This window comes from Pseudomonas sp. JC1203 (assembly GCF_056175065.1).
This window is the reverse complement of sequence record NZ_JBWCAM010000003.1, coordinates 80547-137194: the sequence shown is the minus strand read 5'-3', so window position 1 is coordinate 137194 and position 56648 is coordinate 80547. Positions and strand designations below refer to the sequence as shown.

Annotated in this window: 50 protein-coding genes (1 of these 50 only partly in view); 29 read left to right on the top strand and 21 right to left on the bottom strand. The window is 65.1% G+C overall.

Features of this window, described 5'->3' with window-relative positions; translation table 11 throughout:
* The 3 genes in view from AC0SZ7_RS06005 to AC0SZ7_RS05995 are tightly spaced (at most 34 nt apart) and all read left to right on the top strand, a layout consistent with a single transcriptional unit that may run on beyond the window.
* On the top strand, positions 1-337 hold the 3' portion of the coding sequence (locus AC0SZ7_RS06005; RefSeq protein WP_475503512.1) for a hypothetical protein. 89 nt of this gene lie to the left of the window's left edge; only the last 337 of its 426 coding nucleotides appear in the window; its start codon lies beyond the left edge, outside the window; its stop codon occupies positions 335-337.
* A 34-nt stretch (positions 338-371) separates the two neighbouring features.
* Positions 372-1037 (top strand): response regulator transcription factor, encoded by a 666-nt coding sequence (locus AC0SZ7_RS06000; RefSeq protein WP_475503511.1) that lies wholly within the window; start codon positions 372-374, stop codon positions 1035-1037.
* Positions 1013-2362, top strand: a complete 1350-nt coding sequence (locus AC0SZ7_RS05995) for an ATP-binding protein (RefSeq protein WP_475503510.1) — start codon at positions 1013-1015, stop codon at positions 2360-2362. Before AC0SZ7_RS06000 ends, AC0SZ7_RS05995 begins: the two co-directional genes overlap by 25 nt.
* A 151-nt stretch (positions 2363-2513) precedes the next feature.
* Here the strand turns inward: AC0SZ7_RS05995 and AC0SZ7_RS05990 are convergent, their stop codons facing one another.
* Positions 2514-3527, bottom strand: a complete 1014-nt coding sequence (locus AC0SZ7_RS05990; protein WP_475503509.1) for an alpha/beta hydrolase — start codon at positions 3525-3527, stop codon at positions 2514-2516.
* A 195-nt stretch (positions 3528-3722) separates the two neighbouring features.
* Between AC0SZ7_RS05990 and AC0SZ7_RS05985 the strand changes: the two genes are divergently transcribed.
* The 6 genes from AC0SZ7_RS05985 to AC0SZ7_RS05960 all read left to right on the top strand — a co-directional run bounded on the left by AC0SZ7_RS05985 (position 3723) and on the right by AC0SZ7_RS05960 (position 9250).
* Positions 3723-4337, top strand: a complete 615-nt coding sequence (locus AC0SZ7_RS05985; protein WP_475503508.1) for a hypothetical protein — start codon at positions 3723-3725, stop codon at positions 4335-4337.
* A gap of 161 nt (positions 4338-4498) precedes the next feature.
* On the top strand, positions 4499-5470 hold the full coding sequence (locus AC0SZ7_RS05980; RefSeq protein WP_475503507.1) for an AraC family transcriptional regulator: 972 nt from the start codon (positions 4499-4501) through the stop codon (positions 5468-5470).
* A gap of 83 nt (positions 5471-5553) precedes the next feature.
* Positions 5554-6909: a benzoate 1,2-dioxygenase large subunit gene (gene benA / locus AC0SZ7_RS05975; RefSeq protein WP_475503506.1), complete on the top strand. Its 1356-nt coding sequence runs from the start codon at positions 5554-5556 to the stop codon at positions 6907-6909.
* A complete protein-coding gene (gene benB / locus AC0SZ7_RS05970) occupies positions 6906-7391 on the top strand; it encodes a benzoate 1,2-dioxygenase small subunit (RefSeq protein WP_475503505.1) in 486 nt (161 codons plus the stop codon). Before benA ends, benB begins: the two co-directional genes overlap by 4 nt.
* 10 nt (positions 7392-7401) lie before the next feature.
* Positions 7402-8409 (top strand): benzoate 1,2-dioxygenase electron transfer component BenC, encoded by a 1008-nt coding sequence (gene benC, locus AC0SZ7_RS05965; protein ID WP_475503504.1) that lies wholly within the window; start codon positions 7402-7404, stop codon positions 8407-8409.
* Positions 8410-8485: 76 nt separating this feature from the next.
* Entirely contained in the window at positions 8486-9250 is a 765-nt protein-coding gene (locus tag AC0SZ7_RS05960; protein WP_475503503.1) for a 1,6-dihydroxycyclohexa-2,4-diene-1-carboxylate dehydrogenase, read from the top strand.
* A 2-nt stretch (positions 9251-9252) separates the two neighbouring features.
* Here AC0SZ7_RS05960 and AC0SZ7_RS05955 read toward each other — a convergent pair whose 3' ends face one another.
* Complete coding sequence (locus AC0SZ7_RS05955) at positions 9253-9612, bottom strand: RNA polymerase sigma factor (protein WP_475503502.1); 360 nt, start codon at positions 9610-9612, stop codon at positions 9253-9255.
* Positions 9613-9816: 204 nt separating this feature from the next.
* Here AC0SZ7_RS05955 and AC0SZ7_RS05950 point away from each other — a divergent pair, with 204 nt between their 5' ends.
* Both AC0SZ7_RS05950 and AC0SZ7_RS05945 read left to right on the top strand, forming a co-directional pair.
* A complete protein-coding gene (locus AC0SZ7_RS05950; protein ID WP_475503501.1) occupies positions 9817-10872 on the top strand; it encodes a response regulator in 1056 nt (351 codons plus the stop codon).
* A complete protein-coding gene (locus AC0SZ7_RS05945; protein WP_475503500.1) occupies positions 10862-16348 on the top strand; it encodes a trifunctional serine/threonine-protein kinase/ATP-binding protein/sensor histidine kinase in 5487 nt (1828 codons plus the stop codon). Before AC0SZ7_RS05950 ends, AC0SZ7_RS05945 begins: the two co-directional genes overlap by 11 nt.
* Before the next feature lie 72 nt (positions 16349-16420).
* On the opposite strand, the gene AC0SZ7_RS05940 is transcribed toward AC0SZ7_RS05945, so the two are convergent.
* Complete coding sequence (locus AC0SZ7_RS05940; RefSeq protein ID WP_475503499.1) at positions 16421-17242, bottom strand: alpha/beta fold hydrolase; 822 nt, start codon at positions 17240-17242, stop codon at positions 16421-16423.
* Positions 17243-17413: 171 nt separating this feature from the next.
* On the opposite strand from AC0SZ7_RS05940, the gene AC0SZ7_RS05935 reads away from it, so the two are divergent.
* A complete protein-coding gene (locus AC0SZ7_RS05935; RefSeq protein WP_475503498.1) occupies positions 17414-17947 on the top strand; it encodes a helix-turn-helix domain-containing protein in 534 nt (177 codons plus the stop codon).
* On the opposite strand, the gene AC0SZ7_RS05930 is transcribed toward AC0SZ7_RS05935, so the two are convergent.
* Together AC0SZ7_RS05930 and AC0SZ7_RS05925 are read right to left on the bottom strand one after the other, a co-directional pair.
* Positions 17937-19304 carry an alginate export family protein gene (locus AC0SZ7_RS05930; RefSeq protein ID WP_475503497.1) on the bottom strand — a complete coding sequence of 456 codons (1368 nt, stop codon included), beginning with the start codon at positions 19302-19304 and terminating at the stop codon, positions 17937-17939. The two genes, AC0SZ7_RS05935 and AC0SZ7_RS05930, sit on opposite strands and share 11 nt — an antisense overlap.
* On the bottom strand, positions 19301-20173 hold the full coding sequence (locus AC0SZ7_RS05925) for a glyoxalase (RefSeq protein ID WP_475503496.1): 873 nt from the start codon (positions 20171-20173) through the stop codon (positions 19301-19303). Before AC0SZ7_RS05925 ends, AC0SZ7_RS05930 begins: the two co-directional genes overlap by 4 nt.
* 551 nt (positions 20174-20724) lie before the next feature.
* Here AC0SZ7_RS05925 and AC0SZ7_RS05920 point away from each other — a divergent pair.
* The 7 genes from AC0SZ7_RS05920 (at position 20725) to AC0SZ7_RS05890 (ending at position 26671) form a co-directional block, all read left to right on the top strand.
* On the top strand, positions 20725-21009 hold the full coding sequence (locus AC0SZ7_RS05920) for a hypothetical protein (RefSeq protein WP_475503495.1): 285 nt from the start codon (positions 20725-20727) through the stop codon (positions 21007-21009).
* A 207-nt stretch (positions 21010-21216) separates the two neighbouring features.
* Positions 21217-22128, top strand: a complete 912-nt coding sequence (locus tag AC0SZ7_RS05915; RefSeq protein WP_475503494.1) for a LysR family transcriptional regulator — start codon at positions 21217-21219, stop codon at positions 22126-22128.
* A gap of 134 nt (positions 22129-22262) precedes the next feature.
* Positions 22263-22673 carry a DoxX family protein gene (locus tag AC0SZ7_RS05910; protein WP_475503493.1) on the top strand — a complete coding sequence of 137 codons (411 nt, stop codon included), beginning with the start codon at positions 22263-22265 and terminating at the stop codon, positions 22671-22673.
* A 25-nt stretch (positions 22674-22698) separates the two neighbouring features.
* Positions 22699-24537 (top strand): amidohydrolase, encoded by a 1839-nt coding sequence (locus tag AC0SZ7_RS05905; RefSeq protein WP_475503492.1) that lies wholly within the window; start codon positions 22699-22701, stop codon positions 24535-24537.
* Positions 24538-24567: 30 nt separating this feature from the next.
* A complete protein-coding gene (gene ycaC / locus AC0SZ7_RS05900) occupies positions 24568-25200 on the top strand; it encodes an isochorismate family cysteine hydrolase YcaC (protein WP_027980710.1) in 633 nt (210 codons plus the stop codon).
* A gap of 146 nt (positions 25201-25346) precedes the next feature.
* Positions 25347-26297: a GlxA family transcriptional regulator gene (locus AC0SZ7_RS05895; protein WP_475503491.1), complete on the top strand. Its 951-nt coding sequence runs from the start codon at positions 25347-25349 to the stop codon at positions 26295-26297.
* Positions 26298-26416: 119 nt separating this feature from the next.
* Positions 26417-26671, top strand: coding sequence for a hypothetical protein (locus AC0SZ7_RS05890; protein WP_475503490.1), 255 nt, complete (start codon positions 26417-26419; stop codon positions 26669-26671).
* Between the two features lie 15 nt (positions 26672-26686).
* Here the strand turns inward: AC0SZ7_RS05890 and AC0SZ7_RS05885 are convergent, their stop codons facing one another.
* A complete protein-coding gene (locus AC0SZ7_RS05885) occupies positions 26687-26818 on the bottom strand; it encodes a hypothetical protein (protein ID WP_475503489.1) in 132 nt (43 codons plus the stop codon).
* Positions 26819-26987: 169 nt separating this feature from the next.
* Between AC0SZ7_RS05885 and AC0SZ7_RS05880 the strand changes: the two genes are divergently transcribed.
* On the top strand, positions 26988-28163 hold the full coding sequence (locus AC0SZ7_RS05880; RefSeq protein ID WP_475503488.1) for a GGDEF domain-containing protein: 1176 nt from the start codon (positions 26988-26990) through the stop codon (positions 28161-28163).
* 107 nt (positions 28164-28270) lie between these two features.
* Here AC0SZ7_RS05880 and AC0SZ7_RS05875 read toward each other — a convergent pair whose 3' ends face one another.
* From AC0SZ7_RS05875 to AC0SZ7_RS05845, 7 genes are all read right to left on the bottom strand, one after another.
* Positions 28271-29233, bottom strand: a complete 963-nt coding sequence (locus AC0SZ7_RS05875; protein ID WP_475503487.1) for a 2-hydroxyacid dehydrogenase — start codon at positions 29231-29233, stop codon at positions 28271-28273.
* A 15-nt stretch (positions 29234-29248) separates the two neighbouring features.
* The gene (locus AC0SZ7_RS05870; RefSeq protein WP_475503486.1) at positions 29249-30541 is read right to left on the bottom strand and encodes an MFS transporter; all 1293 of its coding nucleotides are present in this window, start codon (positions 30539-30541) and stop codon (positions 29249-29251) included.
* Positions 30542-30592: 51 nt separating this feature from the next.
* Positions 30593-31537 carry a sugar kinase gene (locus tag AC0SZ7_RS05865; protein ID WP_475503485.1) on the bottom strand — a complete coding sequence of 315 codons (945 nt, stop codon included), beginning with the start codon at positions 31535-31537 and terminating at the stop codon, positions 30593-30595.
* Positions 31530-32315 carry a sugar phosphate isomerase/epimerase family protein gene (locus AC0SZ7_RS05860; protein WP_475503484.1) on the bottom strand — a complete coding sequence of 262 codons (786 nt, stop codon included), beginning with the start codon at positions 32313-32315 and terminating at the stop codon, positions 31530-31532. The genes AC0SZ7_RS05865 and AC0SZ7_RS05860 overlap by 8 nt, the downstream gene beginning before the upstream one ends.
* 359 nt (positions 32316-32674) lie before the next feature.
* Positions 32675-33694 carry a LacI family DNA-binding transcriptional regulator gene (locus AC0SZ7_RS05855; RefSeq protein ID WP_475503483.1) on the bottom strand — a complete coding sequence of 340 codons (1020 nt, stop codon included), beginning with the start codon at positions 33692-33694 and terminating at the stop codon, positions 32675-32677.
* A 203-nt stretch (positions 33695-33897) separates the two neighbouring features.
* Complete coding sequence (locus AC0SZ7_RS05850; protein WP_475503482.1) at positions 33898-36630, bottom strand: autotransporter outer membrane beta-barrel domain-containing protein; 2733 nt, start codon at positions 36628-36630, stop codon at positions 33898-33900.
* Between the two features lie 550 nt (positions 36631-37180).
* The gene (locus AC0SZ7_RS05845; RefSeq protein WP_475503481.1) at positions 37181-39211 is read right to left on the bottom strand and encodes a hypothetical protein; all 2031 of its coding nucleotides are present in this window, start codon (positions 39209-39211) and stop codon (positions 37181-37183) included.
* A gap of 305 nt (positions 39212-39516) precedes the next feature.
* Between AC0SZ7_RS05845 and AC0SZ7_RS05840 the strand changes: the two genes are divergently transcribed.
* A complete protein-coding gene (locus tag AC0SZ7_RS05840) occupies positions 39517-41640 on the top strand; it encodes a hypothetical protein (RefSeq protein WP_475503480.1) in 2124 nt (707 codons plus the stop codon).
* Positions 41641-41652: 12 nt separating this feature from the next.
* On the opposite strand, the gene AC0SZ7_RS05835 is transcribed toward AC0SZ7_RS05840, so the two are convergent.
* On the bottom strand, positions 41653-42291 hold the full coding sequence (locus AC0SZ7_RS05835) for a DUF1345 domain-containing protein (RefSeq protein WP_475503784.1): 639 nt from the start codon (positions 42289-42291) through the stop codon (positions 41653-41655).
* 183 nt (positions 42292-42474) lie between these two features.
* Between AC0SZ7_RS05835 and AC0SZ7_RS05830 the strand changes: the two genes are divergently transcribed.
* The 3 genes from AC0SZ7_RS05830 to AC0SZ7_RS05820 all read left to right on the top strand — a co-directional run bounded on the left by AC0SZ7_RS05830 (position 42475) and on the right by AC0SZ7_RS05820 (position 45186).
* Complete coding sequence (locus AC0SZ7_RS05830; protein ID WP_475503479.1) at positions 42475-42645, top strand: hypothetical protein; 171 nt, start codon at positions 42475-42477, stop codon at positions 42643-42645.
* Between the two features lie 84 nt (positions 42646-42729).
* Positions 42730-43869 carry a hypothetical protein gene (locus AC0SZ7_RS05825; RefSeq protein ID WP_475503478.1) on the top strand — a complete coding sequence of 380 codons (1140 nt, stop codon included), beginning with the start codon at positions 42730-42732 and terminating at the stop codon, positions 43867-43869.
* A 66-nt stretch (positions 43870-43935) separates the two neighbouring features.
* Positions 43936-45186: an MFS transporter gene (locus tag AC0SZ7_RS05820; RefSeq protein WP_475503477.1), complete on the top strand. Its 1251-nt coding sequence runs from the start codon at positions 43936-43938 to the stop codon at positions 45184-45186.
* Positions 45187-45402: 216 nt separating this feature from the next.
* Here the strand turns inward: AC0SZ7_RS05820 and AC0SZ7_RS05815 are convergent, their stop codons facing one another.
* Positions 45403-46197 carry an SDR family NAD(P)-dependent oxidoreductase gene (locus AC0SZ7_RS05815; RefSeq protein ID WP_475503476.1) on the bottom strand — a complete coding sequence of 265 codons (795 nt, stop codon included), beginning with the start codon at positions 46195-46197 and terminating at the stop codon, positions 45403-45405.
* A gap of 129 nt (positions 46198-46326) precedes the next feature.
* Between AC0SZ7_RS05815 and AC0SZ7_RS05810 the strand changes: the two genes are divergently transcribed.
* On the top strand, positions 46327-46854 hold the full coding sequence (locus tag AC0SZ7_RS05810; RefSeq protein ID WP_475503475.1) for a tetratricopeptide repeat protein: 528 nt from the start codon (positions 46327-46329) through the stop codon (positions 46852-46854).
* A 26-nt stretch (positions 46855-46880) separates the two neighbouring features.
* Here AC0SZ7_RS05810 and AC0SZ7_RS05805 read toward each other — a convergent pair whose 3' ends face one another.
* On the bottom strand, positions 46881-47936 hold the full coding sequence (locus AC0SZ7_RS05805) for a permease (protein WP_475503474.1): 1056 nt from the start codon (positions 47934-47936) through the stop codon (positions 46881-46883).
* A gap of 272 nt (positions 47937-48208) precedes the next feature.
* Between AC0SZ7_RS05805 and AC0SZ7_RS05800 the strand changes: the two genes are divergently transcribed.
* A complete protein-coding gene (locus AC0SZ7_RS05800) occupies positions 48209-48829 on the top strand; it encodes a cell wall hydrolase (protein ID WP_475503473.1) in 621 nt (206 codons plus the stop codon).
* On the opposite strand, the gene AC0SZ7_RS05795 is transcribed toward AC0SZ7_RS05800, so the two are convergent.
* Positions 48822-49616 (bottom strand): alpha/beta fold hydrolase, encoded by a 795-nt coding sequence (locus AC0SZ7_RS05795; protein ID WP_475503472.1) that lies wholly within the window; start codon positions 49614-49616, stop codon positions 48822-48824. The genes AC0SZ7_RS05800 and AC0SZ7_RS05795 overlap by 8 nt on opposite strands.
* 24 nt (positions 49617-49640) lie before the next feature.
* Positions 49641-50492 (bottom strand): alpha/beta fold hydrolase, encoded by an 852-nt coding sequence (locus tag AC0SZ7_RS05790; protein WP_475503471.1) that lies wholly within the window; start codon positions 50490-50492, stop codon positions 49641-49643.
* Positions 50493-50619: 127 nt separating this feature from the next.
* On the opposite strand from AC0SZ7_RS05790, the gene AC0SZ7_RS05785 reads away from it, so the two are divergent.
* Positions 50620-51198: a CGNR zinc finger domain-containing protein gene (locus tag AC0SZ7_RS05785; RefSeq protein WP_475503470.1), complete on the top strand. Its 579-nt coding sequence runs from the start codon at positions 50620-50622 to the stop codon at positions 51196-51198.
* Positions 51199-51206: 8 nt separating this feature from the next.
* Here AC0SZ7_RS05785 and AC0SZ7_RS05780 read toward each other — a convergent pair whose 3' ends face one another.
* The 3 genes from AC0SZ7_RS05780 to yfcF form a co-directional block, all read right to left on the bottom strand.
* On the bottom strand, positions 51207-53267 hold the full coding sequence (locus tag AC0SZ7_RS05780) for a TonB-dependent receptor (RefSeq protein WP_475503469.1): 2061 nt from the start codon (positions 53265-53267) through the stop codon (positions 51207-51209).
* 93 nt (positions 53268-53360) lie between these two features.
* Positions 53361-53741: a DUF2946 domain-containing protein gene (locus AC0SZ7_RS05775; RefSeq protein ID WP_475503468.1), complete on the bottom strand. Its 381-nt coding sequence runs from the start codon at positions 53739-53741 to the stop codon at positions 53361-53363.
* Between the two features lie 153 nt (positions 53742-53894).
* A complete protein-coding gene (gene yfcF, locus AC0SZ7_RS05770; protein WP_475503467.1) occupies positions 53895-54512 on the bottom strand; it encodes a glutathione transferase in 618 nt (205 codons plus the stop codon).
* Positions 54513-54753: 241 nt separating this feature from the next.
* Between yfcF and AC0SZ7_RS05765 the strand changes: the two genes are divergently transcribed.
* Both AC0SZ7_RS05765 and AC0SZ7_RS05760 read left to right on the top strand, forming a co-directional pair.
* Entirely contained in the window at positions 54754-54966 is a 213-nt protein-coding gene (locus tag AC0SZ7_RS05765) for an AbrB/MazE/SpoVT family DNA-binding domain-containing protein (RefSeq protein WP_475503466.1), read from the top strand.
* A gap of 270 nt (positions 54967-55236) precedes the next feature.
* A complete protein-coding gene (locus AC0SZ7_RS05760; RefSeq protein ID WP_475503465.1) occupies positions 55237-56547 on the top strand; it encodes an NHL repeat-containing protein in 1311 nt (436 codons plus the stop codon).
* The last annotated feature ends 101 nt before the right edge of the window (positions 56548-56648 follow it).

The following is a 56648-nucleotide window of genomic DNA, read 5'->3' as shown; positions in this document are numbered from 1 at the left end:
GGAAGCCGCCAAGCCCGCCGCTGCCGGTAGCACGCAACCCTCGGCCTCGCGGCTGGGCGACCTGGCGGCGTTCAAGGCCATCGCCACGGATGTGGCCGGGCTGGTGGACAAGCAACAGCTGCCCGCGGCGAAAACCCGCATCAAGGACCTGGAACTGGCCTGGGACGGCGCCGAGGCGGGCCTGAAGCCACGCGCCGCCGGCGACTGGCACAAGCTCGACGATGCCATCGACAAGGCGTTGGAGGCCTTGCGCGCCAGCACACCGGTGCAGCAGGATTGCCAGGCGGCGATGGCCGCGCTGCTGGCGACGTTCACCGCGCTGCAGGGCGGCCAGTAACCCAGGCGTGCGCCGATCAATGGAAGGGCCAACGATGCGAATCCTGCTGGTGGAAGACGACCCCATGATCGGCAAAGCAGTGCAAGGCGCGCTCACCGACAACGGCGATGCGGTGGACTGGGTCACCGATGGCCTCGTCGCGCTGGCCACCCTGCGGACCCAGCATTACGACCTGGTGCTGCTGGACCTGGGCCTGCCCGGCAAGGACGGCCTGGGCGTGCTCGACAGCCTGCGCGCCGCCCGGCACCAGGCGCCGCTGCTAATCATCACCGCCCGCGACAGCCTGGATGACCGCTTGCGTGGCCTGGACGGCGGCGCCGACGACTACCTGCCCAAACCCTTCCACATGGCCGAACTGCTGGCACGCATCCGCGCCGTGGTGCGCCGCCGGGGTGGCAACGCCCAACCGCTGCTGGGCAACGGCGTGGTCAGCCTCGACCCGGTGACCAAGCTGGCCAGCGGCCCCGAGGCCACCGACGTGCAGCTGTCCAACCGCGAGTTCGCGCTGTTGCAGGCTTTGCTGCTGCGCCCGGGCGCGATCCTGTCGCGCAGCGAGCTGGAGGACCGCATTTACGCCTGGGGTAACGAGGTGGAGAGCAACGCCGTGGAGTTCCTGATCCACTCGTTGCGCCGCAAGCTGGGCAGCCAAGTGATCAAGAACGTCAGGGGGATGGGATGGCTGGTTTCAAAAGGCGCCTGAACGACTCCATCCAGCTTCGGCTGTCGGTGACCCTGTCGGCGGCCATCCTCGTCGTCGCCATCGTGGCTGGGGTGTTCGCCTTTGTCTCGGCCTTCGATGAGGCGCTGGAGATGCAGGATAACACCCTGCGCCAGATGGCCACGCTGTTCGACCGCCAGCACATGACCCTGGCGTACCCGGCTGCCGGCCAGGCCATCAAGGGTGATGACGAAGAGTCGCGCATTATCGTCCAATACCTGGCCGACGGCAGCCGGGCCCAGGGGCAGGGCGACGCTGCGCTGCCGCTGCCACTGCCCACTGACCTCGCCGACGGCCTCTCTACCCAGTCGGTGGGCGGCGAGCCGTTTCGCGTGCTGGTGCGCACCACCGCCAGTGGCCAGCGCATCGCCGTTGCCCAGGAAACCGGCACCCGTGACCGCGAAGCGCGGGAAAGCGCCTGGCGCGGGCTGTTGCCGTTCCTGATCCTGTTTCCGGTGTTGCTGATGGTGGTGGCAGACCTGGTGCGCAAGGTGTTCCGCCCTATCGCCCAGCTGGCCGGTGAGGTGGAACAGCGCGATGAACAACAACTGCATCCCATGGACGAGCAGCACCTGCCCAGCGAGATTCGTGCCTTCGTGCTGGCCATCAACGGCCTGCTGGGGCGGGTGGCCGGGGCGATGGACGAGCAGCGGCGCTTCGTCGCCGACGCCGCCCACGAACTGCGCTCGCCGTTGACCGCGTTGTCGCTGCAGGCCGAACGGCTGGCAGCGGCGCCCATGCCTGCGCTGGCCCAGCAGCGGCTGGCGACCTTGCAGCAGGGCATCGAGCGCAGCAAACAGTTGGTGGAACAACTGCTGGCGCTGGCAGCGGCCCAGGATGGCGGCGCCCAGGCGGTGACATCAGTGGCGGTGCAGGAGGTGTTCCGCGAGGTATTGGAAGAGCTCTGGCCGCTGGCCGACGCCAAGAGCATCGACCTGGGCGTGGAACCGGGGCTGGCGCTGGCCGTGCCCCTCAGCCCGTTGGCGCTGCGCACGCTGGTGCGCAACCTGTTGGACAACGCCATCCGCTACACGCCGCCTGGGGGGCGTGTCGACCTGGCTGTGGCGTTGGCCCAGGGCGGGGCGCTGATCCAGGTGCGCGACACTGGCCCGGGTATTGCCGAGGCAGAACGCGAGCGGGTGTTCGATCCGTTCTACCGCAGCCTGGGCACCGGCGAAAGCGGCTCGGGGCTGGGCCTGTCCATCGTCCAGGCCATCGCCGTGCGTCACGGCGCCCGCGTCAGCCTCACCGCCAACACCACCGGCACCGGCCTGTGCGCATCGGTCTGGTTCCCGCCCCCCCCGTAGCAGCTGCCGAAGGCTGCGTCCGGGCGCACCACGGTATGCCCGACCCAACGCTGCGTCCGGGCGCACCACGGTATGCCCGGCCCAACGCGGCGGCCGGGGACGCGGCCTGCGGCCGCTGCTACAGGTTTGTAGCAGCGGCCGCCAGGCTGGGTCAGTTCAGGTGTGCCTTGAGCTCCAGCCCGGCCTGGCGCATGGCCGCCTTGACCTCGGGGATGTTGCTCAGCGGGTTGAGCAGGCCGTAGTCATGGATCATGCCGTTGTAGCGCACCGCGGTCACGTCCACGCCGGCGGCGTCCAGCTTGCGGGCATAGGCTTCGCCTTCGTCGCGCAGCACGTCCAGGCCGGCGGTCTGCACCAGGGCCGGTGGCAGGCCCTTGAGCTGTTCGGGGCTGGCTTGCAGCGGCGAGGCGTGGATCTCGGCGCGCTGGGCGGCGTCGGTGGTGTAGCTGTCCCAGAACCAGGTCATCATGTTTTTGGTCAGGAAGTGCCCCTCGGCGTATTGCTGATAGGAGCCGTCGTCGAAGTGGGCGTCGGTCACCGGCCACAGCAGCAGCTGGAATTTCAGCTGCGGCGCACCCTGTTCCTTGGCCATCAGCGCCACCACCGCGGCCATGTTGCCGCCCACGCTGTTGCCCGCTACCGCCAGGCGCTTGCCGTCCACGCCAATCTGCTGGCCATGCTCGGCCACCCAACGGGTCGCGGCGTAGGCCTGGTTGATGGCGGTGGGGTAGTGCGCTTCCGGCGAAGGCGTGTAGTCCACGTACACCGCCACGGCGCCGGAATTCACCACCAGGTCATGGATCAGGCGGGCATGGGTAGGGTAGTCGCCCAGCACCCAGCCGCCGCCGTGGAAGAACATGAACACCGGCAGCTCACCCTTCACCTTGGCCGGTCGCACGATGGTCAGCTTGATGGCCTGGCCGTCGGCCTGGATGGTCTTGTTGCTGACTTCGGTGCCGCTGAGGTCAACCTTCACCGAGTTCTGCGCGCCGGTCAGCACCGCACGGGCGTCCTTGGGGCTCAGCTGTTCGAGGGGCTTGCCACCACCGGCGTTCAGCGCGTCGAGGAACGCCTGGGTGTGGTGCTCGGCGCCAGTGTCGGCGGCGAAGGCGTTGTTGATGGACAGGGCCAGCAGGGTAGCGGTGAGGGCGGTGCGAATGGTCATGAGGTTGTTCCTTCAAACGTTGTGTGGTTGGTATGGACGCCACTTTACGGTGAAGGGTTAATTGGGACAATTACCACTAATTGAGAATCATTGATTCCAGAATGGGGACAGTTGCAGTTGTTCGCCAAACACTGGCCTGCCCCTTGCTACGGCTGTTAGCGCAAGTCCCATCCATAGCGTTTGGTGGAGGTAGGCATGTTGATCACAAAGTCGTTGTTGGCGGTGGCCATGGGCGTGGTGTTGTCGGCGTCTGTGGTGTTGATTCCCGATTCACTCGGCGGTTTTTCCAGTGTTCACGCCAAGGAGGGCGGCAGCGGTGGCCATGGGGGCGGCAGTGGTGGCAGCGGTGGTGGAGGCGGCGGTAGTGGAGGCAGTGGAGGCGGAGGCGGTAGCGGTGGTAGTGGAGGAGGTGGCGGTGGCCATGGAGGCGGTGGTAGCGGTGGTAGCGGTGGCAGTGGAGGCGGCGGGGGTAGCGGCGGTAGCGGCGGCAGTGGTGGTGGCGGTGGCAGCCATGGCGGCAGCGCCAGCAGCGGTGGCGGCACCCACGGCGACGGGCACGCGGGGGCTGCTTCCACCTCCGGCCGCAGCGGCACCCATGCCGAAGCTGGAGACGACCACGGCGTGCATGCCGCTGGCGAGGTTGGCGACGACCACGGCGTACACGCCGCTGGCGAGGTAGGCGACGACCACGGCGTACACGCTGCCGGCGAGGTAGGCGACGACCACGGCGTACACGCTGCCGGCGAGGTAGGCGACGACCACGGCGTACACGCCGCCGGCGAGCCGGGCGACGACCGCGGCGGTTCGTGATACTGGCGCAACAGTAGCCCCACACACGGGGCAAATCCCCAGGGACGGGGGCATTTGCCCCATACCCCCAGGGTATCGCACCAGACCTTGCGCATATTGGCGCCAACGCCTGCAAAGGGCGAAGATGTAGCCACCATAAAAACAATCAGAGTAACCCCGCCATGCACACGCCTTTACTGGGCCAGCGCAGCGAAGTCTTTCACCTGGCCGACCCCCACGCGGTGTCGCGGTACGTCAACCAGCACGTGGGCAACCACTGCATCGAGTTGCCTCGCGCCAGCCGCCCACTGGCCCACCTCAGCCACCGCCCGTTTGCCGAACTGGACCTGTGCCGCCTGGGCTACGGCGCCGCCGTGCGCGTGGTGTCGCCAGCGCTGGAGCGCTTCTTTCACCTGCAGGTACTGCTGCACGGCCATTGCCTGTGGCGCCATGGTCGCGAAGCGCATTACCTGGCACCGGGCGAGTTGCTGCTGATCAACCCCGACGAGCCGGTGGACCTGACCTATTCGGCCGACTGCGAGAAGTTCATCGTCAAGGTGCCCGTGCGCCTGCTCGACGGCCTGTGCCAGCAGCAGCGCTGGGCGCTGCCGGCGGGTGGCGTGCGGTTTGGCCAGCACCGCCACCGGCTCGATCAACTGCCCAGCCTGGTGGGGCTGCTGGGCATGGTCTGCCAGGAAGCCGAAGAACCCGAGCCGCAGCCGCTGGTGCAAGCGCATTACACACAGATCATCGCCAGCAAACTGCTGAACCTGACCAACGTGGTGGCGCTGACCGGGCACGAGCGGCCGATGAATTTCGAACGGGTGCTGGAGCACATCGACCGCCACCTGGGGCAAGACCTGGACAGCGAGGCCCTGGCCCGCGTGGCGCAGGTGAGCGTGCGCAGCCTGTATGGCCTGTTCGAACGCAACGCCCGCACCACGCCGGCGCTGTACATTCGCCAGCGCCGCCTGGCGCGCATCCACGCCTGCCTGGTCGACCCCACCTGCAAAGTCCGCAGCCTGTCCGAGCTGGCCATGGACCACGGTTTCATGCACCTGGGGCGCTTTGCCGAGCAGTACCGCAAGCAGTTCGGCGAGCGGCCCTCCGACACCCTCAAGCGCCGTCGTGACGGCCTTGCACTCAACGGATAGTGGTCTGCACGGATCGGCTAGCGGCCATACCCACCCATTCGTACGCTGGAGGTGCCTGAACAATAACAACGGAGGCCCCGGCCATGACCCTGGGAATCGACTACCTCAATGCCTTGCTGCAGGAAGACCGCGCGCAGGGCATCTACCGCTGCAAGCGCGAAATGTTTACCGACCCGCGGCTGTTCGACCTGGAGATGAAGCACATCTTCGAGGGCAACTGGCTGTACCTGGCCCACGAAAGCCAGGTGCCCAACGTCAACGACTACTACACCGTGCAGATGGGCCGCCAATCGGTGTTCATCGCCCGCAACAAGGCTGGCGAGCTGAGCGCCTTCCTCAACGCCTGCAGCCATCGCGGCGCCATGCTGTGCCGGCACAAGACCGGCAACCGCAGCTCCTACACCTGCCCCTTCCACGGCTGGACCTTCAACAATTCCGGCAAGCTGCTGAAGGTGAAAGACCCGGCCGAGGCGGGCTACCCCGCAAGCTTCAACTGCGAAGGCTCCCACGACCTGACCAAGGTGGCGCGCTTCGAGTCCTACCGTGGCTTCCTGTTCGGCTCGCTGAACCCCGACGTGCCCAGCCTGGCGGAGCACCTGGGCGAGGCGGCGAAGATCATCGACATGATCGTCGACCAATCGCCCGAGGGCCTTGAAGTGTTGCGTGGCTCCAGCAGCTACGTCTACGAGGGCAACTGGAAGCTGACCGCCGAAAACGGCGCCGATGGCTACCACGTCAGCGCCGTGCACTGGAACTACGCCGCCACCCAACAGCAGCGTCAGCAGCGCGAAGCCGAGGCTGCGGCCAAGACCATGAGTGCCGGCGGTTGGGCCAAGCAGGGCGGTGGCTTCTACTCGTTCGACAAGGGCCACATGCTGCTGTGGACCCGCTGGTCTAATCCCCAGGATCGTCCGTTGTATGAACGTCGTGACGAGCTGGCGCAGCACTTTGGCAGCGCCCGTGCCGACTGGATGATCCACAACTCGCGCAACCTGTGCCTCTACCCCAACGTCTACCTGATGGACCAGTTCAGCTCGCAGATCCGCATCGCCCGGCCCATCGACGTCAACCGCACCGAAATCACCATCTACTGCATCGCGCCCAAGGGCGAAAGCGATGCTGCGCGCGCCCAGCGCATTCGCCAGTACGAGGATTTCTTCAACGTCAGCGGCATGGCCACGCCCGACGACCTGGAGGAATTCCGCTCCTGCCAGCTGGGCTACCAGGGCAGCACTACGGCCTGGAACGACATGTCCCGGGGCGCCGCCCACTGGGTGGAGGGCGCCGACGCCGGCGCGCTTGAAATCGACCTGCACCCGCAACTGAGCGGGGTGCGTACCGAAGACGAAGGCCTGTTCGTGATGCAGCACAAATACTGGCAGCACACCATGATCCGGGCGCTGCAGGCCGAGCGTATCGCCGTGGAGCAGGTGCAATGATTACCTACGACGCCGTGCGCGACTTTCTCTACCGCGAAGCCCGCTACCTGGACGACAAGGCCTGGGACAACTGGCTGGAACTGTACGCCCCGGACGCGACGTTCTGGATGCCCAGCTGGGACGACAACGACCAGCTCACCCAGGACCCGCAACGCGAGATCTCATTGATCTGGTACGGCCGCCGCGACGGCCTGGAAGACCGTGTGTTCCGCATCAAGACCGAGCGCTCCAGCGCCAGCATTCCCGACACCCGCACCTCGCATAACCTCAGCAACATCGAGCTGCTGGAGCAGGCTGACGGCGTGGCCTGCGTGCGCTTCAACTGGCACACCCTGAGCTTTCGCTACAAGACCGTGGACAGCTACTTCGGCACCAGCTTCTACACCCTCGACACTCGCGGCGAGCAGCCGCTGATCACGGGCAAGAAAGTAGTGCTGAAGAATGACTACGTGCGCCAGCTGATCGACATCTATCACATCTGAGGCGGCCAGCATGACCTACAAGATCGCACTGAATTTCGAAGATGGCGTCACCCGTTTCATCGACAGCAGCGCCACCGAGACCGTGGCCGACGCCGCCTACCGCCAGGGCATCAACATCCCGCTGGATTGCCGGGATGGTGCCTGCGGCACCTGCAAATGCTTCGCCGAGGCCGGGCAATACGATCTGGGCGCGGAATACATTGAAGACGCGCTGAGCCCAGACGAAGCGGCCCTGGGCTATGTGCTGACCTGCCAGATGCGCGCGCAAAGCGATTGCGTGGTACGGGTGCCGGCATCCTCCGACGTCTGCAAGACCCGGCAGGCGCAGTACGCCGCCACCATCAGCGCCGTGCAGCAGCTGTCGGCCAGCACCATCGCCCTGAAAATCAAGGGCGAGGCGCTGAGCCAACTGGCGTTCCTGCCGGGCCAGTACGTGAACCTGCAGGTGCCGGGCAGCGAGCACAGCCGCGCCTATTCCTTCAGCTCGTTGCAGCGCGGTGGCGAGGTCAGCTTCCTGATTCGCAACGTGCCGGGTGGGCTGATGAGCAGTTTCCTGACCAGCCTGGCCAAGGCCGGTGACAGCATGACCCTGGCCGGGCCGTTGGGCAGCTTCTACCTGCGTGACATCCGCCGGCCGCTGTTGCTGCTGGCCGGTGGCACCGGTCTGGCGCCCTTCACGGCGATGCTTGAGCGCATTGCCGAGCAGGGCAGCGATCACCCGGTGCACCTGATCTACGGCGTGACCCACGACATTGACCTGGTGGAAACCGCCCGCCTTGAAGACTTTGCCGCGCGCATCCCCACCTTCACCTTCAGCGCCTGCGTGGCCAGCGCCGACAGCAGCTACCCGCGCAAGGGCTACGTTACCCAGCACATTGACCCTGTGCACCTCAACGACGGTGACGTGGACGTGTACCTGTGCGGCCCGCCGCCAATGGTGGACGGGGTGAGCGGGTACCTGCGGGAGCAGGGCATCGTGCCGGCCAACTTCTATTTTGAAAAATTTGCTGCGGCTTGAACGACCGCGGCGCCCGGGACGCGGCCTTTGGGCCGCTGCTACGGGGAACGGGGCACGGCCCCATGGGGAAATGATCATGAATCGATTCGAGAACAAAATTGCCTTGGTCACCGGCGCCGCCCAAGGCATCGGGCTGCGCGTGGCGCAACGCCTGGCTGCCGAAGGCGCGCGGCTGGTGCTGGTGGACCGCTCGGAGCTGGTGTATGAACTGGAGGCGCTGCCCAACCAGCCACTGCTGTTGACCGCCGACCTTGAGCAATATGAAGAATGCGCCCGCGTGATGAACGCAGCCGTGCAGCACTTCGGCCGCCTGGACATTCTCATCAACAACGTCGGCGGCACGATCTGGGCCAAGCCGTTCGAACACTATGAACCGCAGCAGATCGAAGCCGAAGTACGCCGCTCGCTGTTCCCCACGCTGTGGTGCTGCCACGCGGCGCTGCCGTTCATGCTGGGGCAGGGCAGTGGTGCCATCGTCAACGTCTCGTCCATTGCTACGCGCAGCCTCAACCGCGTGCCCTATGGCGCAGCGAAGGGTGGGGTGAACGCGCTCACCGCCTGCCTGGCGTTCGAAACCGCCGGGCGTGGCGTGCGCGTCAATGCCACTGCGCCAGGCGGTACCGAAGCGCCGCCACGGCGTATTCCGCGCAACAGCGCCGCGCAAACCGAAGAGGAGCAAGCCTGGTACCAACAGATCGTCGACCAGACCCTGGGCAGCAGCCTGATGCATCGCTATGGCACGGTGGACGAGCAGGTGGGGGCGATTCTGTTCCTGGCCTCGGACGAGGCCTCGTACATTACCGGCGTGACCTTGCCGGTGGGCGGTGGCGACCTGGGCTGAGGTTACGCCTGTAGCCGCTGCCGCAGGCTATCCCACCCGCCAACGACCTCAAGCGTACGCGTGGGCCAGCGCAGCCTGGCGGCAGCGGCTACAAGGCTATGCAACACACTTGCGCGCGGCGCCGCCGGTTCAGGCTCTACCACCGCCAACACAGGCGGCCGCACCCGCGCCCGGGCCAGGTTGCGCACGATGCGGAACAACCCGCTGGGCCGCACTTCGCCCTGCTGCACGCCAAAGCGCAACCAGGCTTCCTGCACCAGGCGTTCAGCCTGGGCGCGGCAGCCGACAATGGCGGCGGCGTAGTCGATCAGCGCCTTGCGCTGCGTCAGGTAGAGGTCGAGTTTTGCCGTGCATGGGTTCACGATCAGTCACCGGTCGTGGGGGAAGACAGAGCGATTCTAAATGCAATGCGAATCATTATCAATGGCAGTTAAGGTTTTATCCATTTTCATGCGCCGCGCAACGTATCCAAGCGGATAATTGCCAACCCATCCATCTGTCTCTAGTCTTGGCACCATCGCCAGACTCACGATGGACAGGCGCTTGAATGGCTGGGTGAGCCCCTCATGATTCGTATTGGAAACGTCACAGTGTCGTTGGCCCTGCGTGAAATTCGCCAGGGCGCGCTGCCGGTGAAACTCGGCAGCCGCGCGTTCGATATCCTCGAGACGCTGATTGCCGCGCAAGGCCAACTGGTCAGCAAGGATGAATTGCTGGCACGGGTGTGGCCGGACGCGGTGGTGGAAGAGAACAACCTGCAGGTGCACATCTCCGCCTTGCGCAAGGCCCTGGGCGATTCGCGCGAGCGCATTCGCACGGTGGCGGGGCGTGGTTACCGGCTGGTGCTCGACCCCGAGCCGGCCCCAGCGGCGCCAGCCAGCGGTGCCCGCGATGGCCTGCTGATTGCCTTGCTTGAGCGCCTGGGGCTGCACGACATGCTCACCGCGCCCGTGCCCAGCCTGCCCGAACTGCCACCTGCCGTGCTGCCCGGCGCGCCGATTGTCTATGTGGTGGACGACGAAGCCAGCGTGCGCGATGCCCTGGCGCGGCTGCTGCGTTCTGCTGACATTGCGGTACAAACGTTTGCCTGCGCCGAGGACTTCCTCGCCAGCGGGTTCGAACAGCGCCTGGCCTGCCTGGTGCTGGACGTGAACCTGCAAGTGGGCACCGGCTTCGACCTGCAGGCCGACCTGCAGCGGCGCGGCAGCCAGTTGCCGATCATCTTCATGACCGGCTACGGCACCATTCCCATGTCGGTGAAGGCCATGAAGGCCGGGGCGCAGGAGTTCCTCACCAAGCCGTTCGACGAGAGCGAGCTGCTGGGCGCCATCGACCGTGCGCTGGCCGGCGCCCGCCAGCGTTTCGCCGCCCAGGCCCAGGCGCGCGAGGTGCGCGGCCGCTACCACACCCTTACCCCGCGCGAGCGCCAGGTGCTGGGCCTGTTGATTGAAGGCAAGGTCAACAAGCAGATCGCCGCCGCGCTGGGCACGCGCGAGGTCACGGCCAAGGTGCACAAGAAGCACGTCATGGCCAAGATGCGCGCCGCCACCCTGGTGGAACTGGTGCGCCTGTGCGAACAGATCGGCGTAGGCCCGGCCACGGTCGACGCCCATGCCGGCTGAGCTGGTCGACTACCGCCAGCAACTGGGCGGCTTCAACGAACAATGGCTCAAACACCTCACCTGGCGCCTGTTGCTGGTGGACGGCGAGGTGGCCCGCTACCGGGTGCGCTCGCCGATCTCTGCGCGCGACTGGCTGATTGCCCGCCCCGCAGCGTTGCCCTCCGAGGGTGGCTTTCGGCGCCTGCACCAGGAGTTCGATTTCCGCCAGCACCTGCATCCGGCATGGGCCATTGTGCCGGTGGCGCTGATCAGCGCCGTGGATGGCCCGCTGCTGGTGCTGGACGACAGCCAGGGCCGCGGCCTGCACGAGGTGATGGGCGACAACCTGTCCATCCTGCGTTTCCTGCGCCTGGCGCTGGGCGCCACCCATGCCCTGGGCCAGGCACACCGGGCGGGCATCCTGCACCGTGACATCAAGCCCTGCAACCTGGTCGAGGGCGCCGATGGCAACGTGCGCCTGATGGCCTTTTCACTGGCCTGCCAGCGGGACGCGCCGGTGCCGGCCGCCGAGGCCATCTGCGGCAGTTTTGCCTACATGTCCCCCGAGCAGGGTGGCCGCGTGGGCCATGAAGTGGACGAGCGCAGCGACCTGTACGCGCTGGGCGTCAGTTTCTACGAAATGCTCACTGGCCAGCTGCCGTTCGAGGGCAACGACCCGGTGGAGTGGCTGCACCAGCACCTGGCCCTGCAACCGGCGCCGCTGGAAAGCCTGCGCCCTGCGGTGCCAGGGGCGTTGACGGGGTTGGTGTTCAAGCTGCTGGCCAAGCGCGCGGATGAACGCTACGCCGACACCGACGAGCTGGCCGCCGACCTGCGCCTGTGCCTGGCGCAATGGACCGAATTCCAGGGTATCCACCCCTTCGAGCCTGGCGCCCGTGGCAGCCGCGCCCAAGGCGTGATCAGCGCCGCATTGCCGGGGCGCCAGCGCGAGTGCGCGGTGCTGCACGAGCGGGTGCTGCGCTGCGCGGTCACCGGCGAAGGCGAGCGAGTATTGCTTAGCGGCCCGGTGGGCAGCGGCAAGACCGCGCTGGTGCGCCAGGTGCACCAGGACCTGGTGGCCGGCAGCATTCTGTTCGCCGTTGGCCGCTTTGACCACGCCGGCCTGACCACCCCGTACGCGGCGGTGTCCACGGCCCTGCGCAGCCTGGTGCTGCGGGTGCTGGGCGAACACCCCGAGGGCCTGGCGCAATGGCGCAGCCGCCTGTTGCTGGCGCTTGGCGACGGCGTGGCGCCGCTGCTGGCGCTGGTGCCCGAGCTGGCCTTGGTCATTGGCCAACACGCCACGCTGCCCGAGCCCGTCCGTGCCGACGGCAGCGACCGCCTGCAGCCGCTGCTGCGCGCCTGCATCGCCGTGTTTGGCCGGCCGGGCACGCCGCTGTTGTTGTTTTTCGACAACACCCAGGGCCTGGACAGCCACAGCCTGGCGCTGCTGCACAACCTGGTGGCGGCGCCGCTGGCCCATGTGGTGCTGGTGCTGGCCAGCCGCGACAGCGCGCAGGGCAGCCTGGCCCAGGCGGTGAAGAACGGTGCCAGCCATTGCACCGAGCTTGCGCTGTTGCCGCTGGAACCCGATGGCGTGCTGGCCATGGTCAATGCGCTGTTGGGCAGCGAGGGCTCGGCGTTGCGGCCGCTGGCCGAGGTCATCCACGCCAAGAGCGGCGGCAACCCGCTGTTCATCCAGCAACTGGTGCGCACCCTGCTGGAAGAAAAACGCCTGGTGCCCCGGCCTGGCGCCCTGGGCTGGGCCTGGGACCAACAGGCGCTGGAGGCCTGCCCGGTGGCCGACAACGTGGTGGACCTGCTGCTCACGCGCATGGCCCGCCTGCCGCGCCGCACGCGTTGGCTGCTGGGCCTGCTGGCGCTGATCGGCACCCGCGCCGACCTTGCGCACCTCGCCCGCCTGGGCCGCCTGGCACCGCCACGCGCGCGGCTGGCGCTGGGCCCGGCGGTGCAGGCCGGGCTGCTGCTGGGCGACGGCGAAGGTTGGTGCTTCAGCCACGACCGTGTGCGCGACACCGCCTACCACGCCATCGCCCCACGCCTGCGTGCCCTGCAGCACACGCGCCTGGCGCACCTGCTGATACAGGCCATGGACGACAGCCGCGCGCCGGGCTACCTGTTCCGCATTGCCCTGCATATCCAGCAGTGCGCCCACGAGCAACTGCAGGAGGCCGACCTGCGGGTGTTCGTCGACGCCTTGCTGCGCGCCGCACAACGTGCCCGCGACAGCTCGACCTTGCCCTTTGCCCTGCAGTACCTGCGCCTGGCACGCGAGCTGGCCGGCTGCCCGCGCTGGGTGCAGGCGCCGCAGCAGCGCGACGCCATGGACATGCTGTACGCCCAGTGCCTGATGAACAGTGCCGACTACGCCGGCGCCCACGCCTGCATTGATCAGATCCTCGACCGCGCCGACTCGCTCACCCAGGTGTCGGCCCTGTATGTGCTGAAGATCGAGGCGCTGTCGCTCGCCGACAACTACGCCGCAAGCCTGCACACCGGGCGCGCCGGGCTGGCGCTGTTCGGTATCGAATTCAGCGGCAGTGACCGCGACCAGCTGCGGTTGCAGGTCAGCCAGGCGTTGGGCGACCGGCCAATCGACGCCTTGCTCGCGCACCAGGCCGTGAACAACTCCTTCATTGCTGCCGCGCTGGAACTGATGGCCGCGATGATCATTCCGGCCATCCATGTCGAGCGCGAGCTGGCGCTGCCGCTGCTGGCGCGCATGCTGCAAATGACCGTGCGCCACGGCGTCAGCCCGGCCTCGGTGCCGGGGCTGGCGTGGTTCGGGGTATTGTTGGCCGACGAGTACGGCGCCTACGAAGAGGGCCAGCACTACGTGGAATTGGCGGTGCGCCTGGAGTACGCGTTGGGCCTGGAAACTGGCAAAGTGTCCACGCAACTGGCCCTGGGCCGCACCAGCGCCTGGACGCGCTCGCTGGCGTTCTCGCTGGAATGCGGCGAGCAGGCCTTCGCCGCTGGCCGCCGCGAGGGCCGGGCGGCGCTGAGCTGCTACGCCTGCCACCACATGGTCAGCATCCTGCTGGTGATGGGCGGCCCGCTTGAGCGCGTGGCGCAACGCCTGGACGCGGCCATGGCGGTGGCCGACGCCGCCGGTTTCGCCGACAGCCGCCTGCTGCTGGAGATCCAGCAGGCTTACGTGCGCGGCCTGCGCGACGCCGACGCCCCGGCGCGCGGCAACCTGCTGCAGGCCTGGCAGCCACGGGTGGAGGCCAGCAGCATGCTGCCTATCGGCTTTTTCTACTGGCTGTACCGGGGCATGCTGGGTTTTGCCCAGGGCCGCCATGAAGCCGCGCGCGATGACCTGGCACGCGCTGCCCAGCTCAAGGGCTGCATGGCCGCCCATGTGCACCTGCTGGACTTGGCGTTCTACTCGGCGCTCAACCACGCCGCCCTTGCGGCCAGCGCCTACAGCCCGCTGGCGGCGATACAAGGCATGCAGCCGCAGTTGCACGACCTGCGCCGCTGGGCGCAACTCAACCCCCAGGCGTTCCTGGACCGCGAGTTGCTGGTGGAAGCCGAGATCGCCCGCCTGCAGGGCGACCTGCTGCGCGCCCTGCAGTTGCTGGAGGCGGCCATCGAGCAGGCGGCAGCCAGTGGTTGCGTGCCGGTGCTGGCCCTGGCCCATGAGCGCGCGGCCAACTGCCACCAGGCGCTGGGCCTGACCAGCGCCGCGCGCAGCCACCGTTTCAGCGCCCGCGATGCCTACCAGCGCTGGGGTGCGCAGCGCAAGGTGGCAGCCCTGGAGGCTGCGCACCTGTACCTCAACAACAAGCCGCTGGACGCCCGCGCGTCCATCGACATGCTCAACGGCCAGCAGTACCTGGACCTGGTGTCAGTGACCAAGGCGTCCCAGGCGCTGTCGCGGGAAATTGTCTTCGAGCGTCTGGTCGAGACCCTGCTGGCGAACACCATCGTGCATGCCGGCGCACGTAACGGCGCCTTGATCCTGGTGGAAGGCGGCGACCTGCTCAGCGTCGCCAGCGGCGAGACCGCCGACGCCGGCGTGCGCGTCAGCCTGCGCAACCAGCCGGTGCAGCCGCGCAGCCTGCCGTTGTCGCTGCTGTACACGGTGATGCGCACCGGCCGCACTGTGGCCCTGGAACAGGCCGGTGGCGACGCCGAGTTCGCCGACGACCCGTACTTTGCCGTGCAGGCGGCCGGTGCCGTGCTGTGCCTGCCGCTGCTCAAGCAGGGCGAGGTGATTGGCCTGCTGTACCTGGAAAACTCCCTGGCCAGCGGCGTGTTCACCCACCCGCGGGTGGCGATGATCGAGTTGCTGGCGGCGCAGGCGGCCATTTCCCTGGAAACCGCGCGGCTGTATGCCCAGGTGCTGGAAGAGAACGCCCGCCGCCGCGACACCGAGGCGCAACTGCGCACCAGCCAGGCGCTGCTTGCCATTGGCCAGAAGATCATTCGTTCGGGCTCGTTCCGCTGGGACGTCACCACCGACCACTCGCAATGGTCGGAAGAGTTGTTTGCCGTGTGGGGGCTGCCGGTAGCGGCTACGGCGCCGTCACCCGAGGTGCTGGTGCGCCGTGTGCACGGCGACGATGTGGCGCGCTTCACCGCGCAGCTGCTGTGGGCGAGGCAGACGCGCCTGCCGTTGCGCATGGCGTTTCGCATCATCCTGGCAGAAGGTGAGGTGCGCTACCTGGAGGCCCATGCCGAACCTGCCGAGGATGGCGTGTACGTGGGCGTGACCTCTGATGTCAGCGAGCGCCGCGCCACCGAGGCGGCGCTGCGCAGCGCCCGCGCCGAGCTGGCGCAGGTGCGCCAGAGCACGGTGATGGGCGAGCTGGCGGCCAGCATCGCCCACGAGATCAACCAGCCGCTGGCCTCCATCGTCACCAATGCCGGCGCCAGCGTGCGCTGGTTGCAGCGCGAGGTACCGCAGGTGGGCGAGGCCCTGGAAGGCTTGCGCGACATCGCTCGCGACGGGCGCCGTGCCGCTGACATCATCCGCGCCTTGCAGGCCTTGGCCCGCCAGGAACCCGCCAGCCGCAGTTGGCTGGCGATCGATGAACTGATCACTCAGGTACTTCGGCTGTTGGCGGTGGAAACCGACGCCCAGCAGGTCACCGTGCACACGGCGTTGCAGGCGGCCGGGGTGCAGGTGCAGGTGGATGGCGTGCAGCTGCAGCAGGTGCTGTACAACCTGGTCGTGAATGCCGTGGACGCCATGGCCAGCGTGCCGGCTGCCGCACGGCGCCTGCAGGTAACTTCGACGGTGCCGGTGGCGGGGCAGTTGGTGGTGATGGTGGAGGACAGCGGGCCGGGCATCAGCGTGGCGGACGAAGAAAAGGTCTTCAACGCCTTCTTCACCACCAAGGCCAGCGGCATGGGCATGGGCCTGGCCATCTGCCGCTCGATCATGGACGCCCAGGGCGGCACCTTGCACCTGCACCGGGGGCGGCAGGGGCAGACGGTGTTCGTGTTTACCTTGCCCTGCACTTAATGTGGGAGCGGCATGACGCGGCCTGCGGGACGTACGTAGCAGCGGCCGCAGGCCGCGTCCGGGGCGCCAGGATCAGCTGCGGGCGAACGCCAGCAAGTCCTGGTTCAGCTGGTCCTTGTGGGTGAAGTACACCGCGTGCGGGGCGCCAGGGTATACCTTCAGCTGCGCGCCACGCACCAGCTCGGCCGCAGCCTTGCCGGTCACCTCGAAGCTCACCACCGCATCGCCGTCGCCATGGATGACCAGGGTGGGGATGGTAATGCTGCGCAAGTCTGCGCGGAAGTCGGTCTCGGAGAACGCCGCCACGCAGTCATAGGTGCCCTTGAAGCCGGCCTGCAGGGCCAGGAACTGGGTCCAGTCGAGCATCGGCTTGCCGACGTTGTTGGCGGGCTTGTCGCTGCCGGTGAACACCGGGCCGAAGGCGTCGAGGAAGCCTGCGCGGTCGTTCAATAGGCCGGCACGAATGCCGTCGAAAATGGTCGGGTCCATGCCTTCGGGGTGGTCGTCGCGGCGGATCATCAGTGGCGTCACCGCGCTCACCAGCACCGCCTTGGCGATGCGCTGGCTGCCGTGGCGGCCCAGGTAGCGCGCCACTTCGCCGCCGCCCATGGAGAAGCCCACCAGGATGGCGTTGCTGATGTCCAGCTCGTCCAGCAACTGCTCCAGGTCATCGGCGAAGGTGTCGTAGTCATAGCCGGTCCACGGCTGGCTGGAACGGCCGAAACCACGACGGTCATGGGCGATGACACGGAAGCCGTTGGCCGCCAGGAAGTTCATCTGGTAGTCCCACATGTCGGCGTTCAGCGGCCAGCCGTGGCTGAGCACGATGGGTTGCCCGGTGCCCCAGTCCTTGTAGTAGAGCTGCGTGCCGTCGGTGGTGGTCAAGTAAGCCATGTGCGAACGCCTCGGTAAGGGTAGGGAAGGCCAACGCTAGCGGTTATGCAGGGGTAAATCCTTGGGCGAACCTTAATCGTTCTTAATTCAGAACATTTAAGGTCGCGGCAAGGACGTCCCGGGCGCGCGCGAGGAGACTGGCAGCCTGGACCGTAGAAGGAATTCTTGCCCATGAACGCCCGTACCCAAACCCCTGGTGGCCCGCTGGACCCGGTGACCCTCGACCTGTTATTGACCCTGGCCGCCACCCTGGCCGACGCCGATACGCCGCAGCCCGAAGCCCTGCACCAGCATTCCAGTGCCCTGTGTGCGCACCTGCTGGTGCACTACAGCGACACGGCCCCCGAGCCGCAGCGCCTGGCCCTGTCGCCCTGGCAGGCGCGGCGCGCCAAGCAGTTGATGCTGGAACAGCTGGGCGGCAGCCCGTCGATTGCCGAGATTGCCAGCGCCTGTTCGCTGTCGCGCAGCCATTTTTCCCGCGCGTTCAAGAAGACCACCGGGCAAGCGCCCCGCGATTGGCTACAGCAGGCGCGGCTGGAGCGGGCCAAGGAACTGTTGGCCGACAACGCCTTGTCCATCGCCCAGGTGGGCCTGGACTGCGGCTTTGCCGACCAGTCGCATTTCACCCGGGTGTTCACCCGGGCTACCGGCACCACGCCGTTCGCGTGGCGCCGGGCGCTGCCGCGTCAGGCGCTTACCAACTGAACTTGAGCTCCACGCCCAGGTAATTGCTGTCATGCCCACCGGCGTCGCGCAGGGTCTGCCCGGCGTCGTAGTGCACCGCTTCCACCGCACCGGCCAGGTTGGCGGTGAAGGCATAGTCGGTGCGCAACTGGGCATAGGCGCCGGTCCAGCGCTGGCCAGTGCCGGCGGTGTTGGCCACGGCAATATTGGGCTGGGTGTACACCGCATCCTCGGTGGTCTGGCGCCACAACAGGCCGATGGCAGTCTGCACGCTCAGGCCGGGCAAGGGCTTGACCGTCACCGATGGCTTGACGTGAATGAGGTTGCTGTAGCCGGTGTAGCCCGCCAGGGTGAAGTAGTAGCCGTTGGGGAACAGCGGGTTGAAGGTGCCCACGCGGCCGTCGCCGGGGTGGCTGTCACCCGAGGCGATGTCCAGTTGCAGGCCCAGGCGGGGCGCCCAGGTGGTATCGGCGAAGGTATAGCCCACGCGGCTGCCGGCGGCCCAGGCGCGAATGTCCTTGCCGCCCACGCTGCCACCTTGGTACATGCCCTCCAGGTCCCAGTCCATGTGCGCGACGGTACCGGCATAGCGGGCGTCGAAGATGGAGCGGTTTTCACTGCCCGCAGCGTCCAGGTACTGGGCCTCGTCGCGCTGGTACAGCGCGTAGTAGGCGGACAGTTCCTGGTTGCTGTTGACTACCCGTTCCACGCGCAGCATGTCGAAGCGCACGGCCTTGCTGGAGGTGTCGTCGAAGTCCTGGTCGTCGCGGTACTGCACCGGGTGGCTGGCGATGCCGATAAAGCGCCACTGCGCGGTTTCCCAATCGGCCCACAGGGCGTCGAACGACTGGCGCACGTTGGGGCCGTCGCGCGAAGAAACAAAACGCTGCAGGTCGAAGGCAAAGTCCTGGCGGCCGACGCGGGTCTTCAAGGTGCCGCTGTCGTAGGTGTTGATGTATTCCAGGAACGCCAGGCGCAGGTCCAGGCGGTTCTGGTCGGCGCCGCCCAGGGTGGTCTTGTCGTAGGCGCGCACGTCTTCGAGCTGGGTGAACAACCGCCAGTGCTCGTTGAAGTGCAGGTCGGCGTGCACCTGGAAGCGCTGCAGCAGGTAGTTGTCGCGTTTCACGCCCTTGGTGCCGAAGCCATTGGCATCGTTCATTTCCAGGCGTTCGCGCAGGGTGGCCCCCAGGGACAGCCAGGCGCTGTCCCCCAGGGCAATGTACTTGAGGTCATCCAGTGGCTGGGTGCGCAGGGCCGGCGAGGCCAGCGCCGACCAGTCTTCCTGCCAGCGGTTGGCCTTGATGGCGGGGCGCGTGTCGTCGGCGGCGGCCAGCAGCGGCAGCAGGGCCAGCGACAGGCCGGCTAGCGGCCGCCTCACTGTTTGGCCAGCACTTGGTGGATTTCAGCCACGTAGCCGCCGGGGAACTGCACCATGGCCGCCTGGCGGCCGCTGCTGCTGGCCGGTTGCACCAACACGCTGGCGCCGCTGCCGGTGGCTTTCTGCAGGGTGGCGTTGAGGTCGGCGACTTCGTAGCCGGTGGTTTCGTGGCCGTACGGGAAGGGCAGGTGGCCGTCGGTAACCAGCACGGTCATGTGGCCGAAGTCCGAGGTAATGCGCACGCGCTCGTAGGTGCCTGTGTCGCGGCCGATCTCGGCGCCCGGGGCGTGCTTGTCGTCAGCCACCACCTTGCCATGGGAGAAGGTGGTGAACGCCTTGATGAAAGCGGGGGCGCGGTCGGCTGATACGTACACGCGGTTTTCCGGTACGTATTGGAACGCTGCGTAGTTGGGTGCGGTGTTGTGCCAGTAAAGCTGCATGTTCACGCCGCCCGGCCATTGCACCACGGCGTCGCGGCCGATGGGGTCGGGGAACGGCGCGACAATCACGTCGGCGCCGGCCTGGCGCGCCAGCTTGACGGCCTGGTCCATGTCCTTGACCAGGTAGCCGTTGCGCTCATCGCCGAACGGGTGCGGGATGGGCGTCTTGAAGCCGAACAACGACACCGTGCCCGACGGCGTCTGCAGCAGCTGCGAGGTGGTGCTGCTGGGCGTTGGCGTGACGTCGGCCACCACCTGCGGGGTGCTCTTGCCGCCAAAGGTGGCGGTGAAGCTTTGCACGAAGGCGTCCACGTCGGCGGGCGCCACGTACACGTGGCTGGTGTCGTATTGCGGGCCGACCGCAGGGCCGGTGGCGGCCAGCGCCGACAGCGGCGTGGCAATGGCGAGCATGAGCAGGGTATGACGCATGACAGACTCCAGAGAGGGGTAAGCGGATGGCGTCAGGGTGGCGGGTGGGGTAGATGAATAATTGAATGGGTGTGCTTTTGTGGCGTGCGCACCCGGACCCCGTAGCAGCTGCCGCAGGCTGCGTCCGAGACGTTGTTGTGGGAGCGGGCTTGCCAGCGAGCTGTTGAGGCCCTAAAAACTCGCTGGCAAGCCAGCTCCCACAAAGACAGTTTCGGCTACGGAAAGCTGTGTTTGGTTACTAAAAATCTGTAGGAAATGCCCTACAACTTCAGTGATAATCGTCCTACAGCTCGAAAAATGGCGCTTGCCGTGCTGGGTTTGAGTGGCTAATCTCGCTCCGCCGTTGCTTGTCAGCGGTCGGGTTTAGTAGCCCGTCAATCCAGATTTTCACGCTGCCAGCCTGCGGTTGCAGGCCTTGTCATGGCGGCTGTGCACAGGGCACTTCGGTGCGCTGGGTCCCTGGGTTCCCGGTCTACTAACCTGTCGTCACAGCCGCCACCCTTCGTTTAGTAGCGAGGGCTGTCGGCTCCCAGCAACCCAGGAGCTGTACCATGACCCCAATTACCCCCGACCCACCCGACCTCACCACCGCCTTCCACCCCTTTGCCCCCAGCGAAGGCGAAATGCCCATCCTCGCCGTGCGCGAAGGCATGCCCCTGGAAGAGGTGCTGATCCACGCCTCCGGCTACATCCGCAGCGCCAGCGCAGGCGCCGCCGAGATGGTCGAAAACTGCCCGCAGCACCTGCGCCCCCTGGCACGCAACATCGAGCACCTGGCGGAAATCGCCCGGGCGTTGGTGGAGGCTTCGATAACCGGTCTGCCAAAACAACCCTGACCCGTAGCAGCTGCCGCAGGCTGCGTCCGAAGGCAACGCGTGCGGTGTGGGGCCGGGACGCGGCCTGCGGCCGCTGCTACAGGGGGTGTAGGGCTTGGTCGTATGACCCATATGGCATGCCAATAGCACAATCATTCAAAACGCCGGCCCACAGTTATGCTTCACTACCGGGTCGCCAACCCCCAGCCCGTCAGGAGCCCGCCGCCCATGAACCGCAACGACCTGCGCCACGTCGACATGAACCTGCTGGTGCTGTTCGAAGCCTTGATGTTCGAACGCAACCTGACGCGCGTGGCCGAAAAGCATTTCATTGGCCAGCCGGCGGTGAGCGCCGCGCTGGGCCGGCTGCGGGACCTGTTCGATGACCCGCTGCTGATTCGCAACGGCCGCAGCATGGAGCCGACGCTGCGCGCGCTGGCAATTCTGGAGGAGCTGCGCCCGGCGCTGGACACCATTTCCGGCGCGGTCAGCCGTGCCAAGGATTTCGACCCCAGCACCAGCTGCGCCACTTTCCGCATCGGCCTGTCGGACGACGCCGAGTTCGGCCTGTTCCCGCCGTTGCTGGCGCAGCTGCGCGAAGAGGCGCCAGGCATCATCATTGTCGTGCGCCGGGCCAATTACCTGTTGCTGCCGGCCATGCTCGCCAGCGGAGAGATCTCGGTGGGGGTGAGCTACACCACCGACCTGCCGGCCAACGCCAAGCGCCGCAAGCTGCGCGATATCGGCTGTAAGGTGCTGCGTGGCGACAGCGCGCCAGCGCCCTTGACCCTGGATGATTATTGCCAGCGGCCGCATGCCATGGTGTCGTTCTCGGGCGACTTGAGCGGCAACATCGACATGGACCTGGCCAAGGTCGGCCGCAGCCGCCGGGTGGTGCTGGGGGTGCCGCAGTTCCATGGCCTGCGCGCGCTGCTCAAGGGCAGCGACCTGATTGCCACGGTGCCCGACTACGCCGCCTGCGCGCTGGTGGAAGACGGCGTGCTGCGCGCCGACGAGCCGCCGTTCCCCATTGTGCCGGCCGAGCTGTCGATGGTGTGGAGCGGGGTGCACGACAACGACCCGGCCGAGCGCTGGTTGCGCGCGCACATCAGCCGAGTAATGGCGGCGCCGTTGCAGTAACCCTGTAGCAGCGGCCGCAGGCCGCGTCCAGGCAGGCAGACGCACACCCGTTCAAAACACAGCACGTCCGTGCAATCGGTCCGGCCGCAGGGCGCTCACCATAGGCGCCCTAGATCACCCGCCAAGGACCCTCGATGAGCCAGCGCCGCCATGACCCCGCCGACCTTGCACTGCTGTGGCTGCGCGTGTGCGCCGCGCTGTTCCTGCTCAAGGTGCATGGCCTGCCCAAGCTGCTCGACTTCCATGCCCAGCTGCAACTGATCGAAGACCCTTTCCACCTGGGCGCCGTGCCCACCCTGTGCCTGGCCATTTTCGCCGAAGTGCTGTGCCCGCTGCTGATTATTGCCGGTGTGCTGACCCGCCTGGCCTGCCTGCCGGTGCTGGCGGTGCTGCTGGTGGCGCTGGTGTTCGTGCACCCCGAATGGACGCTTGAACAGGGCCAGTTCGCCTGGCTGCTGCTGATTCTGTTTACCACGATTCTGATTGGCGGCCCCGGCCGGCTGGCCGTGGGCCTGCGCCTGCCCGCGCCGCTGCGCTACGCCTGATTTTTCTTCCTTCCCAGGAGCTGCAATGAACGCCGAGCTGATTCTTCTCAATGGCAAGTTCCACACTGTCGACCGCCAGAACCCCACGGCCAGCGCCGTGGCCATCAAGGACGGGCGCTTCGTGGCCGTGGGCAGCGACGCCCAGGCCATGGCCTTTCGCGGCGCGGGCACCCAGGTCATCGACCTTAAAGGCCGCACCGTCATTCCGGGCCTCAACGACTCGCACCTGCACCTGATTCGTGGCGGCCTGAACTACAACCTGGAGCTGCGCTGGGAAGGCGTGCCGTCGGTGGCCGACGCCCTGCGCATGCTCAAGGAGCAGGCCGACCGCACGCCCACGCCGCAATGGGTGCGCGTGGTAGGCGGCTGGAACGAATTCCAGTTCGCCGAAAAGCGCATGCCCACCCTACAGGAGCTGAACCAGGCCGCGCCCGACACCCCGGTGTTCGTGCTGCACCTGTACGACCGCGCCTTGCTCAACCGCGCTGCCCTGCGCGTGGTGGGCTACACCCGCGACACGCCGAACCCGCCTGGCGGCGAGATCCAGCGCGACGCCAACGGCGACCCTACCGGCATGCTGATCGCCCGGCCCAACGCCATGATCCTCTACGCGACCCTGGCCAAGGGGCCGAAGCTGCCGCTGGAATACCAGGTGAACTCCACCCGCCAGTTCATGCGCGAGCTGAACCGCCTGGGCCTGACCAGCGTGATCGACGCCGGCGGCGGTTTCCAGAACTACCCCGACGACTACCAGGTGATCGAGCAGTTGGCCAAGGACGACCAGTTGACCGTACGCATCGCCTACAACCTGTTCACCCAGAAGCCCAAGGAAGAGCTCACCGACTTCAAGAACTGGACCTCCAGCGTCAAGCTGCACCAGGGCGACGACTACCTGCGCCACAACGGCGCCGGCGAGATGCTGGTGTTCTCTGCCGCCGACTTCGAGGACTTCCTGGAGCCGCGCCCGGACCTGCCGCAAACCATGGAAGAAGAGCTGGAACCGGTGGTGCGCCACCTGGTGGAACAGCGCTGGCCGTTCCGCCTGCACGCCACTTACGACGAGTCGATCTCGCGCATGCTGGACGTGTTCGAGAAGGTCAACCGCGACATCCCGTTCAACGGCCTGCCGTGGTTCTTCGACCATGCCGAGACCATCTCGCCGAAGAACATCGAGCGCGTGCGCGCCCTCAACGGCGGCATCGCCATCCAGGACCGCATGGCGTTCCAGGGCGAGTACTTCGTCGACCGTTACGGCCAGCAGGCCGCCGAAGCCACGCCACCGATCAAGCGCATGCTGGCCGAGGGCGTACCAGTGGGCGCCGGCACCGATGCCACGCGGGTGTCCAGCTACAATCCATGGACTTCGCTGTACTGGATGGTCAGCGGCCGCACCGTCGGCGGCCTGGCCTTGCAGCCCGAAGGCCTGCCACGCGACACCGCGCTGGAACTGTTCACCCATGGCAGCGCCTGGTTCTCGTCCGAGCAGGGCAACAAGGGCCAGATCAAGATCGGCCAGCTGGCCGACCTGGCGGCGCTGTCGGCCGACTTCTTCGCGGTAGAGGAGGAGGCGATCAAATGGCTGGAGTCGGTGCTGACCGTGGTCGGCGGCAAAGTCGTGCACGCCGACGCCGAATTCTCCGACCTGGCGCCACCGCGCCTGCCAGTGGTGCCCGAGTGGTCGCCGGTGGTCAAGGTGCCGGGCCACTGGCGCCCACAAGCGCCCATGGCGCAACAGGTTCACCACTGCAGCGGCCCGTGCGCCGTGCACGCCCATGGCCACGACCGGGCGCGCCAGTCCAACGCGCCAATCAGCGACTTCCAGGGTTTCTGGGGTGCGCTGGGCTGTTCCTGCTTCTCGTTCTGAATCCGTCAAACCACACGTTAGGAGTTCGTCATGAGCAACGCCCCTGTCTACAACCGCCTGAACAAAGATGACGCCGTAGTACTGCTGGTCGACCACCAGACCGGCCTGATCTCGCTGGTGCAGGATTTCTCGCCCAACGAGTTCAAGAACAACGTGCTGGCCCTGGCCGACTGCGCCAAGTTCTTCAACCTGCCGACCATCCTCACCACCAGCTTCGAAAACGGCCCGAACGGCCCGCTGGTGCCCGAGCTGAAAGAGATGTTCCCGGACGCGCCATACATCCCGCGCCCTGGCCAGATCAACGCCTGGGACAACGCCGACTTCGTCCAGGCCATCAAGGCCACCGGCCGCAAGCAGCTGATCATCGCCGGTGTGGTGACTGACGTGTGCGTGGCGTTCCCGACCTTGTCGGCACTGGCCGAAGGCTTTGACGTGTTCGTGGTGACCGATGCTTCCGGCACCTTCAACGACACCGTGCAACAGGCCGCCTGGGCACGCATGAGCGCCGCCGGTGCCCAGCTGATGAACTGGTTCGCCGTGGCCTGCGAGCTGCACCGCGACTGGCGCAACGACATCGAAGGCCTGGGCAACCTGCTGTCCCAGCGCCTGCCCAACTACCGCAACCTGATGAACAGCTACGTGGCGCTGACCGCCAAGAAGTAACACAAAACCCGTAGCAGCGGCCCCTAGGCCGCGTCCCAGCCACCACCTGGGACGCGGCCTGCGGCCGCTGCTACAGGGTTGCGCTTGCCATTATCGCTGGACAGGGTACTGTCGCCTGCTTGAGCACAGGCAATTGGCCCCTCGACATGAAACACGTTGCAATCGCGCTGTACCCCGACTTTCTGCTGCTGGACATGGCCGGCCCGGTGGAGGTGTTCTCCATCGCCAACCGTTACCTGGCGCCTTGCCAGCACTACCGCATTTCCACCTTCGCCACCCAGCAGCGCAGCGTGCGCTCGTCCAGTGGCATCACCGTGCAGGCTGACCACCTGGTCGAGCAGGCCTGCGCCGACGTCGACCTGCTGCTGGTGCCCGGCGGCCCAGGTGCGTACAACGATCACCACCCCGACCTTCTGGCCTGGCTGCGTACGGCCGCACAGACGGTGCAGTGCTACGGCTCTATCTGCACCGGCGCGTTCATTCTTGGCCACGCCGGCCTGCTCGACCACCACCGCGTCACCACCCACTGGCACTACACCGAGCGGCTGATCAAGGCTTTCCCCAAGGCGCAGGTGGGCACCGAGGACATTTACATCCACGACCGCAAGCTTATCTCCTCCGGCGGGGTAACCGCGGGCATCGACCTGGCGCTGTCGGTGGTGGCCCATGACCACGGGCGCAAGGTGGCGCTGGATGTGGCCAAGGTGTTGCTGGTGTTGATGCGCCGCCAGGGCGACCAGGCGCAGTTCAGCCCGCTGGTGGCAGAAGTGGCCGCCCAGGACTCACCGGTAACCCGCGCCCAGCACTACATTCTCGACAACCTGGAGCAGCCGTTGACCCTCGAACGCCTGGCCGAAGCCGCAGCCCTGAGCCCGCGCCAGCTGAGCCGGGTGTTCAGCCGCGACGTCGGCGTGACGCCCATGGCGTTCATCCAGAATGCGCGCATCGACCGTGCGCGCAACCTGCTGGAAAGCACCGAACTGCCGCTCAAGACCGTGGCGTTCAAGAGCGGCTTCGGCAGCGTGCGGCACATGCGTCAGTTGTTCAACGAGCGCCTGGGCCGCAGCCCTGCCGAGTACCGCGAGCAATTCCACTAGCATGCAAATGGCCGGATAGGGCACCCGAATGACCGTCCTGCGCCCCTTGTCGTCGTACCACCAAGGCCAATGCCTGCCAAGATACTCCCCAGTCAGTACATCGGGCTCGGGAGGGTGGCATGGGCGACATGGGGGTGATGGACGAAATCGCGCAGGCGCTGCGCGACAGTATGAGCCCCGGCGACCGGCTGGCCGGCTGGGCCTTCCGCTGGGTAGTACAGGATGGGCGCATCACGTGCAGCCAGTGCCAGGCGTCGCAGTCGGCGAACCACCCGTGCGCGGGGTTCAACCACCGGCCCGGTTGCGGGGCGCGCCGCGAGCAAAACCCGTGGCAGGAGTTGGCGGGGTTGTTGGGGCGGTTGGCGGGGCAATGAACCCCGCCCGGTTGCTCACGCCTCGCGCTGTTCGCGGGCCTGGCGTTCGGCCTTTTCCTTGCGGTGGTTCTTCAGGTCCAGGCGCGCGCCCCAGGCCATGACGGCAACGCCGATGAGCAGTAGCAGGATGAGTTGGCTGGTCGGCATGTGGATCTCCCTTGGAAAAGATCCCATTGGAACCTGCGCCCGGCGCTAAAACCAAACAGTTCACAGTTACATAATGTTTCTGCGTGCCCGATATCAGTGCAACTGGACGCCTGGCCCCTGGCGCTCTTACACTGCGCCAGCCCCCCTCTGGTAGCCACAGGCGCACGCCATGACCATGCCCGAACAGCCCGCGCGCCGGCGTTTGCGTGATTCCGTCCTGAATATTCCCGAGCACCAGCGCGCCGCCTTCGAAGCCTACGTGCTGGAGCACTATCGCAGTTTTTTGCTAGCGATAAATCTGATTGCCGCTGGCGCCTATTACTCCTACGTGTTCGCCGACGCCATCCTGATCCCGGACATGGCCTGGGCCTCGGTGGTCACCCGTACCGCGCTGGTGGCAGTGGGGCTGGTGAACATTTTCCTGGTGTTCCGCTACAGCCGGAACCTGTTGGTGCTCGACCTGCTGATGCCGGTGCATGACTTGATCTGCGCGGTGGCCTGGTTCGAGCTGCTCAAGCGCAGCCACTCGCCCGACGTGCCGACGTTCCTGTATGCCTCGGTGATTTTCGTGCTGTTATGCAACTTGGGCGTGCGCGTGTCCTTCAAGGGCACGTTGTGGGTGTCGCTGGCGATCAGCGCGGTGGTGATCGGCAACGTGGCCCTGCTGCACCCCGGCGACCCGAAGGCGCTGCTGGTGTTCGTGGTGGTGTACCTGCCGGTGCTGCTGTTCAGCCTGTTCATCGCCTGGACCAACATCACCAGCGTGCGCCGGGCCTTCCTGGCCGACCATGAAGAACGCTGGCAACAGGCGCAACTCTACGACCTCAACCAACGCCTGCAAGCCCTGGCCATCACCGACGCGCTGACCCGCGTGGGCAACCGCCGCGCCTTCGACCAGCACCTGAGCGAACGCTGGGCGCTGATGGAACAGGTGGGGCAGCGCTTCGGGCTGTTGCTGGTGGACATCGACTACTTCAAACCCTTCAACGACCACTACGGCCACCAGGCCGGCGACCGCTGCCTGGCGGAAGTGGCGCGGGTGATGGCGGCCAGCGTGGGGCAGGGCCAGCTGTTTCGCTATGGCGGCGAAGAGTTCGCGATTCTGCTGCCGCTGGAAGGCCAGCCGCAACTGCTGGCCGCCGCCGAACGGCTGGCCAATGAGGTGCGCAGGCTTGAAATTGTTCACCAGCACCGCCCGGACGCCCTTGGGCTGTTGACGGTGAGCATTGGCGCGGCGCTGAGCGAAAACCCCGAGGCAGTGCAGCCCCAGGATCTGTTCGCGTTGTGTGACCGGTTGTTGTACCAAGCCAAGCAGGAGGGCCGTAACCGCGGCGCGGTGGCCTGATGACGCAGAGCTTTTGTGGGAGCTGGCTTGCCAGCGAGCTGTTGAGGCCCTGAAAGATCGCTGGCAAGCCAGCTCCCACAAAAAGCAGTCCCTGCTAACCGCGTCTCTTACGGATTAACCCAATTCTGCGGCCGCTCGCCGTTCAGCGCCGCCAGCAGATTATCCACCGCACACCGCGCCATCGCCTCCCGCGTTTCATGGGTAGCCGAACCGATATGCGGGGTAGCCACCACGTTGTCCAGCTGCAGCAGCGGCGAGTTCGGGTCCACCGGCTCGCGCTCGAACACATCCAGGCCCGCCGCGCGAATCTGCCCGGCCTGCAGGGCGTGGATCAGGGCCTGCTCATCCACCACCTTGCCACGCGATATGTTGATAAAGATGCTGTCAGGGCCCATCAGCTCGAACTCGCGGGCGCCGATCAGGCCGGTGGTCTCGGCGGTCAGCGGCAGGGTCAGGCAGATGAAGTCGGCCTCGCGCAGCAGTTCGTCCAGGCTGCAGTGACGAGCGCCGAAGCGCTGGTCCACAGCAGGCTTGGGCGAGTGGCTGTGGTAGATCACCGGCATGCCGAAGCCGAAATGCCCGCGCTGGGCCAGGGCCTCGCCGATGCGGCCCATGCCGACGATGCCCAGGGTCTTGCCGTGCACGTCGGTGCCGAACTGCCTGGGGCCGACGCTGGCGGCCCACTGGCCGTTGCGCACCACGTTGGCCAGCTCCACCACGCGCCGGGCCGTGGCCAATATCAGCGCAAAACCGGTGTCGGCGGTGGTCTCGGTGAGTACGTCGGGGGTGTTGGTGAGTTTCACGCCGCGGCGGCTGAGGTCGGCGATGTCGTAGTTGTCGACGCCCACCGACACGCTGGAAACCGCCTCGAGGTTGGGCGCCAGGTCCAGCAGGGCAGCGTCCAGTTTCAGGCTGGCGCCCAGCAGGCCGTGGGCCTGGGGTAGCGCATCGCGCAGGCGCGCCAGGCCGTCGCTGGCCGGGTCTTCGATGTAGGTCACGTCTACCTGGTCGCCGAGGCGGGCGAGCAGGGCGGGGGACAGTTTCTTGTACAGCACCACGTGCTTTTTCATCAGGAACTCTCGACGTCAGGAATGGTGGGCGGTAAGGGGGCGGGCGCGGGCCGCGACCTTGTCGCAGCCGCCAGGGGCCAGCAGGATAGTCAGCAGCGCCGACAGCACCAGCGCACCGCTCATCAGCAGGTACGAGGCGCCGGGGTTGCCGGTCTCGCTGTTGAGGTAACCCACAAGGTAGGAACCGGCGAACGAGCCCAGGGCGCCCATGCTGTTGATCAGCGCCATGGCGCCGCCGGCAACGTTGGCGGGCAGCACTTCGGGCACGATGGCGAAGAACGGCCCGTAGGGCGCGTACATGCAAGCGCCGGCCAGCACCAGCAGGCCGTAGGACCACCAGAAATGCTCGCTGCCCAGGGCGTAGGAGCCATAGAACGCCAGCGCCGCCAGCAGCAGCGGCGGCCACACGAAGCGCTTGCGCCGCTGAATGCGGTCCGAGCCCCAGCTCACCGCCAGCATGGCGATGACTGCGGCCAGGTATGGCAGCGCCGACAGCCAGCCGGCCTCGACCATGTCCATTTCCTGGCCTTGCTTGAGGATGGACGGCAGCCACAGCACGAAGCCGTACACGCCTATGCTCCAGCAGAAGAACTGCACCGACAAAATGATGACCTTGGGCGAGCGGAACGCCTCGGCGTAGTTCTTCACAGGCTTGATGCCTTGCTGCTCGGCGGCCAGGGTCTGCTGCAGGTCCTGCTTCTGCTGGCCGCTGAGCCAGGTGGCGTCGGCCGGTTTTTCATCGGCCAGGCGCCACCAGATGAACGCCCAGGCGATGGCGGGCAAGCCCTCGACGATGAACATCCAGCGCCAGCTGTAGTGTTGCACCAGGTAGCCGGACACCACCGACATCCACAGCATGGTCACCGGGTTGCCGAGGATCAGGAAGGTGTTGGCGCGCGAACGTTCGGCGCGGGTGAACCAGTGGCACAGGTACACCAGCATGGCCGGCATCACCACGGCCTCGACCACGCCGAGCATGAAGCGGATGGCGATCAGCCAATAGGCGTTTTCCACCACCCCGGTCAGGCTGGCCAGGGCGCCCCAGGCGATCAGGCTGGCGAAGATCAGCTTCTTCACGCTGCGCTTTTCGGCGTAGATGGCGCCGGGCACCTGGAAGAAGAAATAGCCGAGGAAGAACAGCGCGCCCAGCAGGGACGACAGCCCCGGCGTCATGGCCAGGTCCTTGGCCATGCCCGAGGCAGCGGCGAAGCCATAGTTGGCCCGGTCCAGGTAGGCCAGGCTGTAGGTGATGAACACGATGGGCATGATCACCCACCAACGGCGCGGCGCCAGTTTCAGCGGTTGCATGGCAAGCTCCTGAGCATTTTGTTGTTGTCGCAACAGGGTTGTTCGTGTGGGTCAGGCGCGGCGCAGGGCCGCGGCTTCCAGCAGTTGGTCGCGGCTGGGCAGGCCCTCCATGTCGCCCTGGCTTTGCACGGCGCGGCTGCCGATCCAGTTGCCGCGGTCGGTGGCCTGCTCGATAGTCAGGCCTTCCAGCAGCGCGCTGATCACCCCCACCGCGAAGCCGTCGCCGGCGCCCACGGTGTCCACCACCTTGGCCACCTTGTGCGCGGCCACCAGGCCTTCGCCCAAGGCGGTGCGGTAGTAGGCACCTTCCGCGCCCAGCTTGATGGCCACTGCTTCCGCACCGTGGTCGAGGTAGAAAGCGGCGATGTCACCCGGGGTTTCATAGCCCGTCAGCAGCCGCCCTTCGGCCAGGCCCGGCAGCACCCAGTCGGCGTGGCTGGCCAGGGCGTTGACCTCGCTGATCATGCGCGTCTGGCTGGGCCACAACGACGGCCGCAGGTTGGGGTCGAACGACACGCTGCGGCCGGCACCACGCATGGTCTGCATCAGGTGGCTGGACAGTTCCTGGGCGCTGGCCGACAGCGCCGGCGGAATACCAGTGGCGTGCAGGTGGCGGGCGCTGAGCAGGTCATCGTTGAGGTCGGCAACGCTGAGGTGGCTGGCGGCCGAGCCGCGGCGGAAATATTCCACCACCGGGTCCTGGCCGTCGTCCTCGCGGGACTTGAACTGGAAACCGGTGGGGTGCGCATTGTCCACGGCCACGTGGCGGCAGTCCAGGCCTTCGCGCTGCAGGGTGTCCACCACGAAACGGCCCAGGGAGTCATTGCCCACGCGGCTCAGCCAGCTGACCTTGAACCCGAGGCGCGACAGGCCGATGGCGACGTTGCTGTCGGCGCCGGCAATGCGCTTGTGGAAGTGCGAAACGGCGGCCAGGTCGCCGGTCTGTTCGGCCACCAACATGGCCATGGTTTCACCAAAACACAGGATATCAGCCATGGGCGACGCTCCCTGCCTGCGGTTGGCCCAAGTGGGCGAGGGTGGCCACGTGGCCACGGGTTACCTGCAGTAGATCTTCGCCCTGCAGCGGAAATTCCGCAGCGCGCATCACCCCGGGGGTCATGCGCCGCAGCAGTTGCTCCCACAGTTCCAGGTCACGCGGGTGTGGTGGGATGGCCACCAGCTTGCCGGCGCTGGTGCGCTCTACGGCCTTGCAGTGCACGTACTCCACGTACTGCGCCAGTTGCACGGCGGCGCTGAACACCGACTGATCCTGCCACTGCCAGTTGCCGATGTCGAAGGTCATGCCCACCGGCACTTGCTGCTCGCGGGCACGGGTGAAGAAACGCGCCAGCGGGTCGATGCGGCCGCCCTGGGTGGTCTGGTCGTTTTCCACCAACAGGCGCACCGGCTGGTCGGCCAGCAGCTGCTTGAGAGCGGGGAAATCGTTGTGCGGGGCGAAGAAGCCCAGCGACACCTTCAGCCACTTCGAGCCACAGGCGGCGGCGTTGGCCAGCGCGGTGACCAGCGCCGGGTCGGGCTCGGCGCGGCCTTCCTGCCACAGCTCCATGGGGCACGAGTACACGCTGGCAAGGCCTTGGGCTTCGGCGGCCTGGCGCAGCTGCTCGGGGTCGAGGGTGGTGAACAGCTCTTCACGCCATTCGATCACGTTGGCGCCGGCCTGCTTGAGCAGGGCGGCGAAGGGCACCTGGCCTTGCTCGCGAACCAGGGTGGCGCCGTAGCTGGACAGGCTGATGGACACGGGGTAGAGATTCATTGTTATTGGGCCTCTGAAACCGGTTACATTTTGATCAGTAAAAAGGTATGCGGAAGACCCCTGCGTGGGGCCAGGGGTTCAGTTTTTAGTGAAGATGGGTGCGGTATTGAAAATAAAGAGACGGCACATGGCCTGGTTTCCTTCTTCGATCTTGTTGTTGTTCTAGCAGCACTGAAATCGGTTTCAGTGCTGATTAGAAAACACCTTCCACGCGCGCACGTCAAGCCCTGCGCGCCGCCGCGCACGCTGCAATACGCCTCGGGACCGGGACGCGGCCTGCGGCCGCTGCTACGAAGGGGGGGGCACACCCGATCGCGTAGCAGCTGCCGCCAGGCGTCTGGCCGTTGCGCGGTCGGGACTTACTTGTGCGGGGTAGAACCGCGCACCACCAGCTCGGCGGCGAAATCAAACCGCTGCGCCGGCCCCGCATCGCCGCGCAAGCGCTCCAGCAAGCACTCGAACGCACGCACGCCAATAGCATGGGTAGGCTGCGCCAGGGCGGTAATGCCGCTGCCCACCAGCGGGTACCAGTCCAGGTCGTCCAGGGCAATCAGGCCGATATCGTCGAACAGGTCGCAGCCCAGCGTGCGCAACGCTTGCGCAGCCGCCAACGCGGCCAGGCCGTTGGCACAGAACAGCGCCTTGGGGCCGTGGTCGTTGCTGGCAAGAAACTCACGCAGGTGGGTTTCAAGCGCTTCGCCAGTCTGCAGCCTGCAGCCACGCAATTGGCTGTCCTGCGCCACCAGCGCATCGAACGCACTGATGCGCTCGTTGCGCGAGCTGGTGCCGTCCTGGGGCTCGCTGACCAGCGCCAGGTCGCGGTAGCCGCGGGCCTTCAGGTGCACCAGGCCCATGCGCATGGCGCCGGCGTTGTCCAGGCCGGTCATGTCACTGTGGAAGTCTTCCAGCTTGCGGTCCACCAGCACCATGGGCAGTTCGCTCTGCAGCTCGCGCAACTCGTCCATGTGCTTGCCCAGGGTGTTCACGATCAGCCCTTCGATGTTGTAGCTGCGCAGCGCCTGCAGCTGCTGCAGTTCCTGTTCGCCATCGCGGTCGGTGTTGCACACCACCAGGCTGTAGCCATGGCGGCGGCAGGCGGTTTCCACGCCATGCATCACGGCAATGGAGTAGGGGTTGCGGATGTCGGCCATGAGCATGCCGATCAGGCGGGTGCGCCCACGCTTGAGGCCCCGCGCCATCTGGTTGGGGCGGTAGCCCAGCTCGCCGATGGCTTTTTCGATGCGCAGGGCGATAGCGTCCGACAGCAGGGCTTTGTCGTCGCCGATGAAGCGCGACACGCTGGCTTTCGACACCCCGGCGCGGCGGGCAACGTCGAGCATGGTGACGCGGTGGCGGGGCGGGGTGGTGGGGCTGCTCACGGGCCTTGTTCCTTGTTGGCATGATTGCCGCCAGGGGCGAGGCAGGCTGACATGAACTCAGCACGGGCGCAGCGCACACCTTGAGGCGCGGGGCCTCAAGTGTACCGTTTATCGGCAGGCGGGGCGAAGTTCGAACTGCGCCCCGCAGGCAACTTGCAACAATTGGCCCAGCAGCGCCGCTCAGGCAACTGCCATCATGCTGATCAGAAGCTGTAGCGCAACCCCAGGTTTGCGCCCCACGGCTGCTCGATGTTCTTGCCGTTGCTGTAGTCCAGGTCCACGTGCAACTGCAGGTGCTTGTTCATGGATACCGCGACGCCGGTGCCGACTTCGCCGCGTGAGCCGGACAGGTCATTGTTGAAGGCGTTGCCGTTGACCTGCACGCGGTTGCTCTGGGCAAACTCATGGGCCAATGCCACCCGCACATAAGGCTGCACCATGCCGTTGTCCAGCGCGATGGTGCGCCCCAGGGTAGTGCCGACCTTGCCCAGCAGGGAATGGGTCATGTCGCCTTCGGCACGCATGCCGTTGTCCATGGTGTAGTCGCGGCCACTGATTGCCACGCCTGCCAGTTGGGCATATGGCTCCACGAAGTAGTCATCACCCACGGCAATGTGCCGTCCGAACTCCAGCGAAGTGCCCACGCCGTTGTTGTCGTAGTTGCCCTTGGCGCGGGTGCCATCGCTCATGCTGACCGTGGCGTCGTTCTGGAAGCGGTTGAACTTCAACACACCGTCGAAATAGTAGCCGTTGTCCGGGTTCAGCCAGGTCGCGTAGGCGCCCAGGTAGTAGCTGTCGACGCTGCCCGAGGTGCCGTGGTTAAGGTTCAGGCTGGAGTCGCTGTAACCGCCCATCACGCCGACCAACCAATTGCCATCGCCCATCGGCAAGGGGGCATCGGCGCCAAACGACAGGCCTTGCTGGGTTTGCTTGTAGCTGACGTCGGTGCTGGTGGTGACGTTGTACTTGTTGCCGTAGGCGCGCATCCAGAAACCGGGTTGGGCGCCGTTGTAGCGCAGCTCGCCCATGCGTGACCGCAAGGTCGACAACTCGCCGTACCAGACGGTGGGCGCCGTGTTGAAGAGGGCCAATACCGTCGCGGTTTCAGGGCTGATAGTCTTGGTGCTGGTATCCAGGAACCAGTCCGTGCCGCGCTGCATCAGTTCATAGGAATAGGTGCCCATGTCAACGGGCCCACCCAACAGGCTGAACTGGGCCGTGGAGCCAGTGCCGGTGTGTACGACCTGCAGGCTGTTGTCGGCGGCGGGGTCTTCGCCGCGGGCACTGACCAATAGCTTGTAATCGCCTGTGGCGGTACCGCTGACGTCGACGAAGCTGGCCAGTTCGCGTGCGAAGTCCACGCTCAGGTTGAAGGTGCCGGTGCCCGATAATGAAGCCAGGGACAGCCGATAAAATTGACCCGCGTCACCCAGGGCCACGGTGCCATCCGCCAATGCAAGCGTGCCGACGGTGCTGTCGCCCGTAACCTGCCAGGTCGAGTCGCTGAGGTTGGCGCTGGCGATGTTGGTCAGGGTGCCCTTGAGGCTTGAACCATCAGTCATCACCACGGTGGCTTGGCTGGAGGCGTCTGCCGTGAGATCGCCCACCATAGTGCTCCGGGCCAGGTTGACCTGCAGGTTGCCGCCGTTGCTGGCGACGCCGGTCCCAATCCAGTCGCTGCCGGTGAGTTGCGCCTGCGCCGCCATGCCATCGGCGCTGATGGTGCCGTTCAGGGCGCTGGCGTCCAGTGCCAGGCTGGCAACATCAAGCAGGTTTCCGTTGATCTGCGAACCAGTCGCTTGCACGGTAGTAGTGCTGGTGCCGTCGTTGCTGATGTTGCCGTTGAGCACGCTGCTGGCAAGGGTCACGCTGTCGACGTTGAGCAGGTTGCCGTTGAGCTGCGAATCGGTCGCTTGCACGGTAGTAGTGGTGGCGCCGTCGTTGCTGATGTCGCCGTTGAGCACGCTGCTGGCAAGGGTCAGGTTGTCGACGTTGAGCAGGTTGCCGTTGATGTGTGAGCCGGTAGCCTGCACTGTAGTGGTAGTAGCGCCATCATTGCTGATGTTGCCGTTGAGCACGCTGCCGGCAAGGGTCAGGCTGTCGACGTTGAGCAGGTTGCCGGTAAGTTGCGAACCGGTCATTTGCACCGTGGTGTTGCCGGTGCCATCGGAGGTCACGTTCCCTTCCATCAGGCTGCTGTCCAGGCTAAGCGCTACGGTGCTTGCGCCGCTGGCCTCGACGTTACCGCGCAGTTGGCTGCCGCCGCCTGCATTCACGACCACAGAGCTGCCATCCGCGGCACTGACATCGCCGGTGATCAGCCCCTGGTTAAGCGTGAACACCGCAGCAGTGTTGGCTTCAGACAAGGAAATATTCCCTTTGATGTGTGAGTTGTCCACTGCAACGTTGGCAGTGGACCCCGAGTCCATCAACATGGCGACGCCAGCATCGCTGGTGAGCAGGCTGCCGTTGCGCAGCACGATGTTCGCCGAAGCCGGTGCGGCTAAAAAGCCCCCCATCGCTATTCCGGCGCCGCTCGTGGTGGTCACGGTAGAGTCATCGATGACCAGGGTGGTAGGGGCGGCGGGAACTCCCAGCATCATAATGCCATTGTTCGCCCCCGTAACCACTGTACCGGCACTGAGGTTGACGGTGCCGCCCGAGACCAGCAACAAGCCGGCGGCGAGCTCCGGCGTCGAGGCGCCACCCCTGGCCGTCACCTTTGTATTAACCAGGTCCAACGTCGTGGCCGCCCCTGCAACGCGAATGCCGATTTGGCCGCTGACCTCGCTATCAATCAGGGTCACCTGCGCGCCCCGGTCGACATTGATTGCATATTGGAGGGCACTTTGAATCGTGGAGTTACGGACCGTGGCGACGCTGTCGTATTGAACGTCGAGCGCTGCGTAGTAGCCGTACGAACCATCATTGGTCATGGTTACCCCATCGGCAACGATGGTGCTTCCATCCGTCGCTCTGGCGCCAGCCCGAAGCAGGAGCGTCCCGGGCGTGAGGTTAAGGGTGCTGCCCTCGATGGCATACGCGCCTTCTAGCTGACGGCCGTTGGTGGTCAGTGTGGACCCCCTCTGCATCTGATAAATATCGTAATCGGCCCTAATGGTCATGTCTTTGTCGACATTGAAAAATACGATGGTGGCCTGGGCGCCTGCGGAGTAACTGGTCAGTGCGACCAATAGTGCGCCTGCCAATTGCCGTGTCTTGAAGACCGGCTGTAACTGGGTATTCACGGGAAGTTGTCCCGTACAATTACTTACATGCATTTTATTGGCTCCTTTGATTCGCGTGGGCACGTGTTGGGAGCGCAATACAATAAGGTCTAAAGTTTGAAGTGTTTGTAGGCATGATAACTTTCCAATGTAGGAAAATTCGCCGTCGTTTTCGGAAAGTTCCGCACAAGCCTTGAAAAAGCTTGCGCGGAACTCCGCTTCAGACAACCAGTGAAGTTTAACCGCTTTACATCAGCAATTACGGCGTCGGCACGCAGGTATTGCCGCCGCCGTCAAGATTCACCATCACGAAGTTGACAACCTCGCTACTGCCCGTTTGCCCTGCATTATCGATGTTGTACTTGACTTCAATACGCTTCATGGTCGAAGCACGCAGGAGGGTGGAGAACACCACGGGGTAGTTGAAGCCGTTGACGACATCACTCAGCGTTGCTTCGTAGGGCGGGCTTGGGACTGTTTCGGTCTCCTCCACAGTGCCGCCGGAGTCAAGTACGCTATAAACCTGGAAGGTTGCAGTAAACTTCGCACCGACATCCCACTTCCCGTTTGCAGCCGGAATGGTCAAGCCAAACCCTTCCCAATAGGTGTCGTTGCAGCGCACCACATAGGCAGGAAACGGCGTGGCGCTCGGGAATTGTACAATTGGCTTGCCTGTGACACTTAGTGGTCGCAGGCCGATAATGCCCCCCAGCTGCGAATCGACCGGCGTGGGTCGAGACTGCTGGTAGCCGTCGGCCGGGTCGTCGGTGATGACCTTGTAATACACGGGAACCGCCGGCCCGAATGTCCCTTCTAGAATGAACTGCCATGGAATGTTAAAGGTAATGACTTGGCCAACAGCGGCATTCGTGATGGGTTGAACATCAACGGGCTCGTCAATGCCAGGCCACACCAGTGCCAGAAAGTGCGCGTTCGCTGTAAACCCATCAATCAGCACTACGTCTGCGGTGGCGTCTTCGCCCTCATCGCCAACCAGCAATTTGTTGTCGTCCGCCGCATTCTGCCAACTGGCGCTCTTGACGCGTACCAGGTTCAACAGGCTGTTTTCCGGGCCGGGTGCGCCAGGCGGAAAGTCAGGGCCGGGTACCGCCAGGTCATAGTCCACACGGATAGTGTTGGTGAAGGTGCCGACATTGCTTTGGGCCCGGACTACCTTGACCCTGACGGCGATATTGGTGCCGTCCTGGCCGGTACTTGATACCGCACTGTATCGAAGTGGAATCAGCTCGCGATCCGTTACAAGGGGATAGACGTAGGCGGGGACCGTCATGTTATCCCAGTACACTTGGGCCTGGTCGCCTGCAATGATTGGGGTATAGACCGGCATCCTCAATCCGGCTTGCAGATACAGGTCTTCGCGAGTCAACAGGTTGCCGGTGCTTGCCTTTTCCAGGGACAGTACTTCGCCGTGGAAATCGGGCAGGGGGGTCAACAGCACTTGCAATTTTGGTTGCAGCGCGGTCAGTTGGGCGTTGTCATTGCCTGCCCGGTCGAAAACTTGATACCACAGCACGAACGTGCCTTCGAGTTGCCGCCTGATGTCCGCTTCGGGAACCGTGACAGTGATGGGCAGCGTGGGGTCTGTGATGATCTGCGTATCGACAATGATGCCAGCGTCGTCTTCGGTACCGAGCGCTGTCACGCGGGTCCAGTGGAACTCAATTCGATCACCCCGGGCGATATCCACCCAGCGCTGCACATCACCCGTGATGCCTCCATTGGCGGTGAGGTACTCGTCGGTAATCCCGTCCAGCACCTCTCGGGGAAACACCACCGGCGCGAGCGAGTTGCCAAGATTGGGACGGTCGTGATCGATGGTGATGATGTACGGCGCGGTCGTATCCTCGCCAATGATGTCGTTTTCGACTTTGCCGACAAAAGTATGACGGCCGCTGACGCGCAGGGCGGTCTGTTCGATGAACACCACCTGATCCGCCTGAGCGCTGCCACCCGGAACGATTTTGCCTATCACCACAGTACCGTCTCCGTCCCAGGTGCCGGAGATAGTGCTTGGCAGGTTGGGAAGGGGTACATAAGGAATAATGATGGACAGGTTTTCGTGGGTTTTTTCAGAACGCAGCAGGTTGAAATGGTCACCAGCCAATGGCGGATCTTCAAGGTTGTCGAGCACCCCTTCCACGATGGGGGGCAATACTTGGTTAACACCAGGCTGCCGAGCGGTGGCCAACTCGATGCGCAGTTTTTCTGCCTGAAGCTTGGCTTTCCAGCTGGCAATATTTTCTTTATGGGTGGGGGTGGATGACGACATAGGTCGAACTCCGTATCAGTCAGTGCGGGAAGGCTGTTGGAAAAAGCTGCTCCCAAAGCCGGTGGCGCGGTGTGGTTCACACCTGCTGATACCTATTCAATGCTCATTTCCGTGGGGTGCCTACTGATAGAAATGACAGGTAGGCGCCATGGCCCGACCAGCGGTCAATTGGCCCGCGCCCGGCAGCAAACCCCATTCATCCGAACTGTTAGTTCTGACAGTAGCGGGCCATATGGCCCAGCACGCCTAATTGGTAATACAAGCACTGGCGGCTTGCCATGTGCCTAATTCCACGAGGTATTGTCATGACCAACACCCCACCTCCCGGCGCCAGCACGCCAACACGTCGCCCAGACGTATTTTCCCCTCCCAGGGCCCAGGCGGTGCTGCCAGACCTGCCCGGGGCGCTGGAACATAACCTGCTGCCCATCAGCGCCCTGACCTCCCCCCTGGTCGTGGAGTTCGACCAATGGGCGCTTGCGCCCGTGAACCCGAATGATCTTTCTGCCGAGGTGTTCTACTACTGGAATGACGCTGAATTGGGCAGCAAGACATTCAGCTACCCCTTCGACCCCACCCAATTGTTTTTCCAGGTGCCCGTCGCCCGCCTGCAAGAAGGCGTTCACAGGCTTAAGTACCGGATATCCTCCTTCTTTTACGACGATGATTCCGAGATCACTGAGGTGACCATCGACCGTAGCGCGCCCTACCGCAATTCCTCCCCGGTGGAGCCCCGGCTGCCCGCTGACGTCGGCGCCGGAGGCATTGACGACGCTTATCTGGCCAGCCACGGCGATCAGGTAATGATCACGATCGATGCCTATCTCGATTGCAAGCCCTATGACGTGATCGAACTGTACTGGCGCAACCTTTCCCCGGTGCCAGGGGATGAGTTGGTCGCGGCCAGGCTGGTGGTACCAGCGGGCGCTGGCACCGGGCCTTTCGATGTAGTGGTGCCGGGTGATGTGATTCGCGCGCGTCGCAACGGCAGCAAAATCCTGAAGTATTACATCAAGGACCGGGCGGGCAACGCCAGCGCCGACTCACGCGAAACGTTGGTGAGCGTGAACGTAACCGTCCCGCCCAGCCTGGCACGCCCGAAAGTACCTGCCTTGGATGATGGCCTGGTCACCCGTGCCGATGTCATCGCCAACCCTGGCGTGGAAGTGCTGATTGACCAGTATGATTACCAGGCCGGTGATTCCATCAGTGTCGATTGGGGCGGGCAGGTCATGGTGGAGGTCCCCGTGGAGCCTAACCCTTCGTTTCCCCTGCGGCGGCAGATTCCCTGGGATGTGCTGGCGGTCGGCGATCATTTCGAACTGCCTCACGACGTCGACGTAACCTATACCGTGGTGCGTGGCGCGCAGCGCTGGACGTCCGTGGAACTTGAGGTGGCGGTTGACTTCAGCGTGGCCGGGCCGCCCAACCCGGCCATCGACCCCGTCAATTCGCGTCTGCCGCTGGTGACGGTGAAAGGTGCGACCGGCGACAACATCATCACCCTTGCCGACGCCAACCGGACGGTGCGCGTGGAAGTACTGCTGTACGCAGACCCGCAGCCCGGCGAGAAGCTCGACTTGTTCTGGGGCGGGCTGGTGGGCGATGCGTCGGTGGCGACCTACATCGTGCTGGCGGGCGACACTGTGGGCAAATTGATTACCTTCCTGGTGCCCTGGGCCGACGTGCTGGTGGGTGGCGACGGGCTGGCGGTGCCGGTGCGTTACACCACCTTCAACGGTATCAATGGCCAGCAGTGCCAGGACACCTTGTGCCGCGTGGAGGTTGCCGTCGAGGACCGTACCCTGCCGGCGCCGCTCTACCCTAACCCTAACCCTGACCCTACCAAGAAGCCTGAGTCTTTGGTGGCTGTGGACCCTCTGAACCCTTTGGACCCTTCAGGCCTTTCGGGCCCAGAGGAGGTTTGGAACCCAGCCATCGGCAATTACAATTGCGCGGCCCGCCCATGGCGCGGCGTGGTCATCAAGATTCCGGCCAGTGACCGTTTCGTCGCCAACAGCCGGATTGTGCTGAACTGGCGGGGCTACTCCACCTCCAACCTGGCCGAAAGCTCGTTCCTGCCTGGCACCCAGTATCGGGAGGAGCGCTTGATCACCACCGCGACAGAAAAAAGGGAAGTCTCTTTCACGATTTCCCCGGCCGATTTTCGCCGTTGTATCTTGCCCACCAGTTACCGGGGGCAGGGCGCGGGTGAGCGCACCCAGGGCTCCGGTTACGCTTACTACACGCTGTACTCCCCGGGCCTGCCTGCTGTCTACAACCAGCACAAGGAATCCTATTGCCGCATTGACCTGATCCGGTCGGGGCTCCATTGCCCTTGCAGTTGGGATGGCTACCCCACGGAAGAGGAGGATTGGTGCCTGGACTGTGACCCGATCACCGACCAGACGTGTGCGCCGCAACCTTGAGCGGCGCCGGCTTCAGTTGAGCAACCCAGCGGCGATATTGATGGAAAACCCCAATATCGCCGTGTTGAACAAAAAACCGATCAACGAATGCCCCAGCACCACCCGCCGCAGCGCCCGGGTGGCCACCCCTACGTCGGAAGTCTGCACGGCCACGCTGATGGTGAAGGAGAAATACAGGAAGTCCCAGTAGTCAGGGTCGGTCTCGCCATCGGCGAAGCGCAGGGGCGCGTCCTTGTCCTTGGTCAGGTAGAACAGCCGCGCATAGTGCAGGGCGAAAATGATGCCGGTCATCAGCCACGAGCCGATCACCGTCAGCGCCGTCAGCGCGTAGTGCAGGCCGCGCACGCCGGTGCTCAGTTGCTTGCCACCGGCCAGCAGGAACCCGATGGCGGCCAGGCTGGCGATGGCGGCGATGCACACGGTCACCAGCACCAGGCCGGCGTTTTCATCTTCCTGCTGCGCGGTTTGCTGGACCTTCTGCGCGTCGGCGTGGGTGGCCAGCCAGGTCATCAGCAGCAGGTAGCACCACACGCCGCAGTTCCAGCCGATGATCACCCGCATGACCGGGTCGGCGGGGGCCAGCAGGCCGGCGGCGATGCCCAGGGCGGCGGAGGACGACAGGCGCGGGTGGGTGCGGGGCAGGCTGGGCAGGGCCATGGCAATCCTTTGAATGAGTGGTACAGCGGCTACACGACGTGGAGACAGTAAGGGTTTGGGCAAAACCGAACTCGCCATACACTTTTTTTCAGGGCTTGTCACCTGTCAGAACTACCAGTAGTCAAGAATTCATTTAACCGGTTCAATGTAGGACCAGTCCTACAAGGAAAGTGCGCGATGACCATAGATGCTCCCAACGAGCCTGTGCTACTGCAGGGCATGATGAGCCAAGCGCGCCTGATGCTGCACGCCAGGGTACGGCGCCAGCCCAGCAACGATGCAGTGTTTGACCGCCAACCGGGGCCACAGTGCCCGGGCAGCGGGCACAAACCCGAGTTGCCGCGCTGAGGCCCTGCGCTTTCTACCAGTAACGCGCAACGGCGTTCCGGCGTTCAATGGCGGCCAACCCCCGCTTACCGGAACACACTGTGCATGGACATCATCACCTTCATTCTCGTCGGCCTGTTTACCGGCGCCATGGGCGGCTGGGCCGCCTTCACCTTCGGCACCAAGACCGGCAAGGTGGTAGCGGGCTCTGCCAGCCTGGGCGCGGTGGCGCTGGAGACCGACTCGGCCCTGCAGGGCTTCATGGGCTACGGGCATGAGTCGGGCGAGCTGGTGTTCACCCTTGGCGGCGCCTACGTGGTGGGTTTTTTCGCCACCATCGCGCTGTTGACCCAACTGCTGCTCAAGCAGGACTCCCGGTACCGCATTACCCTGATCGACGTGGTATTCGGCAACAACAAGGCGCTGGACGCCTACCACGACGCCAAGCGCCATGAGCTGGAGGCGCTGCTGGAGCGTGAACTGAACATCGGCGCCTTGAGTGCCGAACGTCAGCTGCTGGACCAGCGCCAGGCGCAGCTGGTGGTGCAGGGCCGGTTGCTGGCCGCCGAACTTGAAGAGGCGCAAGCGCTGCTGCAGGCCCGCGATGCCCTGAGCAAAGGGCGCCTGGCCATACCGTTGCCCCTGCAGCACAAGCAACTGGTGCACCCCGAGTTCTTCGAGCTACTGCCGCGCCAGGTACTCAAGGTGTGCCGTTTCCATCACGCCCTGCTTACCGAGACCGACGGTTTCCTGCGCGGTGGCAGGGGCGGGTTTGATGGGTATTTGCTGGCGGTTGCCGGGCACCTCACCACGCACCTGTTCGGGCAGCCGGTGCAGGTGGGGATGGAAGAGGTGCGGGTGCATTTTCGCCAATTGGACCCGGCCGACAACGTCTACAAAGCCTACGTGGTGCACGGCGGCACCGAGCTGGAAATGGCCGGCGTGCACATCGACGATGGGCTGATCAAGGCGTCGCGCGAATCGCGGCGCAGCCTGGTGTACTCGGCGAACAAGAAACTGGCCATCAGCAGCGGCGCCAACTTCCTGTGGCAGGACTACCTGGTGCACGTGTTCGAGGCTATCAAGGTGCAGGAGTTGCCGCGTTATAGCCTGGGCATATCCATCCGCCACCGGGCGGCGCATTCCAGCCTGTTGTACTTGTTCAGCTATATCCAGCTGGAGCAGGTCATTCAGCATGAAATGGTGCGGGCGCATCAGTATTCCTTGGTGGAATCAACTGCATAAAAAACATGAATTTTATTTATGGGTTGTTGGGGGGTAATTTATCTGCACCTGAAAGGAGATAAAAACATGGACACCCCCACCCACGAACAGCACTGGCAACGCAACCTCGCCGTGTGCGTGTTTGGCGCCTTCACCACCATCGTCGCCATGACCCTGCTGCTGCCGTTCCTGCCCATTTACGTAGAGCACTTGGGCGTCAGCGACCCGGCCGCCGTGGTGCAATGGTCGGGCATCGCCTTTGGCGCCACCTTCCTCTCGGCAGCGCTCACCGCGCCGTTGTGGGGCAGGCTGGGCGACCGTTACGGGCGCAAGCTGATGCTGATTCGCGCCAGCCTGGGCATGGCCATTGCGATGTCGCTGATCGGCCTTGCGGAGAATATCTGGCAACTGGTGTTGTTGCGGCTGTTGGCGGGCTTGTTGGGCGGCTACGCCTCCGGCGCGACTATCCTGGTGGCCACGCAAACGCCCAAGGCGCGTTCGGGCTGGGCGTTGGGCATCCTGTCGTCGGGCATCATGGCCGGCAGCCTGGCGGGGCCGTTGATTGGCGGGTTGTTGCCGCCGCTGGTGGGCATCCGCAACACCTTCTTCCTTGCCGGCGCGGTCATTTTCGTGACCTTCCTGGGCACCGCCTTCCTGCTCAAGGAAGCGCCACGGCCCAAGCGTGCGCCGCTGGCCAAGGGCGCGCCGAAGGCCACCGCCGGGGTAAACATGAAGCCGGTGTGGGCGATGTTCGTGGTGGCGTGCCTGGTGATGTTCTCGAACATGTCCATCGAGCCCATCATCACCGTGTACCTGATGCAATTGGGCGCGGCCAACGTGACCTGGGTGGCCGGGTTGGTGATGGCCGCAGCGGCCTTGGGCAGCATTCTCTCGGCGTCGCGCCTGGGCAAGCTGGCAGACCGGGTTGGGCACTGGAAGGTGGTGATGGGTTGCCTGGTGGCCGCCGCATTGCTGTTGATTCCCCAGGCGCTGGTCACCGAGCCCTGGCAACTGGTGGTGTTGCGCTTGTTGATGGGCCTGGCGTTGGGCGGCTTGTTGCCGTGCATCGCGGCCATCATCCGCCACTCGGTGCCTGAAGGTATCGCGGGGCGCATGCTCGGTTATTCCACCTCCAGCCAATACGTGGGGCAGGTGTTGGGGCCGTTGGCCGGTGGCTACCTGGGTGGCCACGTGGGCATGCGCGTGGTGTTCGTGGTGACCTGCGTGCTGATGGCGCTGGGGGCGGTGGTTACCGCCCTGGCGCGCCCGCGGCCGCAGGCGTCAGAAGGACATGGCGACGGCGAAGAACACCCCGCAGGCCACTACCACGTAAAGTGAAAACCTGACCAGCTCCTTGACTCCGAACTCTTCCATTGTCTCGACTCCTGCATCGCTGTTCTGATGGTTGAACTATGCGCTGCAGGGGCCGAAGGACACCAGATTCAGAAACGCGAGAAAAAACCGGATCAGATGGCGTTGCCCAGACGCGGCCTGCGGCCGCTGCTACAGGTGCGGTGGGCGCGATCGCTGTAGCCGCTGCCGCAGGCCGCGCCATCACGCGATGGTATCCACCACCCCGCCATCCACGCGCAACGCAGCCCCCGTGGTGGCCGAGGCCTGGGGCGAGGCGATGTACACCGCCATGTTCGCCACTTCCTCCATGCTGGCCGCGCGCTGGATGATCGAAGTCGGGCGGTTTTTCATCACGAAGGCCGCTGCCGTTTCCTCCAGCGAGGCGCCGCTGCCCGCCTGCTCGTCCTTGAGCATTTCCTGCAAGCCTTCCGACAATGTAGGGCCCGGCAGAATGGCATTCACCGTCACCCCGGTGCCGGCCATGCGCTTGGCCAGGCCGCGCGAGATGGACAGGTTGGAGGTCTTGGTGAAGCCGTAGTGAATCATGTCGGCGGGAATGTTCAGCCCCGATTCGGATGAGATGAAGATAATCCTGCCCCACCCGCGCTCGGCCATCTTCGGCGCGTACGCCCGCGACAGGCGCACGCCGGACATCACGTTGACCTGGAAGAAGCGTTCCCATTCATCGTCCGGGGTGTCGAAGAAGTCCTGCAGGGCGAACACCCCCAGGTTGTTCACCAGGATGTCGACCTGGGGCAGGGCGGCCACCGCCTGCTGGCACCCTTGGGCCGTGGCCAGGTCGCCGGCGAGGCCCTGCACCTTGGCGCCGCTGACGGCTTGCTGCAGCTTGGCCACTGCGGCGTCCACCACCTCGGCCTTGCGGCCATTGATAACCACATGGGCGCCGGCCTCGGCCAGGCCCTTGGCGATGGCGAAGCCGATGCCTTGGGTGGAGCCGGTGACGAGCGCGGTCTTGCCGTTCAGATCGATGTGCATGGCGGGTCTCCTGTTGGGTAGTCAGACAGCATAGGTGCAAGTAACGAGACCGGCTGTACCGGCCAGCGTTCCGCAGCACTGCCGCCTATACTGCAATTCCCTTCTCGTGTTGTTGTCAGGAGTCACGCCATGAACCTGCGCACCTGCCTGTTGCCCATCGCCCTGCTCAGCGCCGCCCTGGCCGCCGCCCCCGTGTGGGCCAACGGCAGCGACGATTCGCCACCCAAGCCCAACTGCCCCAAGGGCAAGGTCTGGGACAGCCGCAGCAAAAGCTGCGTGTTGCAACAGAGCAGCGCTGCCAGCGATGAAGACCGCACCGACTACGCCTACCGCCTGGCCAAGGACGGCCGCTACCAGGAGGCCATCGCCCTGCTGGACACCCTCAAGCAGCCCAACACCGCCAAGGCCCTCAACTACCGCGGCTACGCCACGCGCAAACTGGGGCGCACCGACGAAGGCATCGGCTATTACCTGCAATCAGTCAAGCTGGACCCACGCTACGCCCAGGTGCGCGAATACCTGGGCGAGGCCTACGTGATCAAGGGGCGGCTGGACCTGGCCAAAGAGCAACTGGCGACCATCAAGAGCATTTGCAGCACCACGTGCGAGGAATACCAGGACCTGGCCGAGGCGATCGAGGGCGCCTCGAAAACCTGAGGCGCCGCCCTCCTGTGGACGCCGGCTTACAGCACCACCGCACCAATCAAGCCGGTGACCACACCCACCACCATGGTCAACACGGCCACCGTTACCAGCACCCTGGCATCGAAGGATTTGCGCAGCATCAGCATCGACGGCAGGCTCACGCTGGGCAGGGTCATCAGCAGCGCCACTGCGGGCGCGGTGCCCAGGCCCAGGGCCATCAGGGTCTGCACGATGGGAATCTCGGCGGCGGTGGGTATCACGAACAGTGTGCCCACCACCGCCAGCGGCACCAGCCACAGCAGGCTGTTGCCCATGGCGCCGTCCACGTGGGGGAACAGCCACACCCGCGCGGCACCCAGCACCAGCACCGCCAGCACGTAGATGGGAATGGTGGTCCAGAACAGCTGCCACAGCGAGCGCATCCAGCGTGCGAAAAGGTTGCCTTGCTGCGCGCTGGCGGCGTCGGCCACGGCTTCCACCGCAGGCTCGGGCAGCACGTCGGGGCTGGCGATGCGCTGGGCGTACAACGCCACGCCAATCACCAGAATGACCCCAGCCACCAGCCGCAACACGGTGAAGCCCCAGCCCAGCACGAAGCCCATGAAAATCAGCGTGGCCGGGTTGAGCACCGGGTTGGCCATCCAGAACGCCAGCGCCGCGCCCACTGACACGCGTTGGCGGCGCAGGCCGGCCACCACGGGCGCAGCGCAGCAGCTGCACATCATGCCCGGCAGCGCGAACAGCCCACCGCGCACCGTGGAGCCCAGCCCGGCGCGGCCGAAGGCGCGCAGCAGCCAGTCGCGGGGTATCAGCACCTGCACCAGCGAGCCCAGTACCACCCCCAGCACTGCTGCCTTCCAGATGGCCAGGAAATACACTTGGGCGTACGCCAGCGCGGCGGCCATTGGCTCCTGGGCGTGGTCATCGATGATCGAGGCGCCGATGCTGTGGTTGCTGGCCGCCACGAACGACTTCAGGTAATACGGCGACCACTTCACGTAATACAGGCCGACCACCGCCACCAACACGAACAGCAGTGGCTTGAGCCAGAACAGTGACGAACGCGTGTGGGCGGGGGAGGTGAGGGTGCTCATGGCGGCGTTACCGACGAGGGAAGGTAACGAATATTTGCAGCGTTTATTTGTTTGGGGGGTGGTGGGTTCCCAGCTCGTTTTCCCGCCCCCACCCGCGCGCGGGCACGCCAGCTCCCACAGGGTTTGGCAAACCACCGCATTGCCCGGGACGCCGCCTGCGGCAGCTGCTACAGTGATTTCACCAATAAGGATAATGGCCCGATGCCCCCGCAAAACCGGGGGCATACGGGGCTTGGGCAGGACCGTCGCGGCACCTTCAGTGAGTTCCAATCATGCGCGCTCTCGTTACCGTGGCAGGCGTGGCAATGCTGGTATTTTCCCCTTTCACCCTGGCTGACGATCCCCCCGCCAGCCCGGCCAAGGCCATTCAGAAAGCCGAGGTGCTGGAGCAGAAAGCCGCCGACAACGACACCGCCGCCCCGGTGCCCAAGGCCGAAATCATCACCAAGACCGAAGCCCAGGTGGTGGACCCCGCCGGTGCCAAGCCGGTGGACGAGCCGCTGACCTGCCTGGCCCGCACCATTTACTGGGAAGCCAAGGGCGGCACCCCGGCCGACATGGACGCGGTGGCCCACGTGGTGCTCAACCGCGTTGGCCATGACGGCTTCCCCGGCACCGTGTGCGAGGTGGTGAAGGAGGGCGCCGACAAGAAGGTCTGCCAGTTTTCCTGGTGGTGCGACGGCCGCGCCGATGACGTGCAGGAAGCCGACCGCTACAGCATCGCCAAGGAAATCGCGCGCAAGGCCCTCAATCAAGAGTCGCCGGACAGCACCCACGGCGCCATGTATTTTCATGACCGCAAGGTGAAGCCGGCATGGGCGGGCAAGTACCTGCGTACGGCCCAGACCACCGAGTTCCTGTTCTACAAGCCGCGCGAAGGCAAGGCTAAATAGGCGCTTCCAGGCACTGGCGCACCACGCGCGTCAGTTGCACCGGGTCGGTGAGGTAGGCGGCATGGCCCTGGCGCCGCAGCGGGTACAGGGTCAGGCCACGCAGGCGGTCCACCAGCGCCGCCGGGCACAGCAGGCAGGGGTCGTGGTCGCTGGCTTCGCCCAGCAGCATGAACGGCCGCGCCTTCAGCGCGCGGCAGTCTTGCAGCGACGGCGTGATGGTGTCCAGCGCCGCCGCTTCGTTGACGAAGGCCGGCGCGGTGCCGACCATGGCCGGCCACAGCGGTATGTGCTTCATCAGTTCCACTTGCGCCGGGTTCATCCGCACCACATGGGTCAGGGCGTGCACCGTGGCCGCCTCCAGTTCACCCTGCGCCACCAGCGCCTGCAGGCGCGGCAGATGGCCGTCGCTGGCCTTGCGCGGCAGCGAGTTCATTGGCTCGTACAGCACCAGCGTGCCCTTGAAGCCATCGCGCAGGGCATACATCAGCGCGCAGCCGCCGCCAAAACTGTGGCCCAGCACCGCGCAGCCGTCACCGGCGAGTTCCACCATGGCCGCCAGGTCGTCCAGCTCGGCGTCCAGCGAATAGGGCGCTGCGCCATAGGGGCTGGCCCCACGGCCGCGGCGGTCATACAGGTACACCGTGTGGCTCTCGCCCAGCAGCTGCGCAAACGCCGTCCAGTCCCGCGCCAGGCTGAAGGCGCCATGGCACACCACCAGCGCCGGGCCGGTGCCCCAGCGCTGGTAGCCAATGGACGTTCCGTCGCGGGAAATGACAGATCCTTGCATGGTTAAGGCCTCGGCAAAAGGCCGTTAACCTAGCACATCGATTATGCGCCCGGCGATGTGCCGCACGTGGGTTTCCAGGGCGAAGTGGCCGGTGTCCAGCAGCTCGACAATGGCGTTGGGGTTGTCGCGGGCATAGGCCTGCGCGCCCGGTGGAATGAAGAACGGGTCGCCCTTGCCCCAGATCACCAGCGTGGGCAGTTGGGTGTCGCGGAAGAACTGTTGGAACGCCGGGTACAGGGCCAGGTTGTTGCGGTAGTCGTAGAACAGGTCCAGCTGGATGTCCTTGTTGCCCGGGCGCTCCATCAGCAGTGCGTCGAGGGTGTAGCTCTCGGGGGCGATCAGCTCGGGGTGGGGCACGCCTTCCTCGTACTGGTAGCGCGTGCCTTCAAGGTTCAGCACGTTGTCGTGCACCACCTGGCGGTGCTCGGCAGTGGGCTCGGCCCAGTAGCGGCGAATGGGTGCCCAGGCGTCGCCCAGCCCTTCGAGGTAAGCGTTGCCGTTCTGCGACACCAGGCCGGTGACGCGTTCGGGGTGGGCCAGGGCCAGGCGCAGGCCGGTGGGCGCGCCGTAGTCGAAGATGTACATGGCGTACTGTTCAAGGCCCAGGGTGTCGACGAAAGCGCCCAGGGTCAGGGCCAGGTTGTCGAAGCTGTACACGTACTCGCGCGCTGCCGGCACCTGGGTGAAACCGAAACCCGGCAGGTCGGGGGCGATAACCCGGAAGTGGCCGGCCAACAGCGGGATCAGCTCGCGAAACTGGTGTGAGGAGGTGGGGTAGCCATGCAGCAGCAACAGCACCGGGGCGTCGGCGGCGCCGGCTTCGCGGTAGAACACACGCACGCCATCGGCGTCGGCATAGCGGTAGTGGACGGTCATGGTGGTGGACTCCTGTAACTGTTAAACACGTTATTCGTGGTTACAGCTCTATTTGTTCATGTGGCGTGTAACTAGTCAAATTGTTTTTATAGGTTACACTATGGGCAAGACGAACGGAGACCGCACCATGACCGCAACCCTGCCAGCGCCGCTGGTGGTCGCCGACCACCCGGCCCTGGACCTGCTGAATACCCAAATGATGGTCGACGGCCAACGCCGCGACCTGCTGACCAGCGCGGACGTTGCGCTGCAATGGCTGGAGGCCCTGGGCCTGGAGGTGGCCGGCGCCCATACATCGGCTGAGAAGGCGCGGCTGCTGCTGGCGCTGAAACAGCTGCGCGACACCTTCGAACCGCTGCTTTACGCGCGGCTGCAAGGCCAGGCAGCCGACCCCACGGTCCTGAACGCGCTGCTGCGCAAGGCCGTGGTGCAGCTGGTATGGAGGGAAGATGGCGGGGTGAGCCTGGACCGGGCCAGCGGCGACGACGCGGCCACCCGCTGCGTGAGCCAGCTGGCGCTGAGCGCCGCCGAGCTGCTGGCCGATGGCGATTTCAGCCTGGTGCGCCAGTGCGAGAGCAACGAATGCACGCTGCTGTTCTACGACCGCACCAAGTCGCACAAGCGCCGCTGGTGCAGCATGGCCGCCTGCGGCAACCGTCACAAGGTGGCGGAATTCCGCAAGCGGCGGCAGGAAGCGGGCTTATGAGTTCAGCTTCAGAAGTCCAGCGTCAGCCCGGTATAAAGCGCGCGCCCGTCGCCCGGTGAGTGCAGCGGCGCCTGGGCGCCGTCCGGGTCGTACCACACGTACTCGTAGTAGCGGTTGGCGAGGTTCTTCAGCTGCACGTCCACGCTCAGGTGCTCGCTGATTTTGTAGGTGGCGCCCAGGTTCAACAGCACGTAGCCGCCAAACTTGCCCTGGCTGTTGTCGTCCTCCAGGTAGTAGTCGCTCTGGCCGTTCACCCAGCCGTTCACGCTCAGCGCCGGGGTCAGCTGGTAGCTGGCGCCGGCGTTGTAGACGTGGTGCGGCACGTGGTCGATCTCGTTGCCCTGGCTGTCGGGGTAGGTGGAGCCGGCCTTGAGGATTTTCGAGTACTGCCAGGAATACGCCAGCCACGCCTGGGTGCGCTCGCCGGGGTGCAGGTTGAGCTGCAGGTCGTAGCCCCAGCGCCGGGTTTCGCCGATGTTGTCCGAGGCGCCGCTGGGGTCGTTCAAGCGGCGGCTGACCTCGCCGGACGCCTCTTGCTGCCAGTAGGCAATGCGCCCGTCCAGCCAGGCCGTGGGGGTGAACTTCACCCCGGTTTCCCAGCCATCGTTGATCGACGGTGCCAGGTCGCTGGTCTGCGGCGGCACCTTGTAGCTGGACGAGCCGGTGCCCACCTGGAAGGTGCGGCCCCAGTTGGCGTACAGGCTGGCCACCGACCAGGGTGAATACACCACGCTGAGCTTGGGCTGCTTGATCAGGCCGTAGTCGTTCATGGCGTAGCGGTTGCCCGTCAGCTCATCGGTGTAGTTGCCGCTGAGTTTGTCGACGCGGTAGGCGGGGATGATCTTCAGGTTGGCGGTGGGTTCTATCACCGTCTGCACGTAGGCGCCCACGGTGTTGAAATCAAAATGCTGGTCGCGGGTCTGGGCGCTGCGCAGCCGTTCCACGGTGCTGTAGCGTTCGCTGACGTTCTGCTGGCGCTGCACGTCCACGCCGCCTTCCACAGCCAGGGCGTGCAGCACGTCCACCTGTGGGCGCCAGGTCAGGGTGCTGATGGCGCCGTACTGGGTTTCGTAGGCGTCGCGCTCCTGCTGGGTGCTGGTGCTCCAGTAGCGGGTCCAGCGGCGGTCGTCGAAGGTGTTGAGGTAGGCCTTGGCGGCCAGCGACAGGTCGTCGGCAAGGTCCGTGTCAAAGTGCAGGCTGGCGCTGTTCATGCGCCGGGTGCCCTGGTCGCTGTCGTTGTAGCTGTTGGTCATGGTGGGGTGGCTGTGGGCGTTGGCGCCGGTCAGGTAGCCGGGCTCGTCGGCCTGGCCTTCGTAGTGGCGCAGTATCAGGCCCATGCGGTAGGCCGCATCATCCGGGGTGTAGAACCACTTGCCGGCCACTGACACCCGGTCCTGGTCGGCATGGGCGCGGTAGCCGTCGGCCTTCTGGTACGCCAGGAAGTAGTTCTGGGTCCAGTTGGCGCTTTCAATGCCCTTGGCCAGTTGCGTCTCGCGGGTGCCGTAGCTGCCATAGCGCACCCGTGCCTTGGTGTAGTCGCCGCCGATGCGGGTGTTGATGTTGACGTTGCCGGCGATGTTGTCCAGGCCATAGCGCGGGTCGCTGGTGCCGCGCACCACTTCGATGCTGTCGATGTCCAGCGGGAAGACCATGTCCATGAACGGCATGTTGCCGTCGTTGCTGTTGCTGGGAATGCCATCGATCAGTAGCTTCACGGCGTTCACTTCGCCTTCGCCGTTGAAGCCGCGGAACGAGATCTTGCCGGACGTGGTGCCCTGGTTGAACTCGGTGAGTTCCACGCCGGGCAGGCGGCTGAACAGCTCCCAGCTGTAGGTGACGGGCATTTTTTCCACCACGTCGCCCCCCAGTATGTCCACCGAGCTGAGCACGCTGCTGGTGGACAGTGGCCCGGTCTGGGCGCTGTTGACGGTGACGGTGCCCAGGGTCAGGGTCGAGTCCTGGGCGTTGCCGGCAAAGGCGTGGGCGCAGGTGAAGGCGCCGGTGAGCAGCAGGCAGGTGGTGCAGGCGCGGGCAGGCCGCGCCGGGTGAAGGTTGCGCTGAAAAGCCATGGTTCACGGTTCCTGGTGAGCCAAGTAAAAGTCGTGCACGGGCGCGCAGGCCCTTGGCGGGCTGCGGTGTGCGGAGCAGGTGAGGGGTGCCGCTCAGGTCAGCGGGGAGGCGCGCGGGTTGAGGCTGGGCCAGCGCAAACGGGGCGTTACGCTAGGGACGGCGGTCTGCAGCAGCGGCGTCTGCGCCACGTAGCGCGGCATGGGCGCGCGCCAGTGGTTGGCGGGCGGCCCGGCCAGGCCGCTGGCGCCGCAGCAACAGCAGTCGCCGTGCTGCATCTTGTGCGGGTGCGGGTCCAACACATCCACCAGCCGGCGGATGTCGTCGTGCATGGCCGCCATGCCCGGCATGCCGCAGTGCTCGGCCGGCATGCCTTCCATCGCCTGCATCTGCTGGCCATGCAGGGGCATGGCCAACAGATTGACCAGCACGGCAAAACAGGCAAGCCAGTGACTGAGGCGGCGGGTAACGCTCATGCGCGGTTCCGATAACGGGGCCGGCATTGTAGCAGCAACGGTCTTTGTGGGAGCTGGCTTGCCAGCGAGTTTTTATGGCCCCAAGAGCTCGCTGGCAAGCCAGCTCCCACAGGATGTAGCGGCCGCAGGCCGCGTCCCAACCGCCACGGTGCGTCAGGCCCGAAGCTGCGCAACCCAGGCTTGCACGGACGGGCGTTGCCACTGCTTTTCGGCATAACGCTTCAGGGCCGGCGGCACCTCGTCACCGTTCAAAATCAGGCGGTTGAGCATCAGCGCCAGGTCGGTGTCAGCGATCGACCACTCGCCGAACAGGTGCTCGCGGCCGTCGCCCAGCAGGGCTTCGGCGGCGGTGAACAGCTTGTCCCGGGCGGCTTCGGCGGTAGCAGACAAGGGCGCTGCCTTCTCGCCGCAGAACACCACCAGCGTGGAGCGCTCCTGGCGATTGGCCGCCAGGTCGCTGCGCAGCCATGCCTGCACCTGACGCGCCCGGGCACGCGCTTCCAGGGCCTGCGGGTAGACCGGGCGGTCTGAATACACTTCGTCCAGGTATTCGCAGATGGCCGAGGATTCCGACAGGGCGAAATCGCCGTTCACCAGGGTCGGCACGCGGCGAGTCAGGGACAGCCCGGCGTAGGGCGTGGCGTGTTGCTCAAGCGCGTCCAGGTCTACCGAGTGCACTTCAAACGGCAGGCCTTTTTCCGTCAGCGTGACGAACACTGACATGGCATAGGGGCTGGTGAACTGGGCATCTACGTACAGGCGAACACTCACGGCACGACTCCTTGATTGGCGGGTGAACGGGCAGCGTAAGGGATGGGCGGCGGGAAATGAAATGAGGGGTTTTCATGAGGGCATTCCGGGGGGGAATTGGGGCGGCCCCGGACGCGGCCTGATGGCCGCTGCTACGGCGGCTGAGGAATGAATCGGTTCCCAGCTAAAACTCGGAAAAGTCTTACACCAGAAACGGCCCATTCCGTAGAGGCTTTATAGAAAAATCCTGCTCATGAATTAAATGACGAAGGGGCTGATTTTGGATGTAAACAACGAGCAACAGGCTAACTTTGAAGGTGCCGGGAGCGCAGAGCCTTATGGAAGGAAAAAGGTTCGCTATCAGCTATCGGCCTTGCTGGCACAGTGTGACAGTACAGCTCCCAAATCGCAGGATATGGCCTTATGGCAGGCCATGGCGGCAGTGGGGCGCGAGCAGTCCGGCTTCGACCTGTAGCAGCGGCCGCCAGGCCGCGTCCGGCATACACACCGGCCTTCCGCTCCCCCCCGTAGCCGCTGCCGCAGGCTGCGGCTACGGTTTCAATTCCACCGCGCCCACCACCGCTCTTTCGGCCTTGCGCCTTCCCAGGGCAGCCCTAGGGTACGGCTGCCCTGGCGACCGTGAGGATGTAAGAGGAAGTGGCGTGATTCAACTGTTACTTCTGACAGTATCCAGGAACCCCCAAACAGCGTGAACTCTACCCTTTCCCACCAAGAGTAAACGCTCATGAATAACCAACGTGGCATAAGAAAAGCGGGTGACCTGGATACGTCTTTTGGTAGCGATGGTTGGATCACCCTGAGTCACATCCCGGGCACGTCTGCGATTGTTACCACCAAAGTCAGTCCTGACGGCGGGCTGGTGGTGCTCTCCCACAGCACGCGTTCGGCCGGTTACCACATCAGCAAGTTTCTGCCTGACGGCACGCTTGACCCAACGTTTGGTACAGGCGGTGTGAAGGAGGACGTGCACCCAAGTGGCAGGCCTCGGGTTTCGCTGGAACTGGCAGAAGACAAAATCCTGGTGTTCGCGGCGCATGAGGGCAGTTTGATGCTGGCCCGTTATGATGCCCATGGTCAGCCAGACCAGGCATTCGGGCCCGATGGCAAGGTGTTCATTGCCTTGGATGACCTTCTATCTCAAGGCAAGAATGGAAAGGTCGTCTCGTTTGCCGCCGCTGTTGAGCCCATCGTTGAGCAGCTGGCTGACGCGAAAATTCCCAACTACTCGGGCGGCGAGATCGTGAGTGCGGGGCTTGATGACCGCTGGTTCGTTTCGTTCCGGGCTAGCTTTACCGACGCAGGGGTATTGTTTTCGGTGGTCTTGTGCCTGACTCGGGAGGGTGGGGTTGACCTCAGCTTTAATGGCGCAGGCTATGCCGTTATCGACTTGGCCGGCGAGGCTCAAAACAGCAATACTCCTTACCAACTGCGTGTGCAAACCAACGGGTCGAATCGCGGCAAACCCGTCGTGGTGGTGCACAGGAACCTGGACGTTATCATTGTGCGACGCTTGGCGAGCGGCGAGCCGGACTACACGTTTGGGCCCGAGGGGTCGTCTTATCTGCCGATAAATGGCAACGAGCTTGGTATTTTGCCAGATGTAATTCTGGGCAGTGATGACGGCCTCAAGATTGTTGGGCTTGGCTCGACCGGCGGCCAAGGCATGGCGACTGGCCGTGCCTTCGACGCTAACGGGAGGGTGGACAGGGCGTTCAATAACGGCGAGCTCTGGTTCATCCCCAGTAGCCCTGCTGGCACTTCAAGCCGCTGGGTAAGCGGCGTAGCGATTGGCGCGGGGGAAAATTTCCGCCTTGTCGTGAGCGGCACAACCAACGACGGGGCTGACGTCCGTATCAGCCAGGTCGATGGCGCAGCACAACCGGATCCGGCGTTCGGCGAGGAGGGCATCAGCCAATTCCCTAACCGTCGTCCCAACACCACCTTATCAGGCGGCAACCCAAGCACAGTGCGTTCCCCGGACGGGGATTACTACGTAAGCCGCTTCGACAGGATTTTCAAAGTACTGGGCCATTAAGTAGCAACGCTCGATGCCTGACGCGGCCTGGCGGCCGCGGCTACAACCCAGGATCCCACGCCGCCCGGCCGCCGGCGGGGCCACCACGAAACCCCCCGACA

Coding starts and splice junctions, on each gene's coding strand:
- AC0SZ7_RS05825 (WP_475503478.1), top strand. CDS start 42,730: ATGGACATCATCACCTTCATTCTCGTCGGCCTGTTTACCGGCGCCATG.
- AC0SZ7_RS05910 (WP_475503493.1), top strand. CDS start 22,263: ATGAGCCAGCGCCGCCATGACCCCGCCGACCTTGCACTGCTGTGGCTG.
- AC0SZ7_RS05985 (WP_475503508.1), top strand. CDS start 3,723: ATGTTGATCACAAAGTCGTTGTTGGCGGTGGCCATGGGCGTGGTGTTG.
- AC0SZ7_RS05890 (WP_475503490.1), top strand. CDS start 26,417: ATGGGCGACATGGGGGTGATGGACGAAATCGCGCAGGCGCTGCGCGAC.
- AC0SZ7_RS05815 (WP_475503476.1), bottom strand. CDS start 46,197: ATGCACATCGATCTGAACGGCAAGACCGCGCTCGTCACCGGCTCCACC.
- AC0SZ7_RS05785 (WP_475503470.1), top strand. CDS start 50,620: ATGACCGCAACCCTGCCAGCGCCGCTGGTGGTCGCCGACCACCCGGCC.
- AC0SZ7_RS05780 (WP_475503469.1), bottom strand. CDS start 53,267: ATGGCTTTTCAGCGCAACCTTCACCCGGCGCGGCCTGCCCGCGCCTGC.
- AC0SZ7_RS05895 (WP_475503491.1), top strand. CDS start 25,347: ATGAAACACGTTGCAATCGCGCTGTACCCCGACTTTCTGCTGCTGGAC.
- AC0SZ7_RS05765 (WP_475503466.1), top strand. CDS start 54,754: ATGACGAAGGGGCTGATTTTGGATGTAAACAACGAGCAACAGGCTAAC.
- AC0SZ7_RS05920 (WP_475503495.1), top strand. CDS start 20,725: ATGACCCCAATTACCCCCGACCCACCCGACCTCACCACCGCCTTCCAC.
- benB (WP_475503505.1), top strand. CDS start 6,906: ATGATTACCTACGACGCCGTGCGCGACTTTCTCTACCGCGAAGCCCGC.
- AC0SZ7_RS05990 (WP_475503509.1), bottom strand. CDS start 3,527: ATGACCATTCGCACCGCCCTCACCGCTACCCTGCTGGCCCTGTCCATC.
- AC0SZ7_RS05950 (WP_475503501.1), top strand. CDS start 9,817: ATGATTCGTATTGGAAACGTCACAGTGTCGTTGGCCCTGCGTGAAATT.
- AC0SZ7_RS05760 (WP_475503465.1), top strand. CDS start 55,237: ATGAATAACCAACGTGGCATAAGAAAAGCGGGTGACCTGGATACGTCT.
- AC0SZ7_RS05925 (WP_475503496.1), bottom strand. CDS start 20,173: ATGCGTCATACCCTGCTCATGCTCGCCATTGCCACGCCGCTGTCGGCG.
- AC0SZ7_RS05865 (WP_475503485.1), bottom strand. CDS start 31,537: ATGGCTGATATCCTGTGTTTTGGTGAAACCATGGCCATGTTGGTGGCC.
- AC0SZ7_RS05915 (WP_475503494.1), top strand. CDS start 21,217: ATGAACCGCAACGACCTGCGCCACGTCGACATGAACCTGCTGGTGCTG.
- AC0SZ7_RS05905 (WP_475503492.1), top strand. CDS start 22,699: ATGAACGCCGAGCTGATTCTTCTCAATGGCAAGTTCCACACTGTCGAC.
- AC0SZ7_RS05870 (WP_475503486.1), bottom strand. CDS start 30,541: ATGCAACCGCTGAAACTGGCGCCGCGCCGTTGGTGGGTGATCATGCCC.
- AC0SZ7_RS05960 (WP_475503503.1), top strand. CDS start 8,486: ATGAATCGATTCGAGAACAAAATTGCCTTGGTCACCGGCGCCGCCCAA.
- AC0SZ7_RS05845 (WP_475503481.1), bottom strand. CDS start 39,211: ATGTCGTCATCCACCCCCACCCATAAAGAAAATATTGCCAGCTGGAAA.
- AC0SZ7_RS05830 (WP_475503479.1), top strand. CDS start 42,475: ATGACCATAGATGCTCCCAACGAGCCTGTGCTACTGCAGGGCATGATG.
- AC0SZ7_RS05945 (WP_475503500.1), top strand. CDS start 10,862: ATGCCGGCTGAGCTGGTCGACTACCGCCAGCAACTGGGCGGCTTCAAC.
- AC0SZ7_RS05840 (WP_475503480.1), top strand. CDS start 39,517: ATGACCAACACCCCACCTCCCGGCGCCAGCACGCCAACACGTCGCCCA.
- AC0SZ7_RS05775 (WP_475503468.1), bottom strand. CDS start 53,741: ATGAGCGTTACCCGCCGCCTCAGTCACTGGCTTGCCTGTTTTGCCGTG.
- AC0SZ7_RS06000 (WP_475503511.1), top strand. CDS start 372: ATGCGAATCCTGCTGGTGGAAGACGACCCCATGATCGGCAAAGCAGTG.
- benC (WP_475503504.1), top strand. CDS start 7,402: ATGACCTACAAGATCGCACTGAATTTCGAAGATGGCGTCACCCGTTTC.
- benA (WP_475503506.1), top strand. CDS start 5,554: ATGACCCTGGGAATCGACTACCTCAATGCCTTGCTGCAGGAAGACCGC.
- AC0SZ7_RS05850 (WP_475503482.1), bottom strand. CDS start 36,630: ATGACCAATGATGGTTCGTACGGCTACTACGCAGCGCTCGACGTTCAA.
- ycaC (WP_027980710.1), top strand. CDS start 24,568: ATGAGCAACGCCCCTGTCTACAACCGCCTGAACAAAGATGACGCCGTA.
- AC0SZ7_RS05980 (WP_475503507.1), top strand. CDS start 4,499: ATGCACACGCCTTTACTGGGCCAGCGCAGCGAAGTCTTTCACCTGGCC.
- AC0SZ7_RS05795 (WP_475503472.1), bottom strand. CDS start 49,616: ATGCAAGGATCTGTCATTTCCCGCGACGGAACGTCCATTGGCTACCAG.
- AC0SZ7_RS05790 (WP_475503471.1), bottom strand. CDS start 50,492: ATGACCGTCCACTACCGCTATGCCGACGCCGATGGCGTGCGTGTGTTC.
- AC0SZ7_RS05800 (WP_475503473.1), top strand. CDS start 48,209: ATGCGCGCTCTCGTTACCGTGGCAGGCGTGGCAATGCTGGTATTTTCC.
- AC0SZ7_RS05885 (WP_475503489.1), bottom strand. CDS start 26,818: ATGCCGACCAGCCAACTCATCCTGCTACTGCTCATCGGCGTTGCCGTC.
- AC0SZ7_RS05935 (WP_475503498.1), top strand. CDS start 17,414: ATGAACGCCCGTACCCAAACCCCTGGTGGCCCGCTGGACCCGGTGACC.
- AC0SZ7_RS05995 (WP_475503510.1), top strand. CDS start 1,013: ATGGCTGGTTTCAAAAGGCGCCTGAACGACTCCATCCAGCTTCGGCTG.
- AC0SZ7_RS05860 (WP_475503484.1), bottom strand. CDS start 32,315: ATGAATCTCTACCCCGTGTCCATCAGCCTGTCCAGCTACGGCGCCACC.
- AC0SZ7_RS05875 (WP_475503487.1), bottom strand. CDS start 29,233: ATGAAAAAGCACGTGGTGCTGTACAAGAAACTGTCCCCCGCCCTGCTC.
- AC0SZ7_RS05810 (WP_475503475.1), top strand. CDS start 46,327: ATGAACCTGCGCACCTGCCTGTTGCCCATCGCCCTGCTCAGCGCCGCC.
- AC0SZ7_RS05805 (WP_475503474.1), bottom strand. CDS start 47,936: ATGAGCACCCTCACCTCCCCCGCCCACACGCGTTCGTCACTGTTCTGG.
- AC0SZ7_RS05820 (WP_475503477.1), top strand. CDS start 43,936: ATGGACACCCCCACCCACGAACAGCACTGGCAACGCAACCTCGCCGTG.
- AC0SZ7_RS05940 (WP_475503499.1), bottom strand. CDS start 17,242: ATGGCTTACTTGACCACCACCGACGGCACGCAGCTCTACTACAAGGAC.
- AC0SZ7_RS05880 (WP_475503488.1), top strand. CDS start 26,988: ATGACCATGCCCGAACAGCCCGCGCGCCGGCGTTTGCGTGATTCCGTC.